At 76.7% G+C, this 56,720-nt stretch carries 55 protein-coding genes and 1 tRNA gene (1 of these 56 only partly in view); 29 read left to right on the top strand and 27 right to left on the bottom strand.

The genetic code is table 11. From position 1 onward, the window contains the following. From WDZ17_RS07000 to WDZ17_RS07045, 10 genes are all read right to left on the bottom strand, one after another. A partial coding sequence (locus WDZ17_RS07000) for a lysophospholipid acyltransferase family protein (protein ID WP_339574426.1) occupies positions 1-358 on the bottom strand: 358 nt, incomplete at its 3' end. Beyond that, positions 355-1,110: a (d)CMP kinase gene (cmk, locus tag WDZ17_RS07005; RefSeq protein ID WP_339574427.1), complete on the bottom strand. Its 756-nt coding sequence runs from the start codon at positions 1,108-1,110 to the stop codon at positions 355-357. The genes WDZ17_RS07000 and cmk, both read right to left, overlap by 4 nt. Before the next feature lie 202 nt (positions 1,111-1,312). After that, on the bottom strand, positions 1,313-2,488 hold the full coding sequence (locus WDZ17_RS07010; RefSeq protein ID WP_339574428.1) for a prephenate dehydrogenase: 1,176 nt from the start codon (positions 2,486-2,488) through the stop codon (positions 1,313-1,315). Next, complete coding sequence (aroH, locus tag WDZ17_RS07015; protein ID WP_339574429.1) at positions 2,485-2,847, bottom strand: chorismate mutase; 363 nt, start codon at positions 2,845-2,847, stop codon at positions 2,485-2,487. The genes WDZ17_RS07010 and aroH overlap by 4 nt, the downstream gene beginning before the upstream one ends. A gap of 149 nt (positions 2,848-2,996) precedes the next feature. After that, on the bottom strand, positions 2,997-3,713 hold the full coding sequence (locus WDZ17_RS07020; protein ID WP_339574430.1) for a pseudouridine synthase: 717 nt from the start codon (positions 3,711-3,713) through the stop codon (positions 2,997-2,999). A 653-nt stretch (positions 3,714-4,366) separates the two neighbouring features. Further along, the gene (gene scpB, locus WDZ17_RS07025) at positions 4,367-5,026 is read right to left on the bottom strand and encodes an SMC-Scp complex subunit ScpB (protein ID WP_339574431.1); all 660 of its coding nucleotides are present in this window, start codon (positions 5,024-5,026) and stop codon (positions 4,367-4,369) included. Beyond that, positions 5,023-5,988 (bottom strand): segregation and condensation protein A, encoded by a 966-nt coding sequence (locus tag WDZ17_RS07030; RefSeq protein ID WP_339574432.1) that lies wholly within the window; start codon positions 5,986-5,988, stop codon positions 5,023-5,025. Before WDZ17_RS07030 ends, scpB begins: the two co-directional genes overlap by 4 nt. Further along, a complete protein-coding gene (locus tag WDZ17_RS07035) occupies positions 5,972-6,865 on the bottom strand; it encodes a ParA family protein (RefSeq protein ID WP_339574433.1) in 894 nt (297 codons plus the stop codon). Before WDZ17_RS07035 ends, WDZ17_RS07030 begins: the two co-directional genes overlap by 17 nt. A 10-nt stretch (positions 6,866-6,875) precedes the next feature. Continuing rightward, positions 6,876-7,772 carry an ATP-grasp fold amidoligase family protein gene (locus WDZ17_RS07040; protein WP_339574434.1) on the bottom strand — a complete coding sequence of 299 codons (897 nt, stop codon included), beginning with the start codon at positions 7,770-7,772 and terminating at the stop codon, positions 6,876-6,878. Between the two features lie 140 nt (positions 7,773-7,912). Further along, entirely contained in the window at positions 7,913-8,956 is a 1,044-nt protein-coding gene (locus tag WDZ17_RS07045) for a site-specific tyrosine recombinase XerD (protein ID WP_339574435.1), read from the bottom strand. Between the two features lie 49 nt (positions 8,957-9,005). Between WDZ17_RS07045 and arfB the strand changes: the two genes are divergently transcribed. Then, positions 9,006-9,479 carry an alternative ribosome rescue aminoacyl-tRNA hydrolase ArfB gene (gene arfB / locus WDZ17_RS07050; RefSeq protein WP_339574436.1) on the top strand — a complete coding sequence of 158 codons (474 nt, stop codon included), beginning with the start codon at positions 9,006-9,008 and terminating at the stop codon, positions 9,477-9,479. Between the two features lie 151 nt (positions 9,480-9,630). Continuing rightward, the gene (locus WDZ17_RS07055; protein WP_339574437.1) at positions 9,631-10,497 is read left to right on the top strand and encodes a spermidine synthase; all 867 of its coding nucleotides are present in this window, start codon (positions 9,631-9,633) and stop codon (positions 10,495-10,497) included. A 60-nt stretch (positions 10,498-10,557) separates the two neighbouring features. Here WDZ17_RS07055 and WDZ17_RS07060 read toward each other — a convergent pair whose 3' ends face one another. After that, on the bottom strand, positions 10,558-11,649 hold the full coding sequence (locus WDZ17_RS07060) for a zinc-binding dehydrogenase (RefSeq protein WP_339574438.1): 1,092 nt from the start codon (positions 11,647-11,649) through the stop codon (positions 10,558-10,560). A gap of 77 nt (positions 11,650-11,726) precedes the next feature. Here WDZ17_RS07060 and WDZ17_RS07065 point away from each other — a divergent pair, with 77 nt between their 5' ends. Continuing rightward, positions 11,727-13,928, top strand: coding sequence for a RecQ family ATP-dependent DNA helicase (locus WDZ17_RS07065; RefSeq protein ID WP_339574439.1), 2,202 nt, complete (start codon positions 11,727-11,729; stop codon positions 13,926-13,928). A gap of 11 nt (positions 13,929-13,939) precedes the next feature. Here WDZ17_RS07065 and WDZ17_RS07070 read toward each other — a convergent pair whose 3' ends face one another. Beyond that, complete coding sequence (locus WDZ17_RS07070) at positions 13,940-15,046, bottom strand: NAD-dependent epimerase/dehydratase family protein (RefSeq protein WP_339574440.1); 1,107 nt, start codon at positions 15,044-15,046, stop codon at positions 13,940-13,942. A gap of 134 nt (positions 15,047-15,180) precedes the next feature. Here WDZ17_RS07070 and fabG point away from each other — a divergent pair, with 134 nt between their 5' ends. From fabG to WDZ17_RS07085, 3 genes are read left to right on the top strand one after another with little or no spacing between them, the layout of a single operon-like run. Continuing rightward, positions 15,181-15,966 carry a 3-oxoacyl-ACP reductase FabG gene (gene fabG, locus WDZ17_RS07075; protein ID WP_339574441.1) on the top strand — a complete coding sequence of 262 codons (786 nt, stop codon included), beginning with the start codon at positions 15,181-15,183 and terminating at the stop codon, positions 15,964-15,966. Continuing rightward, positions 15,963-16,673 (top strand): maleylpyruvate isomerase N-terminal domain-containing protein, encoded by a 711-nt coding sequence (locus WDZ17_RS07080; protein ID WP_339574442.1) that lies wholly within the window; start codon positions 15,963-15,965, stop codon positions 16,671-16,673. Before fabG ends, WDZ17_RS07080 begins: the two co-directional genes overlap by 4 nt. Before the next feature lie 41 nt (positions 16,674-16,714). Beyond that, positions 16,715-17,233: a GNAT family N-acetyltransferase gene (locus WDZ17_RS07085; protein ID WP_339574443.1), complete on the top strand. Its 519-nt coding sequence runs from the start codon at positions 16,715-16,717 to the stop codon at positions 17,231-17,233. 33 nt (positions 17,234-17,266) lie between these two features. Here WDZ17_RS07085 and WDZ17_RS07090 read toward each other — a convergent pair whose 3' ends face one another. Continuing rightward, the gene (locus WDZ17_RS07090; RefSeq protein ID WP_339574444.1) at positions 17,267-17,959 is read right to left on the bottom strand and encodes an aspartate/glutamate racemase family protein; all 693 of its coding nucleotides are present in this window, start codon (positions 17,957-17,959) and stop codon (positions 17,267-17,269) included. 192 nt (positions 17,960-18,151) lie between these two features. Beyond that, a complete protein-coding gene (locus WDZ17_RS07095; RefSeq protein ID WP_339574445.1) occupies positions 18,152-18,823 on the bottom strand; it encodes an NAD(P)H-binding protein in 672 nt (223 codons plus the stop codon). 337 nt (positions 18,824-19,160) lie between these two features. Between WDZ17_RS07095 and fdh the strand changes: the two genes are divergently transcribed. The 3 genes from fdh (at position 19,161) to nrfD (ending at position 24,888) form a co-directional block, all read left to right on the top strand. Beyond that, the gene (fdh, locus tag WDZ17_RS07100) at positions 19,161-22,550 is read left to right on the top strand and encodes a formate dehydrogenase (protein WP_339574446.1); all 3,390 of its coding nucleotides are present in this window, start codon (positions 19,161-19,163) and stop codon (positions 22,548-22,550) included. A gap of 143 nt (positions 22,551-22,693) precedes the next feature. Next, positions 22,694-23,713, top strand: a complete 1,020-nt coding sequence (locus WDZ17_RS07105) for a 4Fe-4S dicluster domain-containing protein (RefSeq protein ID WP_422631874.1) — start codon at positions 22,694-22,696, stop codon at positions 23,711-23,713. Further along, positions 23,710-24,888 carry an NrfD/PsrC family molybdoenzyme membrane anchor subunit gene (nrfD, locus tag WDZ17_RS07110; protein WP_339574448.1) on the top strand — a complete coding sequence of 393 codons (1,179 nt, stop codon included), beginning with the start codon at positions 23,710-23,712 and terminating at the stop codon, positions 24,886-24,888. Before WDZ17_RS07105 ends, nrfD begins: the two co-directional genes overlap by 4 nt. Positions 24,889-25,120: 232 nt before the next feature. Here the strand turns inward: nrfD and selD are convergent, their stop codons facing one another. Next, complete coding sequence (gene selD, locus WDZ17_RS07115; protein ID WP_339574449.1) at positions 25,121-26,185, bottom strand: selenide, water dikinase SelD; 1,065 nt, start codon at positions 26,183-26,185, stop codon at positions 25,121-25,123. 100 nt (positions 26,186-26,285) lie between these two features. Here selD and WDZ17_RS07120 point away from each other — a divergent pair. The 4 genes from WDZ17_RS07120 to WDZ17_RS07135 all read left to right on the top strand — a co-directional run bounded on the left by WDZ17_RS07120 (position 26,286) and on the right by WDZ17_RS07135 (position 30,351). After that, positions 26,286-26,378: transfer RNA gene (locus WDZ17_RS07120), tRNA-Sec, on the top strand. A 98-nt stretch (positions 26,379-26,476) separates the two neighbouring features. Further along, on the top strand, positions 26,477-27,829 hold the full coding sequence (gene selA, locus WDZ17_RS07125; RefSeq protein WP_339574450.1) for an L-seryl-tRNA(Sec) selenium transferase: 1,353 nt from the start codon (positions 26,477-26,479) through the stop codon (positions 27,827-27,829). 5 nt (positions 27,830-27,834) lie between these two features. Further along, positions 27,835-29,823, top strand: a complete 1,989-nt coding sequence (locus WDZ17_RS07130; protein ID WP_339574451.1) for a SelB domain-containing protein — start codon at positions 27,835-27,837, stop codon at positions 29,821-29,823. A gap of 144 nt (positions 29,824-29,967) precedes the next feature. Continuing rightward, entirely contained in the window at positions 29,968-30,351 is a 384-nt protein-coding gene (locus WDZ17_RS07135; RefSeq protein WP_339574452.1) for a DNA glycosylase AlkZ-like family protein, read from the top strand. 16 nt (positions 30,352-30,367) lie between these two features. On the opposite strand, the gene WDZ17_RS07140 is transcribed toward WDZ17_RS07135, so the two are convergent. Then, complete coding sequence (locus WDZ17_RS07140; protein ID WP_339574453.1) at positions 30,368-30,715, bottom strand: carboxymuconolactone decarboxylase family protein; 348 nt, start codon at positions 30,713-30,715, stop codon at positions 30,368-30,370. A 231-nt stretch (positions 30,716-30,946) separates the two neighbouring features. Here WDZ17_RS07140 and WDZ17_RS07145 point away from each other — a divergent pair, with 231 nt between their 5' ends. The 6 genes from WDZ17_RS07145 to WDZ17_RS07170 all read left to right on the top strand — a co-directional run bounded on the left by WDZ17_RS07145 (position 30,947) and on the right by WDZ17_RS07170 (position 37,751). Then, complete coding sequence (locus WDZ17_RS07145) at positions 30,947-31,912, top strand: helix-turn-helix transcriptional regulator (protein ID WP_339574454.1); 966 nt, start codon at positions 30,947-30,949, stop codon at positions 31,910-31,912. Between the two features lie 35 nt (positions 31,913-31,947). Further along, positions 31,948-32,949, top strand: coding sequence for an aldo/keto reductase (locus WDZ17_RS07150; RefSeq protein ID WP_339574455.1), 1,002 nt, complete (start codon positions 31,948-31,950; stop codon positions 32,947-32,949). A gap of 226 nt (positions 32,950-33,175) precedes the next feature. Next, positions 33,176-34,372: a phosphoglycerate dehydrogenase gene (serA, locus tag WDZ17_RS07155; protein ID WP_339574456.1), complete on the top strand. Its 1,197-nt coding sequence runs from the start codon at positions 33,176-33,178 to the stop codon at positions 34,370-34,372. Positions 34,373-34,469: 97 nt separating this feature from the next. After that, positions 34,470-35,702 carry a sigma-54-dependent transcriptional regulator family protein gene (locus WDZ17_RS07160; protein WP_339574457.1) on the top strand — a complete coding sequence of 411 codons (1,233 nt, stop codon included), beginning with the start codon at positions 34,470-34,472 and terminating at the stop codon, positions 35,700-35,702. 58 nt (positions 35,703-35,760) lie between these two features. Further along, positions 35,761-37,278: an acetaldehyde dehydrogenase ExaC gene (exaC, locus tag WDZ17_RS07165; protein WP_339574458.1), complete on the top strand. Its 1,518-nt coding sequence runs from the start codon at positions 35,761-35,763 to the stop codon at positions 37,276-37,278. Then, positions 37,278-37,751, top strand: coding sequence for a DUF779 domain-containing protein (locus WDZ17_RS07170; protein ID WP_339574459.1), 474 nt, complete (start codon positions 37,278-37,280; stop codon positions 37,749-37,751). Before exaC ends, WDZ17_RS07170 begins: the two co-directional genes overlap by 1 nt. A gap of 27 nt (positions 37,752-37,778) precedes the next feature. Here WDZ17_RS07170 and WDZ17_RS07175 read toward each other — a convergent pair whose 3' ends face one another. Further along, on the bottom strand, positions 37,779-38,294 hold the full coding sequence (locus WDZ17_RS07175) for a metallophosphoesterase family protein (protein WP_422631875.1): 516 nt from the start codon (positions 38,292-38,294) through the stop codon (positions 37,779-37,781). 341 nt (positions 38,295-38,635) lie between these two features. Next, the gene (locus WDZ17_RS07180) at positions 38,636-39,268 is read right to left on the bottom strand and encodes a superoxide dismutase (RefSeq protein WP_339574461.1); all 633 of its coding nucleotides are present in this window, start codon (positions 39,266-39,268) and stop codon (positions 38,636-38,638) included. A gap of 215 nt (positions 39,269-39,483) precedes the next feature. Here WDZ17_RS07180 and WDZ17_RS07185 point away from each other — a divergent pair, with 215 nt between their 5' ends. The 6 genes from WDZ17_RS07185 (at position 39,484) to WDZ17_RS07210 (ending at position 43,026) form a co-directional block, all read left to right on the top strand. Beyond that, complete coding sequence (locus WDZ17_RS07185; RefSeq protein ID WP_339574462.1) at positions 39,484-39,900, top strand: ChaB family protein; 417 nt, start codon at positions 39,484-39,486, stop codon at positions 39,898-39,900. Between the two features lie 84 nt (positions 39,901-39,984). Next, positions 39,985-40,296, top strand: coding sequence for a DUF3072 domain-containing protein (locus WDZ17_RS07190; protein WP_339574463.1), 312 nt, complete (start codon positions 39,985-39,987; stop codon positions 40,294-40,296). Between the two features lie 69 nt (positions 40,297-40,365). After that, positions 40,366-40,875 carry a pyridoxamine 5'-phosphate oxidase family protein gene (locus tag WDZ17_RS07195; protein WP_339574464.1) on the top strand — a complete coding sequence of 170 codons (510 nt, stop codon included), beginning with the start codon at positions 40,366-40,368 and terminating at the stop codon, positions 40,873-40,875. 62 nt (positions 40,876-40,937) lie between these two features. After that, positions 40,938-42,011: an NAD(P)-binding protein gene (locus WDZ17_RS07200; RefSeq protein ID WP_339574465.1), complete on the top strand. Its 1,074-nt coding sequence runs from the start codon at positions 40,938-40,940 to the stop codon at positions 42,009-42,011. Positions 42,012-42,116: 105 nt separating this feature from the next. Beyond that, a complete protein-coding gene (locus WDZ17_RS07205) occupies positions 42,117-42,326 on the top strand; it encodes a hypervirulence associated TUDOR domain-containing protein (RefSeq protein WP_339574466.1) in 210 nt (69 codons plus the stop codon). Positions 42,327-42,489: 163 nt separating this feature from the next. Then, complete coding sequence (locus tag WDZ17_RS07210) at positions 42,490-43,026, top strand: 2'-5' RNA ligase family protein (protein WP_339574467.1); 537 nt, start codon at positions 42,490-42,492, stop codon at positions 43,024-43,026. Between the two features lie 6 nt (positions 43,027-43,032). Here WDZ17_RS07210 and WDZ17_RS07215 read toward each other — a convergent pair whose 3' ends face one another. Beyond that, positions 43,033-43,944, bottom strand: a complete 912-nt coding sequence (locus WDZ17_RS07215; RefSeq protein WP_422631876.1) for an NAD-dependent protein deacetylase — start codon at positions 43,942-43,944, stop codon at positions 43,033-43,035. A 188-nt stretch (positions 43,945-44,132) separates the two neighbouring features. Between WDZ17_RS07215 and WDZ17_RS07220 the strand changes: the two genes are divergently transcribed. Further along, positions 44,133-44,549, top strand: coding sequence for an ATP-binding protein (locus WDZ17_RS07220; RefSeq protein ID WP_339574469.1), 417 nt, complete (start codon positions 44,133-44,135; stop codon positions 44,547-44,549). A 64-nt stretch (positions 44,550-44,613) separates the two neighbouring features. Here the strand turns inward: WDZ17_RS07220 and WDZ17_RS07225 are convergent, their stop codons facing one another. After that, positions 44,614-44,910 (bottom strand): DUF1540 domain-containing protein, encoded by a 297-nt coding sequence (locus tag WDZ17_RS07225; RefSeq protein ID WP_339574470.1) that lies wholly within the window; start codon positions 44,908-44,910, stop codon positions 44,614-44,616. 337 nt (positions 44,911-45,247) lie between these two features. On the opposite strand from WDZ17_RS07225, the gene WDZ17_RS07230 reads away from it, so the two are divergent. Both WDZ17_RS07230 and WDZ17_RS07235 read left to right on the top strand, forming a co-directional pair. Further along, positions 45,248-46,267, top strand: coding sequence for a chymotrypsin family serine protease (locus WDZ17_RS07230; RefSeq protein WP_339574471.1), 1,020 nt, complete (start codon positions 45,248-45,250; stop codon positions 46,265-46,267). An 81-nt stretch (positions 46,268-46,348) separates the two neighbouring features. Then, positions 46,349-46,612, top strand: a complete 264-nt coding sequence (locus WDZ17_RS07235) for a hypothetical protein (protein WP_339574472.1) — start codon at positions 46,349-46,351, stop codon at positions 46,610-46,612. 163 nt (positions 46,613-46,775) lie between these two features. On the opposite strand, the gene WDZ17_RS07240 is transcribed toward WDZ17_RS07235, so the two are convergent. The 5 genes from WDZ17_RS07240 to WDZ17_RS07260 all read right to left on the bottom strand — a co-directional run bounded on the left by WDZ17_RS07240 (position 46,776) and on the right by WDZ17_RS07260 (position 54,270). Further along, positions 46,776-48,020: an MFS transporter gene (locus WDZ17_RS07240; RefSeq protein ID WP_339574473.1), complete on the bottom strand. Its 1,245-nt coding sequence runs from the start codon at positions 48,018-48,020 to the stop codon at positions 46,776-46,778. Between the two features lie 201 nt (positions 48,021-48,221). Next, complete coding sequence (locus WDZ17_RS07245) at positions 48,222-51,092, bottom strand: vitamin B12-dependent ribonucleotide reductase (RefSeq protein ID WP_339574474.1); 2,871 nt, start codon at positions 51,090-51,092, stop codon at positions 48,222-48,224. A gap of 100 nt (positions 51,093-51,192) precedes the next feature. Beyond that, complete coding sequence (gene nrdR / locus WDZ17_RS17455; protein ID WP_422631877.1) at positions 51,193-51,684, bottom strand: transcriptional regulator NrdR; 492 nt, start codon at positions 51,682-51,684, stop codon at positions 51,193-51,195. Positions 51,685-52,009: 325 nt separating this feature from the next. Next, positions 52,010-53,506, bottom strand: coding sequence for an NCS2 family permease (locus tag WDZ17_RS07255; protein WP_339574476.1), 1,497 nt, complete (start codon positions 53,504-53,506; stop codon positions 52,010-52,012). A gap of 200 nt (positions 53,507-53,706) precedes the next feature. Beyond that, positions 53,707-54,270 carry a LysM peptidoglycan-binding domain-containing protein gene (locus WDZ17_RS07260; RefSeq protein WP_339574477.1) on the bottom strand — a complete coding sequence of 188 codons (564 nt, stop codon included), beginning with the start codon at positions 54,268-54,270 and terminating at the stop codon, positions 53,707-53,709. Positions 54,271-54,884: 614 nt separating this feature from the next. On the opposite strand from WDZ17_RS07260, the gene lexA reads away from it, so the two are divergent. Further along, positions 54,885-55,586, top strand: coding sequence for a transcriptional repressor LexA (gene lexA / locus WDZ17_RS07265; protein ID WP_339574478.1), 702 nt, complete (start codon positions 54,885-54,887; stop codon positions 55,584-55,586). A gap of 89 nt (positions 55,587-55,675) precedes the next feature. Here lexA and WDZ17_RS07270 read toward each other — a convergent pair whose 3' ends face one another. Together WDZ17_RS07270 and WDZ17_RS07275 are read right to left on the bottom strand one after the other, a co-directional pair. Further along, positions 55,676-56,344 carry a UdgX family uracil-DNA binding protein gene (locus WDZ17_RS07270; RefSeq protein WP_339574479.1) on the bottom strand — a complete coding sequence of 223 codons (669 nt, stop codon included), beginning with the start codon at positions 56,342-56,344 and terminating at the stop codon, positions 55,676-55,678. A gap of 90 nt (positions 56,345-56,434) precedes the next feature. Further along, positions 56,435-56,720, bottom strand: the 3' end of a protein-coding gene (locus WDZ17_RS07275) for an ATP-dependent DNA helicase (RefSeq protein ID WP_339574480.1). It continues 1,814 nt past the right edge of the window; 286 of the gene's 2,100 nt are visible here — the last part of the coding sequence; its start codon lies beyond the right edge, outside the window; its stop codon occupies positions 56,435-56,437.

The following is a 56,720-nucleotide window of genomic DNA, read 5'->3' on the forward strand; positions in this document are numbered from 1 at the left end:
AGACCCCGACGGACCCGCCGCGGCGCAGGACGCCGACGGCCGTCACGAGGGCGCCGCGGTCACCGGTGCGGTCCACCGGGATCTGCCCGCAGCCGCGCAGGACGACGCCGAGCGGGCCCGTGAACATCTCCTTCTTCACGAGGAAGTGCGTCCCGCGCGGCGCCATGCCCATGAGCAGCGGCCCGTCGAGGAAGCCCAGGTGGTTGCTCGCGAGGAGCACCGGGCCCTCGTCCGGCACGTTGTCCGCCCCGGAGCGCGTCACGCTCCACAGCGTCCGGGCGAGCACCCACCCGACGGGCTTGCCCCAGCGGGGCCCGAAGGTGCCCGGCAGCTCGCGGGCGGCGGCGGGCCGGCTCACCGGGCGCCCGCCCGCTCCGCGCCGCGGGCGACGTCGGCGGGGAGCGCCCCGACCGGGACGGAGCCGGGGACGGCGCCCTCGACCACGGCGAGGACGGCGAGCACCGTCTCCTCCAGCGTCATCGCCGAGGAGTCGACCGTGACGACGCCGTCGGCGGCCACGGAGAACTCCGAGACCGTCGCGTCGTCGCGGTCGCGGCGCACGACCTCGTCCCGCGTGAGCTCGCGGGACGCCGCGTCGTCGCGGCCGTGGACGTCGCGGGAGCGCCGCGCCAGCCGGGCCTCCTCGTCGGCGACGAGCAGCACGCGCACGTCGGCGTCCGGGACGACGACCGTGGTGGTGTCACGCCCCTCCGCGACGACCCCGCGCCCGCGCCGCGCCAGCTCGACGACGGCGCGCTGGCGCCGCCGCAGCTCGGCGCGCACGTCGAGGTTGGTGGCGACGGCGCTGACGGCGGCCGACACGCGGCTCTCCCGCAGGTGCTCGGTGACCGTGCGGCCCTCGACGCGCACCCACGGCGCCGAGGGGTCGGTGCCCAGCTCGAGGTCCATCTGGCGCGCCGCCTCGGCGACGGCGCCGCGGTCCTGGAGGTCGACGTCGTGCTCCAGGCACCACCAGCACACCGCGCGGTAGGTCGCACCGGTGTCGAGGTAGTCCGTGCCGAGCCGCTGCGCCAGCGCCCGGCTCACGCTCGACTTGCCGGACCCCGAGGGACCGTCCACGGCGACGACGAGCGGGCGAGGAGCGGGCATGCGGGTCCCTCCGGGTGGCGGGTGCGGGTCGGGACCGGCGCCCCCTCGCCGCCCCGGACGGCCGCTGGGGGGCACCCGGGGCCGGGGGCGTGCGCCGGGTCGGGCGACCAGGTCGCGCCCAGGGTAGTCGCCGCGGCGGGGCGGACCGTCCCTCGTGCGACGGCACGTCCCGGCGCGCCCCCGCACGCCCCCCCGCGCGCCGTCAGCCGGCGACGCGCCACCCGCGGCGGGGCAGCTCGGCCTCCAGGCGCGGCCGTCCCGCCGGCAGGACGGAGATCTCCGCGAGGCCGACGGGGCGCCCCTGGGCGTGCTCGAGCACGAGGTCCTCGAGGTTCACCCCGATCTCGCCGACGTCGGCGAGCAGGCGCGCCAGGCGTCCCGGCTCGTCCGGCACGAGGACCGTCACGACCTCGTACGGGACGGGGACGGACCCGTGCTTGCCGGGTACGCGGGCCACGCCCGCCCCCCCGGTGTCGACGGCGCGAGCCACGCGCGCGCGGGCGCCCACGGCCCCGGCGTCCGCCGCGAGGGCGTCGAGGGCGCCGAGGACCTCGTCGAGGTCCGCCCGCAGCGCGTGCAGCGCGCGGGCGACCGGGGCGGCGTTGGCCCCGAGGATCTGGACCCACAGCCCGGGGTCGCTCGCGGCGATGCGGGTCACGTCGCGCAGTCCCTGGCCGGACAGCGCCACGGCCTCGTCGCCGGCGTCGAGCAGGCGGGCGGCCACGAGGCTCGCCGCGACCTGCGGCAGGTGGGACACGAGCGCCACGGCCTCGTCGTGCGCCGCCGCGTCCATGACGACGGGTGTGCCGCGGCAGTCGGCGACGAGCGCGCGGACGCGGGCCAGCGCCGCGTCCCCCTGGGCCCCCGTCCCGGGCGGCGGCACGAGCACCCACGGGCGGCCCGTGAAGAGGTCCGCGCGGGCGCTCGTGGCCCCGGAGCGCTCCCGCCCGGCCATCGGGTGGCCCCCGACGTACCGGGCGAGCGCCTGCGGCGCGCCCGCCGCCGCGAGCCGGTCGGTGACGCCCCGCAGGACGGCCCCCTTGACGCTCGCGACGTCGGTGACGACGGCCCCGGGGTGGGCCAGCAGCCGGTCGGCGACGACGTCGGCGGTGACGTCGGGCGGGGCGGCGACGAGGACGAGCGCCGGCTCCTCCCCCGTCCCGGCCGGGCGGCCGGCGCCGACGTCGCGGGCGAGCGCGGCCGCGGTGGGCGAGGGGTCCGCGAGCGCCACGTCGACGCCGCGCGCCCGCAGGGCGAGCCCGGCGCTCGCGCCGAGGAGCCCGGTCCCGACGACGAGCACCGTCCCGCCGACGTGGACCGTCCCGGCGACGAGGTCGGTGCCGTCGGTCCCGGACGGGCCCCCCGAGGGCGCCGTCACTGGGCGATGTCCCGCCGCAGCGCGACCGCCCCGCGCAGGTAGACGTGGCGCACCTGCGCGCGGGGGACGTCCATCTCGGCGTGGGCCATGAGCCGGACGACGCGGGGCATGGCGCCGGGCACGTCGATCTCCGTGCAGCACAGGAGCGGCACGTCGCCGAGGCCGAGCTCGCGCGCCGCGACGGCGGGGAACTCCGAGCGCAGGTCGGGGGTCACGGTGAAGACGACGGAGATGAGGTCCTCGGGGCCCAGGGGGTTGGCCTGCAGGACCGCCGTCACGAGCTCCCGCGTCGAGGCGAGCAGGTGCTCGCGCTCGTCGACGTCCAGCTGCGTCGCCCCCCGGACCGCCCGCACCGCCATCGCGCACCCCTCGCCGCCACCCGCCGCACCGGCGCCGCGGACGCCGCGCCGGGCGCGAGGCTAACCAGGGTGCGCGCCCGCCGGTCCCCGGTGACCGGGGACCGGACCCCGGGCGCGGACCCCGGCCGCAGGGCGCGTCCGCGCCGCGGTCAGAGCCCGACGTCGGCCATCAGCCGACCGAGCTCGGGGCGGGCCAGGGCCCGCGAGCGGCCGGGGAGCATGTCCCCCAGCAGGACCGGGCCGATGCGCGTGCGGACGAGCTGCTCGACGGGGTGGCCGACCTCCGCGAGCAGGCGCCGGACGATGTGGTTGCGCCCCTCGTGCAGCACCACCTCGACGAGCGCGCGCCCCGGCTGGGAGTCGACGAGGCGGAAGGAGTCGACCGTGACCGGGCCGTCCTCGAGCTCGACGCCCTCGCGCAGCCGTCGGCCGAGGTCGCGCGGGATGGGCCCGAGCACCTGGGCGAGGTAGGTCTTGGGCACCTCCCAGGAGGGGTGCTGCAGACGGTTGGCGAGCTCCCCGTCGTTGGTCACGAGGATGAGGCCCTCGGTGTCCACGTCGAGCCGGCCGACGTGGAAGAGGCGCTGCGCGCGCTGCTCGAGCAGGTCCCCGATGCAGGGGCGCCCGTCCGGGTCCGACATCGTCGAGACGACGCCGAGCGGCTTGTTGAGCGCGAGGTAGACCTTGGTGTCGTCGAGGACGACGCGCAGCCCGTCGACGTGCACGGCCTGGGCCGCCGGGTCGACGCGGACGCCGAGCTCGGTGACGACGACGTCGTCGACGCTGACGCGGCCGGCCGCGATGAGGTCCTCGCACGTGCGCCGCGAGCCGACCCCGGCCTGCGCCAGCACCTTCTGCAGGCGCACGCCGCCCTCGACGTGGACGTCGCGGACCGCGGCGTGGTCCGCTCCCCGGCGCGGGGGCGGCGCCCCGGGCCCGGCGGCGGCGCCCCGCGCGGTCCCCGCCGGCCGCCGCGAGCCGCCGCGAGCGGACTGCCCGCGGCCGCTCGTGCCCTGCGGGCCACGGCCGACGCCGGGACCGCGGTGGTTGCGACGGCGCTCCTCGGCGATCTCCTCGGGGGTCCGGCGCCGGTCCCCCGGGCGGCCGGCGTCCGTGCGCCGCGCGTCCGCGGCACCGCCGCGCCGGTCGTCCGACCGGGAGCCGGGACGGGCGTCGGCGCCGCCGCGCTGCGGCCGGGAGCCGGGCCTCGGGTCGGGCCGGGAGTCGGGCCGGGAATCGGGCCGGGGGTCGGGCCGGGAGTCGGGCCGGGCACCGCGGCGCCCGCCCGGTGCGCCCGCCCGGTCCGGCCGTGGCCCAGAGGCGGAGGGACGTCCGGCACCGGGACGTCCGGCACCGGGCCTGCCGCCGCCGGGCGCCGCACGACCGGAGCCGCCTCCCGTCGACCCGGGCCTGCCGCCGCCGGACGACGGGCGTCCGCCGCCCGCTCCCCGGGCGCCTCCGGGGCGGCCTCCTGAGCGACCTCTCGGGCCCCCCGTTCCGCGCCCGCGTCCGTCGTCGCTCACAGCTGTCCTTCCGTCATCAGGTCGTCGAGGTCCGCGCCCTCGGGCAGGAACGGGGCCAGGGGCGGCAGCTCGTCGAGGCTGGCCAGCCCCATCCGCTCGAGGAAGGAGGGCGTCGTCCCGTAGAGCATGGCACCCGACGCGGGGTGCCGACCCACCTCGACGACGAGCCCCCGCGCGAGCAGCGTGCGGACGACGCCGTCGACGTCGACCCCGCGCACCGCGGCGACGCGCGCCCGGCTGACGGGCTGGCGGTAGGCGATGATCGCCAGCGTCTCCAGCGCGGCCTGCGACAGGCGCGCGGTCTGGCCGTCGCGGACGAAGCGGCCGACGAGGCCGGCGAGGTCGGCGCGGCTGTAGACCCGCCAGCCCGCGCCGGCGCGGCGCAGCTCGAAGCCCCGCTCGTCCGCCGCGTACTCGCGCCCCAGCGCCTCGAGGACGTTCTGCACGTGCTCGAGCGGGGCCTGCACCGCCGCGGCGAGCGCCTCCGCGGCGACCGGCTCGTCGACCACCATGAGCACGGCCTCGACCGCCGCCCGCAGCCCGCCCGGCAGCTCGTCGACCCGCAACTCGTCGACCCCCCGCTCCTCGGACGGCGGCCCGACCGCGTCGGTGGTCCGCTCGTCGCTGCTGCCCTCGTCGCTGCCGGCCCTGCTCACGGGGCGCCATCCTCGCCCGGCGCGGGCGCCGGCGCGGGCCCGCCGTCGTCCTCGGGCTCCCCGACCCCGGCGAGCACGTCCTCGAGCTCGTCGTCGGCCGCGCCTGCTGCGGCGGGCGGCCTGGTCCACCGGACCGTCAGCTCGCCGAGCGCGTCGGCCTGGTCGAGGGCGACGGAGCCGTCGCGGAAGAGCTCGAGCAGGGCGAGGAAGCGGGCGACGACGACGAGCAGCGACCCCGCGTCCGCGGACAGGTCGCGGAACGTCGCGGTCCCCGCCCGGGAGAGGTGGCGGACGACGACGCGCGCCTCGTCGCGGACGCTGACCGCCGGGGCGTGCAGGTGGTCGAGCCCCACGCCGGGTGGCGCCGGCCGCGGGAGGGACGCGCGGGCGGCGAGCGCGGCGAGCTGCTCGGGCGTCGTGCGCCACACGAGCTCGGGCAGCAGCCGGGCGAGCCAGGGCTCGAGCCCCGCCGAGCGCGGCGTGCGCGCGGCGGAGCGCTCGAGCCGCTCGGCGAGGACACCGGAGACGTCCTTGTAGGCCCGGTACTGCAGGAGCCGGGCGAAGAGGAGGTCCCGCGCCTCCAGGAGCGCCAGGTCCTCCTCCGCGTCGACCTGGGTGCCGGGCAGCAGCCGGGCGGCCTTGAGCTCGAGCAGCGTGGCCGCGACGACGAGGAACTCGCTCGCCTGGCCGAGGTCCCACTCGTCCCCGCCGTCGCCGTCCGTCCCGCCGAGGCCTCCCGCGCCGCGCAGGTGCGCGACGAACTCGTCGGTGACCGCCGCGAGCGAGACCTCGGTCACGTCGAGGCGGTGCTTGGTGATGAGCTGCAGGAGCAGGTCGAACGGCCCGGTGAAGACGTCCAGGTGCACCTCGAAGGGCGCCGCCCGGCCGCCGGGCCGCCGGCGCACGGCCGGGGCGTCGCCCGGCGGCACGTCGGGTGCGGCCGCCTCAGGCGGCGTCGCCACGGGCGACGAGCTCGCGGGCCAGCTGCCGGTAGGAGGCCGCGGCCGGGTGGTTCGTGGCGTAGGTGGTGATCGGCTCGGCCGCCACGCTGGCGTCGGGGAACTTCACCGTCCGTCCCACGACGGTGTGGAAGACCTGGTCGCCGAAGGCCTCGACGACCCGCGCCACGACCTCGCGGCTGTGCAGCGTCCGCGAGTCGTACATCGTCGCGAGGATGCCGTCGACCTGCAGGCGCGGGTTCAGCCGGTCCTGGACCTTGTCGATCGTCTCGACGAGCAGCGCGACCCCGCGCAGGGCGAAGTACTCGCACTCCAGCGGGATGACGACGCCGTGCGCGGCGGTCAGCGCGTTGACGGTGAGCAGGCCCAGCGAGGGCTGGCAGTCGACGAGCACGACGTCGTAGTCGTCGAGCACGGGCCGCAGCGCCCGCGCGAGGAGGTTCTCCCGGGCGACCTCGGCGACGAGCTGGACCTCGGCGGCCGACAGGTCGATGTTGGCGGGCACGACGTCCATGCCCTCGACCCGCGTCGGCACGATCGCGTCCCGGGTGCGGGCAGAGCGGTCCACGAGCAGCGTGTAGACGGTCGTCTCGCGGTCGTGCGCCGAGACGCCGACGCCGGCGCTCAGCGCCCCCTGCGGGTCGAAGTCGACGAGGAGCACGCGGCGGCCGAGCTCGGCGAGCGCGGCACCGAGGTTGATGGTGGTCGTCGTCTTGCCGACGCCGCCCTTCTGGTTGCACATCGCGATGACGCGGGCCGGCCCGTGCGAGGCCAGGGGCGGCGGCACGGGGAACTCGGGGACCGGCCGGCCGGTGGGTCCGAGGCCGGTGCTGGGCACGTCGAGCGCCGTCTGGCCGGGCGCACTCGTGTCGCTGCTCACCGGCGCGACCCTAGCCGCGTCGCCGGAGGCGGGTCGAGACGGCGACCTCGGGCGGCAGGACCCACCGCTGCCCGAGCTCGTGGTCCAGCCACGGGTCGTCGGGGAAGTCCGTCAGCCCGCTGCCGGGGTAGACCGTCAGCTCGCCGAAGCGGACGCCCTCGGCCGGGGCGTAGAGGTCCACGCGGACGTAGTCCCAGCCGCGCCCGAGGCGGGCCGCCGCGTCGAGCACCGCGGCGAGGTGGCGGGGCGGCGGGACGAGGTCGGCCGTGCGGGCGGCACGGATGCCCACCTCGGTCGGCGACCAGTCGGGCCGGTAGTAGCGCACGCGGTGGTCCCCGAACCGGCCGTGGTGGACCTGGACGAGCGCGGGCTCGCCGTCGAAGACGTGCACCTTCCAGTCGACGAGGTCCTCGCCCGGGACACCCAGACGTTCCTCGGCCAGGAGCAGGCGCCGGGCCCCGGAGTAGGCCCACTCCCCCATCCGCAGCTCGTCGGTGCTCGGGTCGAGCCAGCCGCGGGCGACGTCCGCCAGCCGCGCCACGTCCGGGCGGCCCGTGCCGAGGTGCACGAGCCCGCCGCCGCGGTGGTTGGGCTTGAGGACCCATCGCTCGCCGAGGTCCCGCCCGGCGAGATCCCGCACGTCCGTGCCGACCCAGAGGGTGCGCGCCGGGAGGACCCCGGCCGCGGCGGCGACCTCCTTGGCCGCGAGCTTGTCGCAGGCCGTGACCAGCCGGGGTCGACGGTCGTGCAGCATCCGCCGGTCCAGCTTCTCGTTGAAGGTCCGGGGCCGCCGACGGTCGGGGAAGGCGCCGTAGACCCGGCGGTGGACCAGGGACCGGCGCGTGGCGACGGGCAGGGCCCGCCACGCCTGGCGTGCGACGGCGGTCAGGGGAGGCGGGACGTGCACAGGGTCTCCGGTCGTCGTGCGTCGTGCCCCCCGGCGCACCCCGACGGGCGCCCGGCGGAGTGAACCACCTCCGCCCCGCGGCCCGCGCGCCGTCCCTCGTCGGCCCCGGAGGCGGCCTGGACGACCGGGGGCCATCGCGCTCAGCGCGCGCGGGGGTGCGCCGCGGCGAAGACCTCGCGCAGCGCGTCCGCCGTGACCAGCGTGTACGCCTGCGTCGTCGTCACGGAGGCGTGGCCCAGCAGCTCCTGGACGACGCGCACGTCGGCGCCCCCCTCGAGCAGGTGCGTGGCGAAGGAGTGCCGCAGCGTGTGCGGGGACACGCTGCCCGCCAGCTGCGCCCGCTCCCCTGCGGCGTGCAGCACCGCCCACGCGCTCTGGCGGGACATCCGCGCCCCCCGCCCGCCGAGGAAGAGCGCCGGCCCGCCGCGCCCGCCCGCGGCGAGGGCCGGTCGCCCGCGGACGAGGTAGGCCTCCAGCGCCGTCCGCGCGTAGCGACCCAGCGGCACGACGCGTTCCTTGTCCCCCTTGCCGCGCAGGCGCAGCAGGCCCTCCGGGGGGACCCCGTCCCCCGGGGCCCTCGCGACCTCGGGGTCGAGCACGTCACCGACGTCGTCGACGTCGAGCCCCACCACCTCGGAGATGCGCGCGCCGGAGCCGTAGAGCAGCTCCAGCAGGGCGCGGTCGCGCAGCGCGGCCGGGCCGTCGCCGACCGCCGCGGCGTCCAGCAGGCGGCCGACCTCGGCGACGCCGATGGCCTTGGGCAGGCGCCGGGGCTCGGCGGGCGGGCGCACCTCGCGCGACGGGTCGGCGTCCGCGAGACCCTCCTCGGCGAGGAAGCGGTGCAGACCGCGCACGGCGACGACCGCACGCTTGCGCGAGCTCGCCGTGAGGACGGCGCGGCCGTCGGCCCCCGTGCCGAGGGCGGTCGCGTAGGCGCTCACGTCCGGCGGCCGGACGTCCCCCGGTCGCGTGCGGGACGCGCCCGCGAGGAAGTCGGCGTAGCGGGCCAGGTCACGGCGGTAGGCGGCAAGGGTGTTCTCGGACAGGCCCCGCTCCACGCGCAGGTGCTGCAGGTAGACCTCCACCGCGTCGTCGACGGCGGTCCGCGCGCGTGGCGCCTCGGCGGCAGGGCCGGTCGACGGCGGGGGCGTCCCGGCACGCGCGCTGCCCCGGGCCGTCTCCACGGCCGTCACGGTACGGGCGCACCCGCGCCGCGGGCGGCATGCTGGGGACGTGCCCCGGACCCCGGCCGCCGACGCCGGTGGCCCCCGCCCCGACGCCGCGGGCGACCTGCGGGTGACCCGAGGGGTGTCGCTGCCCGCGGCCGAGCTGTCGTGGCGCTTCAGCCGCGCGGGCGGCCCGGGCGGGCAGGGCGTCAACACCACCGACTCCCGGGTCGAGCTGCGCTGGGCGCCCTCGACCTCCCGGGCCCTGACCGCCCCGCAGCGCGAGCGGCTCCTCGAGCGCCTGGGAGGCCGCCTCGTCGACGGGGAGCTCGTCGTGCGCGCGGCCGAGCACCGCGAGCAGCGTCGCAACCGCACGAGCGCCCGCGAGCGCCTCGCCGCCCTCGTCCGCGAGGGCCTGGCCCCTCCGCCGCGCGCCCGCCGGCCGAGCGCGCCCTCGCGCCGCGCGCGGGCCCGGCGGGTCGACGCGAAGACCTCCCGCGGGCGGACGAAGGCCCTGCGGCGGCGGCCGCAGGGCGACTGACGGCGACCGTCCGGCCGTCGCCGAGGCGCCGTCCTCGCGTCCTGCCCCTCGACGGGCAGCGGCTCGCCCGGAGGGTCGCGAGCACGGGACCCGCCGGGTCCCTCCTCGGTCGGACGTGCGACGCGGCTCCCGCGGCGACGATGCTGTCGGCGTGCCCCGCCGCCCCGTCCCCCGCCCCGAGCCCGGCACGTGGTCGACCGCCTCCGGCGTCGTCGAGCTCGCGCGCGACGGCAGCGACGAGCACGCGTGGACGGTCTTCGTCAACGGCGTCGCCAGCTCCTCGGTGCACACCGGCGACCCCACGGTGCTCGAGTTCGAGTACCTGCGGTGGATGGCGGACGTCCTCGACGAGCGTGACCCCGCCGGCGCGCCGCTGGACGTCGTGCACCTCGGCGCCGCCGGGTGCGCTCTCGCCCGGTACGTCGACGCGACGCGCCCCGGGTCGCGGCAGGTCGCCGTCGAGGTGGACGAGGACCTCGCCCGGCTCGTGCGCGAGTGGTTCGACCTCCCCCGCGCCCCCGCCCTGCGGCTGCAGGTCGGCGACGCGCGCGAGCGGCTCGCGACCCGCCGGGAGGGCAGCGCCGACGCCGTCGTGCGCGACGTCTTCGCGAAGGACGTCACGCCTCGGCACGTGCGCACCGCCGAGTTCGTCGCCGACGTCGCGCGGGTGCTCCGCCCGGACGGCACCTACCTCGCCAACGTCGCCGACCGCCCGCCGCTGACCCGGCTGCGCCGCGAGGTCGCCACCACGGCGACGGTCTTCGAGCACGTCGGCGTCCTCGCCGAGACCGGGCTGCTGCGGGGTCGCCGCTACGCCAACGCCGTCGTCGTGGCCTCGCCCGCCCCGCTGGCCGCGGACCGGCTCGTCCGGCGCGCCGCGCGGGCCCCGGTGCCGACGCGCTGGGTGGACGGCGACGACCTCGTCGCGCTGGTCGCGGGGGCGGCGCCCGAGCACGACGCCGTGGCGGACGCGGAGGGCCCCGGCCCGCAGCCGCGCAGCAGTGGTCGGCATCCGTGACCGTGCACGGTCACGGGTGCCGACCACTGTCGTCGTCGGGCGGCTGCGCGAGCGGCCGGGTCAGCGCCAGGGCTCGACGACGACGACGCCCGCGCCCGTCCGGGCGGGCAGGTCGACGAGCGCCCGTCCGGCCTCGGCGAGCGGCAGCACGTCGCCGACGAGGTCGCCCGGGCGCAGGGCGCCGGCGGTCACGAGGTCGAGCAGCCCGGGGTAGTCCGACGCCGCCATGCCGTGGCTGCCGAGGACGTCGAGCTCGTGGCCGATGACGCGCTCCATCGGCACCCGCGGCCGTCCCCGCCCGTCGGGGCCGGGCGGCAGCAGCCCCACCTGGACGAGGCGGCCACGGCGCCGCAGCGACCAGACCCCCTGCGCGAGCGTCCGTGCCGACCCCAGGGCCTCGACGGCGACGGCAGCGCCGCCGCCGGTCGCGGCGAGGACCTCGACCACGACGTCGTCGTCCTCACCCGTACTCGGACCCGTTGCGGCAGAGGCGCTCACCGTGACGTCGGCGCCGAGCGAGCGCGCCCGCGCCAGAGCGGCCGGGGAGACGTCGACGGCCACGACGACCCCGGCGCCCAGCGCCCTCGCGAGCACGACCGCCGACAGGCCCACGCCCCCGCAGCCGAGGACGACGACCGGCTCCCCGGCGCGGAGCCGGGCCCGCAGGGCCAGTGCGCGGTAGGCCGTGGCCGTGCGGCAGCCGAGCGCCGCCGCGGCGACGTCGCCCGGGCCGCCGTCCGTCTCGGGCGGGAGCGCCACGAGGTTCGCGTCGGCGTGGTGCAGCGCGACGAGCTCGGCGAGGGAGCCGTCGTCGGTGAAGCCGGGCTGCCGCTGGTGCGGGCACACCTGCGGGTCGCCGCCCCGGCACGTGGGGCAGCGGCCGCAGCCGCAGACGAAGGGCGTCGTCACCCGGTCCCCCGGGTGCCACCGCGTCACGTCCTCGCCGATGCGCTCGACGACCCCGACGAGCTCGTGCCCCAGCACCTGCGGGACGACGACGTCGGGGTCGTGGCCGGCGAAGGCGTGCCAGTCGCTGCGGCACAGCCCGCTCGCACCGACCCGGAGCACGACGCCGTCCACGGGCGGACGGGGGTCGGGCACCTCCTCGACCTCCGGCTCGACCCCGAACTCCCGCAGCACGAGCGCTCTCACGGCGGACGACGCTACGGCGCCCGGCGCTGTGGACGGACGCCGAGGGCTGTCGGCGGCCACCCGTAGCGTCCACACCCGTGGACACCGCGCTGGACCAGAGCCCTCCTGCCGGCACCGGCGGCACCGCCGGCCCCGGCAGCACCGCCGCCGAGGCGGCCGCGGTCCTGCGCCGGCTCGTCGGCCGGGACGACGCCGCGCTGCGGGACGGGCAGGGCGAGGCGGTCGAGGCGCTGGTCGACCGCCGGGCGCGGGCGCTCGTCGTCCAGCGCACCGGGTGGGGCAAGTCGGCCGTCTACTTCGTCGCCACCTCGTTGCTGCGGGCTCGGGGGGCCGGTCCCACGCTGCTCGTCTCGCCGCTGCTCGCGCTGATGCGCGACCAGGTGGCCGCGGCCGCGCGCGCCGGGGTCCGGGCCGTGGAGATCTCCTCGGCCACGGCGCACGAGACCCAGGACGCGCTGACGGCGCTGGCCGCCGACGAGGTGGACGTCCTGCTCATCTCCCCCGAGCGGCTCGTCAACCCGCAGTTCGCCGCCGAGGTGCTGCCCGACCTGCTGGCCCGCACGGGTCTGCTCGTCGTCGACGAGGCCCACTGCATCTCCGACTGGGGCCACGACTTCCGGCCCGACTACCGCCGCATCAAGGACCTGCTCGGCCGCCTGCCCGCCGCGACGCCGGTGCTGGCGACCACGGCGACCGCCAACGCCCGCGTCGTCGCCGACGTGGCCGAGCAGCTGTCGGCCCCGGCGCCGGGCTCGCAGCGCCCCGTCGAGGTGCTCACCGTCCGCGGGCCCCTGGCCCGCGACTCGTTGCGCCTGGGCGTCCTGGACCTCCCCGACGACGCCGCCCGCCTCGCGTGGCTCTCGGCGCACCTGCCCGACCTGCCGGGCTCGGGCATCGTCTACACGCTGACGGTCGCCGCCGCGGAGGACACCGCGGCGGCGCTGCGGGCCGCGGGGCACGAGGTGCAGGCCTACACCGGGCGGACCGACGACGCCGACCGCCGCGAGGCCGAGGCGGCGCTGCGGGAGAACCGGGTCAAGGCCCTCGTCGCCACCTCCGCGCTCGGCATGGGCTTCGACAAGCCCGACCTCGGCTTCGTCGTGCACCTCGGGGCGCCGTCCTCCCCCGTCAGCTACTACCAGCAGGTCGGCCGGGCCGGGCGCGCCGTCGACCGCGCCGACGTGCTGCTGCTGCCCGGGCGCGAGGACCGCGCCGTGTGGGCCTACTTCGCGACGGCGAGCATGCCGCGCCAGGAGGACGCCACCGCGGTCCTCGACGCGCTCGCCACCGCGTCCCGGCCGGTGAGCGCCGCGGCCCTGGAGGCCGTCGCCGACGTCCGCCGCACGCGCCTGGAGCTGCTGCTCAAGGTCCTCGCCGTCGACGGCGCGGTCGAGCGCGTGCGCGGCGGGTGGACGGCGACGGGACGCCCGTGGGACTACGACGCCGAGCGGTACGAGCAGGTCGCCGCCACCCGGACCGCCGAGCAGCAGGCGATGGTGGCCTACGAGCGCACGCAGGGCTGCCGGATGGCCTTCCTCCAGGAGGCGCTCGACGACGCCACGGCGGCGCCGTGCGGGCGCTGCGACCGCTGCGCCGGGCCCTGGTACCCGACCGACCTGCCCGACGACGCCCGGGAGGCGGCGTCGGCGGCGCTGCGGCGAGCGGGCACGACGGTCGAGCCGCGGGCGCAGTGGCCCACCGGCGCCGACCGCCTGGGCGTGCCGGTGAAGGGGCGGATCAGCGCGGACGAGCAGCTCGGGACGGGGCGCGCCCTGGCCCGGACGAGCGACCTGGGCATGGGCCCCCGGCTGCGGGAGCTGCTCGGCGACGTCTCCGGCGACCGGTCGGGAGTGCGCGACGTGCCCGTGCCCCCCGACGTGCTGCGCGCCGTCGTCCCCGTTCTCGCGGCCTGGGACTGGGAGCGGCGACCGGTGGCCGTGGCGTCCGTCCCCTCCCGCGGGCGTCCCACCCTCGTGGAGAGCCTCGCCACCGGGATCGCCCAAGTGGGCCGGCTGCCCTACCTCGGGGCACTGCCGCTCGCGCCCGACCACCCGCCGGCCCGCGCGGGCTCGGGCAACAGCGCCTTCCGCCTCGCGGGCGTGTGGGGCGCCTTCGGCGACGCCGAGGCGCTCGTCGCCCGGCTGCCGCCCGGCTCCGACGGCCCGGTGCTGCTCGTCGACGACGTCGTCGACACGCGCTGGACCATGGTCGTGGCCGGCCGGCAGCTGCGGCGGGCCGGCGTCCAGGTCCTGCCCTTCGCGCTGGCCGTCGCCGGGTGAGCCGGGCTCGCTCAGACCCCGCCGCTGCCCGTGCGGGCCGTGCCGTCCGGCGAGCGCCGGTGCGCGAGGCCGCGGCGCGGCACGAGCGGCGGGGTCGGCGCGCCGCGGCCGGCGGACAGGCCCTCGACCAGCTCGACGAGCGCGTGGTCGGCGCGGACGCCCGGCTCCCAGCCCAGCTCGGCGCGGGCCAGCGCCGACGACAGCAGCGGCACCTGCGTCAGCAGGTCCACCCAGCCGGCCTCCGTCGGCTGCAGGCGGGCGCGCCAGGTGACGGCGGCCAGCCCCCGGAGCACGGCCACCGGCAGACGGGGCACCCGCTGCACCTGCAGCGCCTGCGCCACGTCCATCGGTCCGAGCACCGGCCCGGCGACGAGGTTGAAGGGACCGGTCGCCCGCGCGCGCAGCATGCGGAGCACCGCCTCGGCGACGTCGTCGGCGTGGACGACCTGGAAGACGGCCTCCTCCGGCAGGGGGAGCACCGGCAGCAGGACGCGCCGCACGAGGGACGCAGGGACCAGCCCGCCGAGGAAGTACCGGCCGATCTCCGCACCCGCGTCGCCCTGCAGCACGAGGCCCGGGCGCATCCGCGCGACGCGGGCCTGCGGCCAGGACCGCTGCACCTCGTCGAGGACGCGCTCGGCCGCGACCTTGTGCCGGCTGTACGTGGACGAGGCGATGCCGGTGGTCGGCCAGTCCTCCCCGACGGCGTCCCGGGGGTCCGGACCGCCCTCGTCGGCCGGGGTCCCGTCGGGCACGGGCACCGCGCGCGGTGCGTAGGCCCCCACCGAGGACGCGTGCACGAGGTGGACGCCCGCCGCGGCGGCGGCCGTCGCGACCCGCCGGGTCCCGTCGACGTTGACCGCGTGCATGGCGGCCACGTCGTGGCTCGGCTGCAGCCGCCACGCCAGGTGGACGACGGCGTCGGCGTCCTCCAGCTCCCGCTCGAGCACCGGCACCGAGGACGGGGACGCCAGGTCGGCGGAGACCCAGCGCACCCCGGCGTCCTCCCGCGGCGGCCGGCGCACGAGCCCGACCACCTCGACGTCGTCCTCGCGCGCGAGCCGGCGCCGCAGCGCCGTCCCGACGTTGCCGCTGGCTCCCGTGACGAGGACCTTCATGGCCCCACTGTCGCGGAGGCGTCCCCGCCCCGGTACGCCGACACGCGCACCGGCGCCGTCCTCGCCTCGCGGCTAGCGTGCCGGAGGCACGGGCCCGTGACGACGCGGGCCGACGACGAGCAGCAGGAGGACCCATGGCAGGCGTCGAGGGCAGGGTGGCGCTCGTCACCGGCGGCGGACGGGGCATCGGCGCGGCGATCGGCCGGCGCCTCGCCGCGGGCGGGGCCGCCGTGGCGGTCCTCGACCTCGACGGGGAGCGGGCCGAGGCCAGCGCGGCGGAGATCGCCTCGAGCGTGCCCGCGGGCGCAGGGGGAGGCACCCCCCGCACGCTGGGCCTCGCCGTCGACGTCACCGACGCGGACGCGGTGGCGGCCGGGGTGCGCCGCGTGGTCGAGGAGCTGGGGAGCCTCGACGTCGCCGTCAACAACGCCGGCGTGACGCGCGACAACCTGCTCTTCCGGATGAGCGAGGAGGACTGGGACACGGTGATGGCCGTGCACCTGCGGGGTGCCTTCCTCGTCTCCCGGGCGGTGCAGGCCCCGATGGTCGAGCAGAGGAGGGGGCGGATCATCAGCCTCTCGTCCGTGAGCGCCCTCGGCAGCCGCGGCCAGGCCAACTACTCCACGGCGAAGATGGGCCTGCAGGGCTTCACCCGCACCCTCGCCGTCGAGCTCGGCCGCTTCGGCGTCACGGCCAACGCCGTGGCTCCCGGTTTCGTGCAGAGCGACATGACCGACGCCACGGCCGAGCGGCTGGGGATGACGCCGGAGGACTACCGCGCCGCCGTCGCCGAGCGCACGCCCGTCGGCCGCATCGGGCAGCCGGCCGACATCGCCGAGGCCGTCGCCTTCCTCGCCTCCGACGAGGCCTCCTACGTCACCGGCCAGACGCTGTACGTCGACGGCGGCCAGACCCTGTGACCTGGCCCGCAGGGTTCGAGGGGGCGGCCCCCGGGGGCGACCCGGCCGCGGCGCCGCTGCTCGCCACGGCCAGGTCCGGCGGCGTCGACCCGGCGGCCGCCCCGCTGCTCGCGACGTCCACGGCGGACGTGGACGACGGCACGGCGAGGGACCTGCTGCCGGACGCCGTCCGCGTCTTCACGGCCGGCGTCGACGCCGCCGCCGCCTGCGGGGCGTGGGCGGCCCCGACGCCGTCGAGCGGGTGGGACGTGCGGGCGGTCGCCGCCCACGTCGCCGCCCAGCACCGTCGCGTGCCGCACGTCCTGCGCGGCGACGAGCCGCCCGCTCGGGAGGGCGGGGACGACGGCCTCGGCCAGGACCCGCGTGCGGCCTGGCGCGCCGTCGCAGCCGCCGCGACCATCGCCTGGGCCGGTGCCCCCGAGGACGCGACCGTGCTGCTGCGCGGGGAGCGCGCGCCGGCGTCCGAGCTCGCCGAGCGGCTCCTGCTCGACCTCGTCGTGCACGCCTGGGACGTGCGCCGGGCCCTCGCGGCCGCCGGCCACCCGGTCGAGCCCCCGGCCGACCGCGGCTGCGCCGACCACAGCCTGGCCTGGGCTCGGGCGCACGCCGAGCAGCTCGCCGGCTCGGGCCACTTCGGCACCGCACGGCCGACGGACTCGCCCGAGCCGCTGGACCAGCTCGTGGCGCTGGCCGGTCGCCGCCCCTGAGCCCGTGACGGCCGGGGGCGGACGTCCCTACGCTCGCGCCCGTGCGCGTCGACGTCCGTCTCGTCCGTCTTGACGACGTCCCCGTGCTGGCCCGGCTGGCCGTCTCCGAGCGGGACGTCCTCGCGCCCTACGAGCCCCGCAGGGACGAGGCCTTCGCCACCGAGGAGGGGCAGCGGGCCGACGTCGAGGCCGCGCTCGCGGGGCACGCGGCCGGGACGCGCTGGTCGGGCGTCGTCCTCCTCGACGGCGAGGTCGTGGGCCGGACCACGGTCTCCGACGTCGTGCGCGGCGCCTTCCAGAGCGGGCACGTGGGCTACTGGGTGTCGCAGCAGGCGGGCGGGCGCGGTGTCGCGGGCGCCGCCGTCGCGCAGGTCCTCGGCCGGGCCTTCGGCGACATGGAGCTCCACCGGCTCCGGGCCGCCACCCTGCCGAACAACGTCCGGTCGCAGAAGGTGCTGCGCCGCAACGGCTTCGATGAGATCGGGTACGCGCCGCGGTACCTGCGCATCGCCGGCCGCTGGCAGGACCACGTGCTCTTCCAGCGGCTGGCCGACGGCTGACAGAGCGGGCCGCCGCGTCGGCGGCCGCGGCGGTCACCCCCTCCCGACCGCGCCCAGCGCCGCCTCGACGTGCAGGCGGGCCGAGGGCAGCAGCGGGACGTCGGCGTCCTCGGGCCCGAGCAGCAGCTCGAGCTCGGTGCACGCGAGGGCCACCGCCCGCGCCCCCCGGGCGACGAGCCCCGCGACGACGGACCGCAGGTCCGCGCGCGTCGTCCGGGACAGCACGCCGCGGCACAGCTCGTCGAAGACGGCCCGGTCCACCCGCTCGACCTGCGGTGCGTCCGGCACGAGCACCCGCAGGTCCGAGCGGGCGAGGCGGTCGGCGTAGAAGTCCTCGCGCATCGTCCCCCCGGCACCGAGCAGGCCCACCACGCCGGCTCCCACCCCGTGGGCGGCGGCGGCGACGACGTCGGCGAGGTGGAGGAAGGGCACGTCGAGGGCCTCCTCGAGGGGAACCGCCGCCTTGTGCATGTAGTTGGTGGCCAGCAGGACCACCCCGGCGCCGGCACCCTGCAGGGCGAGACCCTCGCGACGCAGCAGGGCCGCTGCGTCGTCCCACCGGTCCTCGAGCTGCAGGGTGCGGACGGTCTCGAAGTCGAGGCTGCGCACGAGCAGGTCGGCGCTCGCCAGGCCCCCGCGACGCTCGCGCACCAGCTCGTTCGCGAGCCGGTAGTACAGGGCCGTCGACTCCCAGCTCATGCCGCCGAGGATCCCGATGGTCGTCATGGCGGTCAGGGTGCCGGGTCCCGGGCGCCGGCACCAGGAGGGCTCCGGCGGACGGGGCGGAGGTGCTGCTCGGGGCAGCGGCGCCGGACGGTGGCCGGCCGGCCGGACGTGACCGGGAGCAGCACGGCCCGGTCCCCGCGGGGACCGGGCCGTGCTCGGGTCGGGCGCTCGGCGAACCGTCCGGCCGGACGTTCAGGCGAGCGCCGCGACGGCCTCCTCCACGGGGACGTCCCCGGAGACGAGCTCGAGGGTCTCCCCCGCCGTCCCCGGCGCCTGGAGCAGCGCGGCGAGCACCGCGGCGACGTCGGCGCGCGGGACGGAGGCGCGCTCGACGGTGCTGCGGGTCAGGGTCACCCGCCCGGTGCCCTCGTCGTCGGTGAGCATCCCGGGGCGCACGACCGTGAGGTCGAGCTCGGGGCGGGAGCGCAGCGCGTCCTCGGCGGCGAGCTTGGCCCGCAGGTAGTCCACGAAGCCCGGGTCGACGTCGTCCGGCGTCGCGCCGTCGACGACGGCCTCCAGGCCGGTCGACGACACGAGCAGGTAGCGGCGGACGCCGGCCACGGAGGCGGCGTCGGCGAGCTTGAGCGCGCCGTCGCGGTCCACCTGGGTCTTGCGCTCCGGGCCGCCCTTGCCACCGGCGCCGGCGGCGAAGACGACGGCGTCGGCGCCGCGCACGTGCGGCTCCAGCTCCGTCGACGACGCCGTCTCGATGTCGAGGACGACCGCGGACGCGCCGTCGGCCTCGAGGTCGGCGACCTGGTCCTGCGACCGGATGACACCGGTCACCTCGTGGCCGCCGGCGACGAGGCGGGTGGTGAGACGGCGCGCGATCTTGCCGTGAGCTCCGACGGTGACGACCTTCACGGGGATACCTCCTGGGTGCTGGTGGCCGCGACGTCGCGCGGCGGGGACGCTGCGCCGGGCCCGGGGACCGCGGCGTTCTCCCGGACCAGCACGGACGGGCGGCGGCCTGTTCCTGGTCGCCGCCCCCGGACGCCCTCCCTGCCGTGCTCGCCCTCCCCGCCGCGCCTGCCGTCCTGCCGCGCCCACCGCCGGAGCACCGCCGGGACACCGGACCGCGTGTCCCCCTTGCCGCCCGGCCGGTCGTGAGGTGCACTGCTCCCGCACGCCCGGGCGGCCACGCCCGGGCACGGACGCCCGACCCGCGCCGACGCGGGACGGGCACCACGCGAGGAGCACGATGGCGATCACCGACAGGCTTCCCTGGCCCGTCCTGCGGCAGGCCGTCGCCGCACGACGTGGCACCGGCGACGCGCTGGGCCGCGGGACGGCGGCCCGCTCGCGCGCGACGGAGACGACGGTCGCCCGCACGGCGACGGCCGACCGCGTGGTCGACTCCGTCTGCCCCTTCTGCGCCGTCGGCTGCGGCCAGAAGGTCTTCGTCAAGGACGAGAAGGTGGTCCAGGTCGAGGGCGACCCGGCCTCGCCCATCAGCCGCGGCCGGCTGTGCCCCAAGGGCAGCGCCAGCACCCAGCTCGTGACGTCCCCGAGCCGGGTCACGAAGGTCCGCTACCGCCGTCCGGGCGGGCGTGACTGGGAGGACCTCGAGCTCGACGTCGCGATGGACATGATCGCCGACCGCGTCCTCGACGCCCGGCGCAGGGGCTGGCAGGACAGCGACGACCAGGGTCGTCAGCTCCGCCGGACCCTCGGCTTCGCGAGCCTCGGCGGCGCGACGCTGGACAACGAGGAGAACTACCTCATGAAGAAGGTCTACTCGGCCCTGGGGGCCGTGCAGATCGAGAACCAGGCGCGCATATGACACTCCTCCACGGTCCCCGGTCTGGGGACCTCGTTCGGGCGCGGCGGCGCGACCACGCACCAGCAGGACCTGTCCAACGCTGACTGCATCCTCATCGAGGGCAGCAACATGGCGGAGGCCCACCCCGTGGGCTTCCAGTGGGTGATGGAGGCCAAGGCCAAGGGCGCGACGATCATCCACGTCGACCCGCGCTTCACCCGGACCTCCGCCGTGGCGGACCTGCACGTGCCGATCCGGGCGGGCAGCGACATCGCGTTCCTCGGCGGTCTCGTGAACCACGTGCTGTCCGGCGGGCACGAGTTCCGCGAGTACGTCGTCGCCTACACCAACGCGGCCACGCTCGTCTCGGAGGACTTCCGCGACACCGAGGACCTGGCGGGGCTGTTCTCCGGCTACGACGAGCAGTCGCGCACGTACGACCCCGCGTCGTGGCAGTACAGCGGCGGCCCCGTCCCGGCCGCCTCGGGCCAGCGCGACCCGCAGCAGGCGGCCGGCGAGCCCCAGGGCGGGTCGTCCGACTCGGCCGACGAGGGCTCCGCCGGCCCCGGCGGCGCGGACGCGCTCAGCACGGGCGACGTGCCCGAGGGGCAGGAGCGCGACGAGACGCTGCAGCACCCGCGGAGCGTCTTCCAGCTGCTCAAGCGGCACTTCTCGCGCTACACGCCCGAGATGGTCCAGGAGACCTGCGGCATCAGCCCCGAGCAGCTGGCGGCGGTGGCCGACGCCCTCGTCCGCAACAGCGGCCGGGAGCGCACCAGCTCCATCGCCTACGCCGTGGGCTGGACGCACCACACGGTGGGCGCCCAGATCATCCGGACGGCCGCCATCCTGCAGACGCTGCTCGGCAACGTGGGCCGTCCGGGCGGCGGGATCCTGGCGCTGCGCGGGCACGCGAGCATCCAGGGCTCCACGGACATCCCGACGCTGTTCAACAACCTGCCGGGCTACCTACCCATGCCGTTCGCCCGCGACGGCCTGGACCTGGACTCCTACGTCGAGCAGGACACCGCGCGCACCGGGTTCTGGGGGAACAGCCGCGCCTACCTCGTCAGCATGCTCAAGAGCTGGTGGGGGGACGCGGCGACGGCGGAGAACGACTTCTGCTTCGACCACCTCCCCCGCTTGACCGGTGACCACGGCACCTACCAGACGGTGCTCGACCAGGTGGCGGGCAAGGTCCCCGGCTACTTCGTCGTCGGGGAGAACCCCGCCGTCGGCTCGGCCAACGCCCGGCTCCAGCGGCTGGGCCTGGCCAACAGCGAGTGGGTCGTGGTCCGCGACCTGCAGATGATCGAGACGGCGACGTTCTGGAAGGACGGCCCGGAGATCGAGACGGGCGAGCTGCGCACGGAGGACGTCGGCACCGAGGTCTTCTTCCTGCCCGCGGCGAACCACGTGGAGAAGGACGGCACCTTCACCAACACCCAGCGGCTGCTGCAGTGGCACCACAAGGCGGTCGAGCCACCCGGCGACGCCCGCAGCGAGCTGTGGTTCTACTTCCACCTCGGGCGCATCCTGCGCGAGAAGCTCGCCGGGTCCACCGACCCGCGGGACCGCCCGCTGCTCGACCTCACGTGGGACTACTCGACCGAGGGTCCGCAGGCCGAGCCGTCGGCCGAGGAGGTCCTCCGGGAGATCAGCGGCACCGGGCCCGACGACGCGGCGCTGCCCGGCTACACGGCGCTCAAGGACGACGGGTCCACCCGCTGCGGGTGCTGGATCTACTCCGGCGCCTACGCCGACGAGGTCAACCAGACGGCGCGCCGCCGTCCGGGCTGGGAGCAGGACCTCACGGCGGCCGAGTGGGGCTGGGCCTGGCCCGCCAACCGGCGCGTGCTGTACAACCGCGCCTCCGCCGACCCGCAGGGCCGGCCGTGGAGCGAGCGCAAGAAGCTCGTGTGGTGGGACGAGGACGCCGGCCGCTGGACCGGGGACGACGTCCCGGACTTCGAGGCCACCAAGCGCCCGGACTACGTGCCCGCCGAGGGGGCCACGGGCCCGGACGCGATCGCGGGCACCGACCCGTTCATCATGCAGACGGACGGGAAGGCCTGGCTGTTCGCGCCCTCCGGGGTCGCCGACGGGCCGATGCCCTCGCACTACGAGCCGACCGAGTCGCCCATCGGCAACCCGGTCTACCCCGAGGTCACCTACAGCCCGACGCGGCAGGACTTCGACCTGCCCGGCAACCGGCGCAACCCGGCCCGCACCGCCGTGTACCCGTTCGTGTTCACCACCTACCGGCTGACCGAGCACCACACGGCCGGCGGGATGAGCCGGACGCTGCCGTACCTCTCGGAGCTGCAGCCGGAGATGTTCTGCGAGGTCTCGCCCGAGCTCGCACGGCTGCGGGGGCTCGAGCACATGGGGTGGGCGACCATCACCTCCGGCCGCAGCGCCATCGAGGCGCGGGTCATGGTGACCGAGCGCCTGCGGCCGCTGCGGGTGGGCGGGCAGGTCGTCCACCAGGTCGGCCTCCCCTGGCACTGGGGCTCGAACGGGCTGACGACGGGGGACGCCGCCAACGAGCTCGTCGAGATCGCGCTCGACTCGAACACCCACATCCAGGACAAGGTGGGCACGTGCGACATCGAGCCGGGGCGCCGTCCCCGCGGTGCCGCGCTCGTCGAGCACGTGGCGGCCACGCGGCGGCGGGCGGGCCTGCCCGACGACCGCGACGTCCCGGCCGCGCAGGGCGGAGCGCAGCTCGCCGGGGCCGGCGGCGCCTCCGGCCCGCGCAGCGCAGCACCGGCGGAGCCGGTGCACCTCCTCACCTCCAGCGACGACGACCAGGGAGCGCCCGCGTGAGCGCCAGCACGGACAGCACCACCGGCCGGCGTCCCACCGGTCTGCCGTCGGCCTCCGACGAGCAGCTGCGCGCCCACCGGGCGGGCTTCTTCGACACGCCCTCGCCGGCCGCCGGCACCGGGTACCAGGACCCGCAGCCGCGGATGGGCTTCTTCACCGACACGAGCGTCTGCATCGGGTGCAAGGCGTGCGAGGTCGCGTGCAAGGAGTGGAACATGGTCCCCGCCACCGGCGAGATGGACCTCACGGGGACCTCCTACGACAACAGCTCGATGCTCGGCGGGTCGACGTGGCGGCACGTCGCCTTCGTCGAGCAGCCCGTCCCGCAACGGGCGCCCGTGGGCCTGGGCATGCCGGGCGTGGGCGCCTCGTCGGCGCCGACCTCCCGCTCGTCCTCCGGCGGCGGGTGCGGCTCGGGCGGCGGGGGCTGCGGCTCCGGCGGGGGCTCGCCGTCCGGGGCCGGCTCGCTGCCGTCGGCGGCCGACCTGGGCGACCTCGACGTCCTGTCCTCCCTGGAGCAGACGGCCACCGACGAGGGCGGGCTGCCCGCCGCGTCGGCCGGTGCCGGCGAGCAGGGCCCGTCGGGCTCCCCCGAGGGCGTCCGCTGGCTCATGTCCTCCGACGTCTGCAAGCACTGCACGAACGCCGCGTGCCTCGACGTCTGCCCGACGGGGTCGCTGTTCCGGACCGAGTTCGGGACCGTCGTCGTCCAGGACGACATCTGCAACGGCTGCGGCTACTGCATCCCCGCGTGCCCGTACGGCGTCATCGGCAAGCGGGAGTCCACGGGGCGGGCGCACAAGTGCACGCTCTGCTACGACCGTCTCGGCGAGGGCATGACGCCCGCGTGCGCCCAGGCCTGCCCGACGGAGTCCATCCAGTTCGGCCCGGTCGACGAGCTCCGCGAGCGGGCCGCGGATCGGCTGGCCGCCCTGCAGGCGAAGGGCGAGCCGAAGGCCCAGCTGTACGGCCACGACCCGGACGACGGGGTGGGCGGTGACGGCGCCATGTTCCTGCTGCTCGACGACCCAGAGGTCTACGGCCTGCCGCCGGACCCGGTCGTGACGACGCGGGACCTGCCGGACATGTGGAAGAAGGCGGCGCTCGCGGCGGGCACGATGTTCGGCGTCCTCGTCCTGTCCTTCGCGGGAGGCCGTCGGTGAGCCCGCAGGAGCCGTCGACCACCGCGACGCAGCGGGCCGGGGAGCCGACGGGGACGGCGGAGGCCGTCGCCCGCAGCGGGGTCCCGACCTCGGGGACGCCGTCGGAGCAGGGCACGCTCGCGGGCGGCCCCGCCGACCGGGGACGCCCGGGCGCGTCGCAGCGCCGTCGGCGCGGCCCCGAGGAGCTGATGGTCCCCGAGGCCGACTTCCGCTCCTACTACGGGCGCCAGGTCATCCACGAGCCGACGTGGAAGGTCCCGGACGTCCCCGGGTACCTCTACCTCGGCGGGCTGGCGGGGGCGAGCTCCGTGCTCGCCGCGATGGCCGACGCGACGGACCGGCCCGCGCTGCGGCGCACGGCGCGCCTGGCCGCGTCGGCCGGGTCGATCGGCTCGGTGGTCGCGCTCATCCACGACCTCGGGATGCCCTCGCGCTTCCTCAACATGCTGCGGGTCTTCAAGGTGACCTCGCCGCTGTCCGTCGGCAGCTGGATCCTCTCGCCCTTCAGCACGGCGGCCGGGGTCGCCGCGGCGGCCGAGATCGGCGGCCCGCTGCTGGCGGCGGGGCACCTCAAGCCTCTCGCGCCGCTGCTCCCGCTCGTCGGGCCGGTCGCCCGCGTCGCCGGCGTCGCCTCCGCCGCCCTCGGCCCGCCCCTCGCCACGTACACGGCCGTCCTCATCGCGGACACCGCCGTCCCGACGTGGCACGAGTCCTACCCCGAGCTGCCCTTCGTCTTCGCCGGCAGCGGGATGGCCGCCGCCGGTGGGCTCGGCATGATCGCCGTGCCCACCGACCAGGCGGGCCCGGCCCGCCGCGCCGCGCTGGTCGGTGCGGCGGTCGAGCTGGGGGTCTCCCACCGGATGGAGCACCGCACCGGCCTGGTCGGCGAGCCGTACCGGACCGGCCGGCAGGGGCGGTGGCTCCGGGCGGCGAAGGTCCTCACCGTGGTCGGGGCCGCCGGCTCGCTCCTCGCCGGTCGATCCCGCGCCGTGGGCGTCGTGGCCGGCGTCGCGCTCAACGTCGGGTCGGCGCTCACCCGCTTCGGCATCTTCGAGGCGGGCATGGTCTCGGCCCGGGACCCCAAGTACACGGTGGTCCCGCAGCGCGAGCGGCTGGACGCCCGCCGGCGCGCCGCCGAGGCGGCCGCGGCCCGCGCGGACGCGCCGGCCGCCTGACCTCGGCCGGCTCCCCCCTGCGTCGGCACCGCGACGACGTCCCGCCCGACGTCGGGCCCCACCCACGCACGTCGACGACGTCCCGTCCGACGTCCGGGTCCCCGCACTTCGACGACTTCTCGCCCTGGAAGGGCCCTCTACCCCGCACTTCGACGACTTCTCGCTCGAGAGCGGGCCTTCACTCCGCACGTCGACGACTTCTCTCGCCCAGGGTCCGGTGGCCGAGGAGGACCTACCGGACGGTGACGCGCGCCCCGGCCCCGCGGCGGGGGACGAGCTCGCCCACCACCGGCGCACCCGGGACCTCCCCGGCGACGAGGAGGCCGCCGGAGGTCTGCGCGTCCGCGAGCAGGAGCAGCTCGTCCTCGGCACCGTCGCCGAGGTCGCAAATCAGGTGGGGCCGGACCCAGTCGAGGTTGCGCCGCGTGCCGCCGGAGACGAAGCCGTCCCGCAGCGCCTCGCGGGCGCCGTCGAGGTAGGGCACGGCGGCGGCGTCGACGACGGCGTCCACGCCGCTGGCCCGCGCCATCTTGTACAGGTGGCCCAGCAGGCCGAAGCCCGTGACGTCGGTGGCGGCGCGGGCGCCGGCGGCGACGGCGGCCCGGGAGGCGTCCGCGTTGAGCGTCGTCATCGCCTCGACCGCCTGGTCGAAGACCTCCCCCGTCTGCTTGTGCCGGCTGTTGAGCACGCCGACGCCGAGCGGCTTGGTCAGCGACAGCGGGACACCCGCGACGCCGGAGTCGTTGCGCAGCAGCCGGTCCACGTCGACGAGACCCGTCACGGCCATGCCGTACTTGGGCTCCGGGTCGTCGACGCTGTGCCCGCCCGCGACGTGGCAGCCGGCGAGGCGGCCGACGTCCGCCCCACCGCGCAGGACCTCGGCGGCGACCTCCATGGGCAGCAGGTCACGCGGCCAGCACAGGAGGTTGACGGCCACGAGCGGCGTCCCGCCCATGGCGTAGACGTCGGACAGGGCGTTCGTCGCGGCGATGCGCCCCCAGTCGTAGGGGTCGTCGACGACGGGCGTGAAGAAGTCGGCCGTGACGACGACACCGGTGCCCGGGGTGGCCGCCGAGGTGACGACCGCGGCGTCGTCGCCGTCGTCGAGACCCACGACCAGCGTGCCCGGCCCCTCGACGGCGGCGCCACGGCCGGGCAGGCCGGCGAGCACCGCCTCGAGCTCACCCGGCGGGATCTTGCAGGCGCACCCGCCGCCGTGGGCGTACGAGGTGAGCCGGCCGACCTGCTGCCGCCCGGGCCGGTCGTCGGTGGTGGTCCCCTGGGTGGTCGTGGTCACGGCAGGAGTCTGCGGCGTGGCCCGCCCTCCCGCGACGGCGCCTCGCCGGGGCCCGCCCGCGGCGCGACCGACGGGCGTCGGGCATGCTGGCCCGGCGCGTGGAGGCGTCTGGGTTCCTGGTGGGCCCCGCGGTCTTCAACACCGACGAGACCGAGCACCTCGGTCTGGCGGGTTCGATTCCCGTCCGCCTCCGCCGCGCGCCCCTCGCCCTCTCCCCCGAGGCCTCCCGCGGCGCGGCGACGGGCCGCGGCCGCCCGCCGGTGCCCGCCGGCCCCGACCTACGCTGCCCCGGTGGCGACCCCGGGCAGCACCGCGCAGCGGCCCCCGCGCACCGACGCCGTCCTCGCGGCTCCCGAGCTCGCGGAGCCGCAGCGGCGGCTCGGGCGTGCCCTCGTCAAGGAGACCGTGGGGCGCGTGCAGCAGCGGGTGCGCAGCGGCGAGGTGGCTCCCGACGACGTCGTCCGCGAGGTCGTCGCGACGCTGCCCGCCTCGGCGGCGAGCCTGCGCCCGGTGCTCAACGCGACCGGCGTGCTGCTGCACACGAACCTGGGCCGCGCGCCCCTGTCCGCCGCGGCCGTCGAGGCGCTGTCCGCCGCCGCGGGGACGACGGACGTCGAGCTGGACCTGGCCACCGGTGCCCGCGGACGGCGCGGGCGCGACGCCCTGGCGGCCCTGGCCGCGGCGGTGCCCGACGCCGGCGGCGTCCTCGCCGTCAACAACGGGGCCGCGGCGCTGCTGCTGGCCGCCACCGCGCTCGCCGCCGGGCGCGAGGTCGTCGTCAGCCGCGGCGAGATGGTGGAGATCGGCGACGGCTTCCGGCTCCCGGACCTCGTCGCGTCGACCGGCGCCCGGCTGCGCGAGGTCGGCACGACGAACCGGACCGCCCCGCGCGACTACGCGGACGCCCTGGGGCCGGAGACCGGCATGGTGCTCAAGGTCCACCCGTCGAACTTCGTCGTCACCGGGTTCACGGCGGGGGTCGAGGTCGCCGGGCTCTCCCGCGTGGTCGACGAGGCGGCCGGCCGGCTCGGCCGGCGGGTCCCGGTCGTCGTCGACACCGGGTCGGGGCTGCTGGCCCCGCACCCCCTGCTCCCGGACGAGCCCGACGCGGCGTCCGCGCTGCGGTCGGGGGCCGACCTCGTCACCTCCAGCGGCGACAAGCTCCTCGGTGGTCCGCAGGCCGGGCTGCTGCTCGGACGCGCGGACCTCGTCGAGCAGCTGCGCCGGCACCCGATGGCCCGGGCGCTGCGGGTCGACAAGCTCACGCTCGCCGCGCTCGAGGCGACGCTGCGCGGTCCGGCGCCCCCGGTGCGCGCGGCCCTCGAGGCGCGGGTCGAGGACCTGCGCGCCCGCGCGCAGGCGATGGCGAGCGCCCTGGCGGCAGCGGGCGTCGACGCCGCCGCCGTCCCCAGCGGTGCCGCCGTCGGCGGGGGCGGCGCCCCGGGCCTGCTGCTGCCGAGCGCCGCCGTGAGCCTGCCCGCGGCCGCCGCCGCGGCCCTTCGCGCCGGGTCGCCGGCCGTGGTCGCCCGGGTGGAGGCGGGGCGGTGCCTGCTGGACCTGCGCTCGCTCGCCCCGGAGGACGACGAGGCGCTGCGGCGCGCCGTGCTCGGCGCCCTGGCGGCCGGTGCCGACGGGCGGGCCTGAGCGCGGTGCACGTCCTCGCCACCGCCGGGCACGTCGACCACGGCAAGTCCGCGCTCGTCCGCGCCCTCACCGGCCGTGAGCCGGACCGCTGGGCGGAGGAGCAGCGCCGGGGGCTGACGCTCGACCTCGGTTTCGCGTGGACCGACGTCGCCGACGGCGCGGGCGGCTCGGAGCGGGTCGCGCTCGTCGACGTCCCGGGCCACGAGCGCTTCGTCCCCACGATGCTCGCCGGCGTCGGGTCGGTGCCCGCCGTCCTGCTCGTCGTGGCCGCGGACGGCGGCTGGATGCCGCAGTCCGCCGAGCACCTCGACGCCCTCGACGCGCTCGGCGTGCGGTCCGGGCTCGTCGTCGTCACGCGCGCCGACCTCGTCGACGACGCCGCGGCGCGGGCCACGGCCGACGACGTGGCCGAGCACCTGGCGGGGACCACGCTCGCCGGGTCGCCGTCGGTCGTGGTGAGCGCCCGGACGGGGGCCGGGATGGACCGGCTGCGCGCCGGTGTCGTCCGGCTGGTCCGGTCGCTGCCACCCACCGATGCGGCTGCGCCGGTGCGCGTCTGGCTCGACCGCTCGTTCACGGTCCGGGGCGCGGGGACCGTCGTCACCGGCACCCTGCCGGCGGGGACGCTGCGCACCGGCGACGAGCTGGAGGCCGTGCCCCCCGACGGCGCGGGGCGGCGCACGCGCGTGCGCGGCCTGCAGTCGCTCGAGGAGCCGCAGCCCTCCGTCGTGGGTGCGGCGCGCGTGGCGCTCAACCTGCGGGGCCTGGCCGCCGACGACGTGCCGCGCGGCAGCGCCCTCCTCGCCCCCGGGACGGCGCGGACGGCTGTCGAGGTGGACGTGGTGCTCACCGGCGCCGTCCGGCGGCGCGCGCTGGAGGCCGGCGGCACGGCACCGGCCGGCGCCGAGCGCGACGCCCTCTCGGGCGAGGCGCTGCTGCACGTCGGCGCCGCCCAGGTCACCGTCCGGCCGCGGCACCTCGGCCGGACGGACGAGGACGGCCCCGAGGTGGTACGGCTCCGACTGCGGACCCCGCTCCCCCTGCGCGTCGGCGACGTCGCCCTGCTCCGCGACCCCGGCCGGCGTGCCGTCGTCGCGGGGGTACGCGTGCTCGACGTCGACCCGCCCGCCCTGCGCCGCCGCGGGGCGGCGCGGGCACGGGCTGCCGACCTGACGCGGGCGGCGATGCTCCTGACTGACGGGATCGTCTCCCCCGCACCTGTTCCCGCCGCCGCGCCCATCCCCGGCCGGGCCGAGGCGCTGGTCCGGGACGAGGTGCGTCGACGCGGCGTCGTCGCGGCCGCGGCACTCGTCGGGGCGGGCCACCCGGCGCAGGTCGTCCAGGACCTCCTGCGGCGCAGCGGAGCTCACGGGTGGCTCGTCGACGCCGACCACGCCGCCGACCTGCGGAGCCGGCTCGACGACCTGGTCGTCGAGCAGGCGCGGCTGGACCCTCTCTCGGAGGGCGTGCCCGTGGAGGCGGCCCGCCGGCGGCTCGGCGTGCCCGCCGTCGAGGTCGTGCGCGCCGTCGTCGGCGAGGCGGTCGAGGAGCGGGACGGGCGCTTCGTCCCCGTCGCGACGCGACCGGGACCGGCTGCGCCGCAGCGGTCCTCTCCGCAGCAGCGCCCGGCGAGCCCGACGGACCAGCTCCCCGCACCCGTGGCGGCCGCCGTGCGAGAGGTGCTGGCCGACCTGCGGCAGCAGCCCTTCCGCGCCCCCGAGGCGCACCGGCTGCGCGACCTCGGCCTCGGCCCGAGAGAGCTCGGTGCCGCCGTCCGTGCCGGGGCGCTGCTCCGCGTCGGCGACGTCGTCCTGGCCCCCGGCGCCCTCGACGACGCCGCCGCCGCGCTCCTCGACCTGCCGTCCCCCTTCACCACCAGCGAGGCGCGCCGGGCCTGGGGGACGACCCGGCGGGTGGCGCTCCCGCTGCTCGAGGCGCTGGACGCGTCGGGACGGACGGTCCGGCAGCCGGACGACCGACGCCGGCTGCGGTGAGCGGCGACCGACACGAGGGGCCGACCGCGCCGGTCACCCGCACCCCCGGCGCCGTGCCCGACCGGGCCCGGCGTCGTCCTGCCCGACCGCTGCGGGGTCGTCCGGTCGGGTCCCTGCCCCACCCGGGCGGCAGGATCAGCGGCCGTGACGACACCGGTGCGCACCGTGCCCGACGGCGAGCGCCGAGCACACCTCGGTGCCCGGCACGCCCTGGCCGAGGGCGTGAACGACGTCGAGGCGGCCGCGCGGGCGGTGGTGTGCCTGCACGCCGCCGAGCCCAGCAGCGTGCACCTGTCGGCCTGGGCCCGCGCCGGCGCCGGCCGCGGCGACGTCGACCGCTCCCTCTACGACCGGCGGAGCCTGGTCGAGCAGCGCGCGATGCGACGCACCGTCTTCGCCGTCCCGGTCGACCTGCTGCCCGCCGTCCGCACCAGCGCCGCCGCCCGGGTCGCCGCCCAGCAGGCCGGCCTGCTGGCCCGCGGCGTCGTCGCGGGCGGTCTGGCCGAGCACCCGCAGGACGAGCCCTGACGCAGCAGGCGGAGCGTCAGCCCCGCCGGACCTCGCGGTCCACGGCCACCGCGGCCATCGCCCGGGGCCACCCGGCGTAGAAGGCCAGGTGGGTGAGCACCTCGCCGATCTCCTCGTCGGTGACCCCGTTGGTGCGGGCGATGCCCAGGTGGGCGCGCAGCTGGTCGGTGGCGCCCGTCGTCACCAGCGCGGCGACGGTGACCAGGCTGCGGTCCCGCGGCGAGAGCGCCTCGCGCGTCCACACGTCCCCGAACAGGACGTCGTCGGTCAGGCGCGCCAGCGTCGGGGAGATGTCGCCGACCAGCTCCTGCGCCGCGCTCTGCTCCTGGTCGTCGCCCCGGTCGCTGCTGCTGCTGTCGGCCATGTCGGTCCTCCTGCTGTCGTCGTCCTGCCGGTGGCGGCCGCCGACTGCCTCGGCCGGTCGACCGTCGGGCACCGGGCCGGTGGTCCTGCCACCGGGTGCTCGGCCCCGCAGGCTCAGCACACGCCCCTGCCGGGCCGAGGGGAAGCCGGGGACGGGGCCCTGCGCTGGGGGGTACCGGCAGGGGCCCTCTCGCCCGTGGCTGCCGGCGCCGCGGGCGCCTAGCGTCGCGGTGTGGCCGACAACAGCGCCGAGGTGCGGCAGTTCCTCACGACCCGCCGGGCCCGTGTGAGCCCGGAGCAGGTGGGGCTGCCGCAGGTCGGCCACCGCCGGGTTCCCGGGCTGCGCCGCGGTGAGGTGGCGACCCTCGCCGGGGTCAGCATCGAGTACTACACGCGCCTGGAGCGCGGGAACCTCAAGAGCGCCTCCGACGAGGTCCTCGAGGCCCTGGCCGGGGCGCTGCAGCTCGACGAGGCCGAGCGCAGCCACCTCGCCGACCTGGCCCGGGCCGCCCGCACCCGCCCCTCCGTCCGCCGCACGCCGTCGGCGGGGGACGGCGAGGCGCTGCGCCCGGGCGTGCACCGGCTGCTGGAGGCGATGACGGGCTCACCGGCCTTCGTGCGCAACGGGCGCCTGGACGTGCTGGCGATGAACCGGCTCGGCAGGGCGCTGTACGCGCCGATGCTCCTCGACCCTCCCGGCCCGTCGAACATGGCCCGGTTCAACTTCCTCGACCCCCGCTCCCGCGACCTCTACCCCGACTGGGACGTCGCCGCCGACACCGCCGTGGCGCTGCTGCGCACCGAGGCCGGCCGGGCACCGTTCGACCGCGGGCTCGCCGACCTCGTCGGGGAGCTGTCCGTGCGCAGCGAGGCGTTCCGCACCCGCTGGTCGGCCCACGACGTCCGGCTGCACCGCACCGGTACCAAGTCCTTCCAGCACCCCCAGGTCGGACGCCTCGAGCTGGACTTCGAGGCGATGGAGCTCGCCTCGCCGTCCCGCCTGGTGCTGACCGCCTACACCGCCGCCGCGGGCACACCCTCCGGTGACGCCCTCGAGCTGCTCGCCGTCCTGGCCGCCACCACCGACGCCACCACCCCCGCCGCCGACCCTGCCGGGGCCCGCACCACGCGGGGCACCGCGGCCGACGCCACGCACCGGGCGTCGCACCCGGCCGACGAGCACCGCCCGCACCGCTGACCACCCACCAGACCCACCGACGACCGGAGACCACCATGGACACGCGCACCCTCGGCACGCCCGCCCGGGGCACCGGCCTGGAGGTCTCGGCGCTCGGCCTGGGCTGCATGGGCTTCAGCCAGAGCTACGGACCGGGCCCCGGCCACGACGAGGCCGTCACCTTCCTGCGCGCTGCCGTCGACCGCGGCGTGACGTTCTTCGACACCGCCGAGGTCTACGGCCCCTTCGTCAACGAGGAGCTCGTCGGCGAGGCGCTCGAGCCCCACCGCGACGACGTGGTCATCGCCACCAAGTTCGGGTTCTCCTTCGACGCCGACGGGAACCAGACCGGCCTGTCCAGCCGACCCGAGGACGTCCGCCGCGCCCTCGAGGGCTCTCTGCGCCGGCTGCGCACCGACCACGTGGACCTGCTCTACCAGCACCGGGTCGACCCCGACGTGCCGATCGAGGACGTCGCCGGGGTCGTCGGGGAGCTCGTCGCCGAGGGCAAGGTCGGCCACCTCGGGATGTCCGAGGCCGCCGCCGGCACGATCCGCCGGGCCCACGCCGTCCACCCCGTCACCGCCCTGCAGAGCGAGTACTCGCTGTGGACCCGCACCCTGGAGGACGAGGTCCTGCCCACCCTCGCCGAGCTCGGGATCGGCCTGGTCCCCTTCAGCCCGCTCGGCAAGGGCTTCCTCACCGGCACCGTCGACGCCACCACGACCTTCGCCGCCGACGACGTCCGCACGAGCATCCCCCGCTTCACCGAGGAGAACCGCCAGGCCAACCAGCAGCTCGTCGACCTCCTCGGCCGCCTCGCCGCCGACCGCGGCGCCACCCCCGCCCAGCTCGCCCTGGCCTGGCTCCTCGCACGCGAGCCGTGGGTCGTGCCCATCCCGGGCACCCGCCGCCTGGCCCGGCTGGAGGAGAACCTCGGCGCCGCCGACGTCCACCTCACCGCGGACGACCTGACCGAGATCACCGACGCCGCCGACCAGGTCCAGGTCGCCGGCGCCCGCTACAGCGAGGCCCAGGAACGGCTCACCGGCCGGTGAGCCGCCGCAGGCACCCGCAGCACCCGTCGGCCCCGTCCCTCGTGCGCCTCCACGCGGTCCCGCGTCCTCGACGTGCGCCGTCCGGGCGGACGACCGGGTCCGCTCGACCACGGTGACGACCGCGACGTGACGACCGGCGCACGACGACCGCGACGCGGGCGCCCCCCCCTGTCCACCGACCGGACCCGTGCTCCGAGCACCGGAGCGCCTCGGCGATGATCCGCGCATGGCCCGCGCGCTCCTGCTGGAGAACCTGCACCCCCAGGCCTCGACGATCCTGGCCGGCTCCGGCGTCACCCCGGTGGAGCACGGCGGCGCCATGGACGAGGAGGAGCTCGTCGCGGCCCTCGAGGGCGTGACGGTCCTCGGCATCCGGTCCAAGACGCAGGTCACCGAGCGGGTCCTCGACGGCGCCCCGGGGCTGCAGGCCGTCGGTGCCTTCTGCATCGGGACCAACCAGATCGACCTCGACGCGGCGGCCGCGCGCGGCGTCGCCGTCTTCAACGCCCCCTTCTCGAACACCCGCAGCGTCGTCGAGCTGGCGATCGCGGAGATCATCGCCCTCACCCGCCGGCTCACCGTGAAGGACGGGACGCTGCACGCCGGGGTGTGGGACAAGTCGGCCGAGGGCAGCCACGAGGTCCGCGGGCGCACGCTCGGGATCGTCGGCTACGGCAACATCGGCAGCCAGCTGTCCGTCGTCGCCGAGGCGCTCGGCATGTCGGTCCTCTACTACGACACGGCCGAGAAGCTGGCGCTCGGCAACGCCCGGCGCGCGCCCGACCTCGAGAGCCTCCTGCGCCACAGCGACGTCGTGACACTGCACGTCGACGGTCGCTCGGGCAACGCCGGCTTCTTCGGGCCCGAGCAGCTCGCGCAGATGCGCGAGGGAGCCGTCTTCCTCAACCTCTCCCGCGGCTTCGTGCTCGACCACGACGCCCTCGCCGCGTCGATCACGAGCGGTCACCTCTCGGGCGCGGCCGTGGACGTCTTCCCCGAGGAGCCCAAGAAGCGCGGCGACGCGTTCACGTCCCCGCTGCGGGGCCTGCCCAACGTGATCCTCACCCCGCACATCGGCGGGTCGACGGAGGAGGCGCAGGAGGACATCGGTCGCTTCGTCGCCACCAAGCTGCGCGACTACCTGCGCACGGGCAGCACGAGCCTGTCGGTCAACCTGCCCGCCGTGGCCCTCGACCGCGTCCCCGGGACGGCGCGCCTGGCCCACCTGCACCGCAACGTGCCCGGCGTCCTCGCGACCGTCAACCGGGTGCTCGCCGAGCACGGCGTCAACGTCGACGGCCAGCTGCTCACCACCCGGGGCGCCTTCGGGTACGCCGTCACCGACGTCGCCGACGGGGCGACGCAGGAGGTCGTCGACGCCCTGCGCGCGATGCCGGAGACGGTTCGTCTGCTCGTCGTGTGACGAGCGGCGCACCGGTCCTCCCGCAGGGCCCCCCGCGTACCGGGCCGCCGCAGTACCGTGGCCGGACCGCGACGGGGCGGGGGCCGGGAGGTGCCGGGTGAGCACGGCGCAGGACGCGCGCGAGCGGCGCGAGGAGCTGGTGCGGGCGCGCGGTCGGCTGGTGCACGAGCCCCCCGGGACGGGTCGCGGGGCCGTCCCCGTGCGCGACGTGATCCGGGCGAGCTGGACCCGCAGCCTGCGCTCGGTCGACGACGACCTCGCCGCGGCGCCCCTCGCCGACGAGTCCGCCACGGCGGCGACGTGGGACGCCTCGCCCCTGCGGCGGGCCGTCGACGTCCTCGGGGACGAGCTGCGCCGCGTCGCCGACGACGGGGACCTCGTCGTCGCCGTCACCGATCCCGCCGCCCGGATCCTGTGGACCTGCGGCGGACGGGTGATGCGCGACCGCGCCGCCCGGGTCAACTTCGTCGCCGGCGGCCGGTGGGACGAGTCCAGCGTGGGCACCAACGCCCTCGACCTGGCCCTGCGCGTCCGCGCCCCGGCGACCGTGTGGGCCGCGGAGCACTACGCGCCCGCCGTCCAGGGATGGGTGTGCTGGGCCGCTCCCGTCCTCGACCCGACCGGCCTGCCCCTCGGCGTGCTCGACCTCTCGACGACGTGGGAGCGCTCGCACCCGCTGGGGATGACGACGGCGCGGGCGCTGGCCGCCCTCCTCACGCGCGAGGTGGCCGCGAGCGCGGCCGCGCGCCCCGTCGCCTCGGGCCCACGTGCCCTCCACCTGGACCTGCTCGGCACCTGCCGGTGCGTCCTCGACGGCGAGCACCTGCGCCTGACGCGGCGGCAGCTCGAGGTCCTCGCGCTGCTGGCGCTCTCCCCCGGCGGTCTGTCCGCCGACGCGCTCCACGACGCGCTCTACGGCGACGCCCCCGTCAGCCGCTCGACGCTCAAGGCCGAGGTGAGCCACCTGCGCACGCTCCTGCGCGGCGGGGTCGGCTCGCGCCCCTACCGGCTCCTGCTCCCCGTGAGCACGGACGTCGAGCTCGTCCGGCGGCGCCTCGCGGCCCACGACGCGGCCGGTGCGGTGGAGGCCTGGGGAGGCGCCGTCCTCGGCGGCGTGGGGGGCACCGACTCCCCGACCCTGCGACGGCTGGAGGCCGAGCTCGCCGCGGGGGTGCGCGCGGCCGTCCTCTCGGCGGGTGAGCGCACCACCGCCCTGCGCTACGGGCAGCTGCGCGACGCCGACCCCCTCGTCGTCGGCGACCTGCTCGGCCGACGCGACGGGTCCGACCACGGCGCGCCGACCAACCTCCGGCCAACCCCGCGTCCCTAGCGTCCGGTCCGGCCGCCCGGCACCGACGCCGGGCGCGCACGACGCTGGAGGGAACGCCATGGCCTACACCCGTCCGGGAGCCGAGGGCTCGATCGTCTCCGTGCCCGAGGTCTACGAGAACTTCATCGGCGGCAAGTGGACGCCGCCCGTGCACGGGGAGTACTTCGACGACATCTCCCCGGTCGACGGGAAGCCGTTCGTGCAGGTGGCCCGCGGCACGTCCGCCGACGTCGACCTGGCCGTCTCGGCGGCGCACGGCGCGGCCCAGGTGTGGGGCCGTACCTCGGTCACGGAGCGCTCGAACCTCCTGCTCCGCATCGCCGACCGCCTCGAGCAGCACCTCGAGGAGCTCGCCGTGCTGGAGACGTGGGAGAACGGGAAGCCCGTGCGGGAGACCCTGGCCGCCGACCTGCCGCTGGCCGTCGACCACTTCCGCTACTTCGCCGGGGCGATCCGCGCCCAGGAGGGCTCGATCGGCGAGATCGACGCGGACACCGTCGCCTACCACTTCCACGAGCCGCTGGGTGTCGTCGGGCAGATCATCCCGTGGAACTTCCCGATCCTCATGGCCGCGTGGAAGCTGGCGCCGGCGCTGGCCGCCGGCAACTGCGTCGTCCTCAAGCCGGCCGAGCAGACGCCCGCGTCCATCCTCAAGGTCGTCGAGCTGGTCGCGGACCTGCTGCCCGACGGCGTGCTCAACGTCGTCAACGGGTTCGGCGTCGAGGCCGGCAAGCCGCTCGCGTCGCACTCCGGCATCGCGAAGATCGCCTTCACGGGCGAGACGACGACGGGCCGGCTGATCATGCAGTACGCCAGCCAGAACATCATCCCCGTGACGCTCGAGCTCGGCGGGAAGAGCCCGAACGTCTTCCGCGCGGACGTCATGGCGGCCGACGACGCCTTCCTCGACAAGGCGCTCGAGGGGTTCGCCATGTTCGCCCTCAACCAGGGCGAGGTCTGCACCTGCCCCTCGCGGGCGCTCGTCCACGAGTCGATCTACGACGAGTTCATGGAGCGCGCGACCGCCCGGGTCGAGGCGATCACGGTCGGGGACCCGTTGGACCCCTCGACGGCGCTCGGCGCCCAGGCCAGCAACGACCAGCTGGAGAAGATCCTCAGCTACCTCCAGATCGGCCGGGAGGAGGGCGCCACGGTGCGCACCGGCGGATCGCGCCGCACCGTCGAGGGCTACGAGGACGGCTACTACGTCGAGCCGACGATCTTCGAGGGCAGCAACTCGATGCGGGTCTTCCAGGAGGAGATCTTCGGACCCGTGCTCTCGGTGACCCGGTTCTCCGACGACGCCGACGCCCTGCGCCTGGCCAACGACACCCTCTACGGGCTGGGGGCCGGGGTGTGGAGCCGGGACACCACCGCCGCCTACCGGTTGGGCCGCGGCATCGAGGCCGGTCGGGTGTGGGTGAACAACTACCACGCGTACCCGGCCGGGGCCGCCTTCGGCGGCTACAAGGCCTCGGGCATCGGCCGGGAGAACCACAAGATGATGCTCGACCACTACCAGCAGACGAAGAACCTGCTCGTCTCCTACTCCCCCGACGCGCTGGGCTTCTTCTGATGCCCGACGCCCCGGCGGACGGCGCCCCCGCGGGCGCGCCCCCGGCGGCCGACCCGGCCGCCGGGGGGGCGCAGGTGGTGGACGTGCAGCAGCTGGCCGGCGCCCCGGCGGCCCGGGTCGGCATCACCGAGGCCGCGGCGGCGCTCCTGGAGCGCCTGCGCGACCGGCACGGCCCGCTGATGTTCCACCAGTCCGGCGGCTGCTGCGACGGCTCCTCGCCGATGTGCTACCCGATGGGGGACTTCCTCACCGGCAGCGGCGACGTCCTGCTGGGCGAGGTCGACGGCGCCCCGTTCTGGATGTCGGCGTCGCAGTACGCCTACTGGCGGCACACCCACCTCACGGTCGACGTGGTGCCGGGCCGCGGGTCCGGCTTCAGCGTCGAGGCCCCGGAAGGGGTGCGCTTCCTCGTCCGGTCGCGGCTGCTGACCGACGAGGAGGAGTCGCTCCCGGAGGTGGTCGCCGGCGGCTGAGGCGCTGGGCCCGGCGGCCGGGTCGGGTCAGGGGCGTCGCAGCGGCAGCGCGTGGAGCTCGACGTCGTCCAGCCGGCCGTCGGCGGCGGTCACGGTGAGGTAGGTGCACCGCGGCTGCCGCCGGCGGTCGGTCGGCGAGCCGGGGTTCAGCAGCCGCAGCCCCCGGGGTGTCGTCGTGTCCCAGGGGATGTGGCTGTGCCCGAACACCAGCACGTCCGCGGCCGGGTGGGCCGCCTCGCACCGGCGCTCGCGGCCCGACCTGCCACCGGTCTCGTGGACGACCTCGACGCGCAGCCCGGCGAGCCGGGCGCGCCCGACCTCGGGCAGGCGGGCACGCAGGGCGTCGCCGTCGTTGTTGCCCCAGCAGGCGAGCAGCGGGACGTCGTCGCCCGTGGCCCCGAGCAGGTCGTCGAGCGCCCGCTCCTCGACCCAGTCCCCCGCGTGCACGACGAGGTCGGCGGCGGCGAGCGCCTCGAGCACCGCGCCCGGCAGTGCGCGTGCCCGCCGCGGCACGTGCGTGTCCGCCAGGAGAACGAGCCGCAGGGGACCGTCGACGACCTCGTCCTGCTCGGCGAGCCGGCCCACCGCTCAGGCCCCCCGGAGGCGATGGGCCCGGTCGACCTGGCGTCGGCGCCCGCACGTCGTCGACGTGACTCGCGACCCGGGTGACCCGGGCGACGGGGGTGACCCTGGCTCCGGGCCTCGCCCGCCTCGCGTCCCCTCGATCACCCCGACGACGCTACGCCGCGCCCCCGGCCGGCACACCCTCACGTCAGGTCAGGAGGAGGTACCCGGACAGCGGCGACCGGTGGCACCGCGAGGTGCCACCGGTCGCGGCGGCCGTCAGGACCGACCGTGCGGTCGCCCGCGACGGCCGGACCTCCTCAGAGCGCCGTCGGGACGATCAGGCCCGAGGTCTGGGTGCGGGCGCGGGAGAAGCGCTCGGTCACGTCCGCCCAGTTGGCGACGTCCCACCACGCCTTCACGTAGTCCGCCTTGACGTTGCGGTACTGCAGGTAGAAGGCGTGCTCCCACATGTCGAGCATGAGCAGCGGGACGAGGCCGACGGGGAGGTTGCCCTGGTGGTCGTACAGCTGGACGTTGAGGAGCTTCTGCCCGACGGAGTCCCAGGCCAGGATCGACCAGCCGGAGCCCTGGATGCCCAGCGCGTTGGCGGTGAAGTGGGCGCGGAAGGCGTCGAAGGACCCGAAGTGCTCGTCGACGGCGCTGCCGAGCTCGCCGTCCGGCTTGTCGCCGCCGTCCGGGCTCATGTTCGGCCAGAACACGGAGTGGTTGACGTGGCCGGCCAGGTTGAACGCCAGGTTCTTCTCGTAGAGGTTCACCGGCCCGAGGGAGTCGGTGGAGCGCGCCTCCGACAGCTGCTCCAGCGCGGTGTTCGCGCCGGTGACGTACGTCTGGTGGTGCTTGGAGTGGTGCAGCTCCATGATCTCGCCGCTGATCGCGGGCTCGAGCGCGGAGTAGTCGTACGGAAGATCGGGGAGCGAGTAGTCGGCCATGGGTCCTCCTCGTGGGGCGGGTGCGCCTGCTGCCGCCCGCGGTCCCGGCGACGTCCCGTCCGGGGCCGCCCGGCCGACCCCGCGGGCTCGGTCGACGCCGGCGTGCGCCGACGCCCGCCACCCTGCTGCCTCGCCCCGGCCGCTGCAAGATGGCGGTGACCTCCCCGGGCCCGCGGCGACGCGGGCGGGGGCACCCGAGCAGAGCGGAGCCGAGCATGGCGGAGAAGGACCACGGCGACGTCCCCGACGTCGACCTGCCGAGCACGCTGGAGCGCTCGGACGAGAAGGCGCAGCGCACCTACGCGAAGGCGAAGGGGTCCGCCGAGGACTCCTACGGCGACGGCGAGCGTGCCAACCGCGTCGCCTGGTCGGCGCTCAAGCACACGCACGAGAAGGTCGGCGACCACTGGGAGCCGAAGGACGAGAAGGGCCCGTCGGACCCGCAGGCCGAGGGCGGGCTGGCGACCGACCGCGACACGGCAGGCGGGGTCGACGCGAACGCGAGCAAGGAGCACCTGCTGGACCTGGCACGCCGTCTCGACGTCCACGGGCGCTCGTCCATGAGCAAGGACGAGCTGGTCGAGGCGCTGCAGAAGGCCAACGACGCCAGCACGCGGCGCAGCCGGGGCTGAGCGGGGTGCCGACGCGACGCCGGCCGGAGGATGCCGCGCGCCCTCGCCGTGCCGCGGTCGCACCCTCGCCCTAGGGTCGAACACATGAGCGAAGACACCAGCGAGCACCCCCCCGCCCAGGACCCGGAGACCGGCGAGGCCGCGACCGACGACCGCGGGGCGCACGGCGACGGCCGCCCCGCGGACCAGGAGCCCGGCACGGCGACGAGCGACGCCGAGAAGGACCCGGAGTCCTGGGTCACCGGCGGCGAGCCGGCGACCGGCCCGCAGCGCAGCTACCTGTCCACCCTGGCGCAGGAGGCCGGTGAGCAGCTGCCCGACGACCTCTCGAAGGCGAAGGCGTCCGAGGAGATCGACCGCCTGCAGGGGAAGACGGGTCGCGGTCAGGGCAGCTGAACCCTCCCGCACCGACCGGCAGCACCCCACCGACGACCACCGTCCCGAGGGACGGCCCCAGGAGGACCCATGGCCCCCGGACCCACCACCCCCGACGAGCCCCGCGACGAGGGCGTGGCCAAGGTCGCCGCGCTCGTCAAGGACGCGAAGACCTGCATGCTCACGACCTCCGGCGAGGACGGTCGCCTCGTCAGCCGTCCCATGGCCGTGCAGGAGGTCGAGTTCGACGGCGACCTGTGGTTCGCCGCCGACGGCGACAGCTCCAAGGTGACCCAGGTCCGTCACGGCGCCCACGTGAACGTGGCCTTCGCCGACGGGGACGCGTGGTTGTCGATCGCCGGCGACGCCGAGGTCGTCAAGGACGACGCCAAGGCCGAGGAGCTGTGGAACCCCGGCCTCGGGGCGTGGTTCCCCGACGGCCCCCGCACCCCCGGGCTCGTCCTGCTCAAGGTGCACGCGGACTCCGCGGAGTACTGGGACACCCCGGGCAGCAAGGTCACCACCGCCCTGTCGTTCGTGAAGGCGAAGGCGACCGGGCAGCGGTTCAGCGGCGGCGAGAACGAGACCGTCCGGCTGTGACGGGCGCCGCCGGGGGCGCGCCCGCCGGGCGGCCCTCGGCGGCCCCGCCTAGCGTCGGGCAGATGAGCACGACCAGCGCACCGGAAGTCGTCCAGCCGTCCTCGGACGGGTCGCCCTCCTGGGACGAGGGCACCGTCGTGGTCGTGGGCGGCGGGATCTCCGGTCTCGCGAGCGCCGCTGCCCTGCGGGCGTCCGGGGCCGAGGTCGTCGTCGTCGACCGCGGACGCCGACCCGGTGGCCGGCTGGGCCTCCGGCGCCTCGAAGCCGGTGGTGGGGACGAGCGCGTCGTCGACGTCGGGGCGTCCTACTTCGTCCCCCGGGCGACCTCCTTCGCCGCCGTGGCGGAGTCCTGGCGGGAGCACGGGCTGGCCGGTCCCTGGACCGACACCTTCCTCGCGCTCTCCCGCGACGAGCAGGGCCGGACCACCTCGACGCCCAAGCCCGGGCCCACGCGGTGGTCCGCACCCGCGGGCCTGCGGTCGCTCGCCGAGGACATGGCCGCACGGCTCGCCGACGAGGGCGTCGCCGTGCGGCGCCGCGACGTCCGCCAGGTCGACCGCGGCGACGACGGGAGGTTGACCGTCGACGGGACGCCGTGCCGGGGCGTGGTGCTCGCCCTCCCCGAGCCCCAGGCGGTGCGGCTCCTCGGGCGCGGGCTGGGTCGTGAGACCGGGCAGCTGCGCGGGCGGGCGTGGACCCCGGTCATCACCGTGTGGGCGCGCTGGACGCAGCGGTGGTGGCCCGAGATGGACGGCGCCTTCGTCGCGGGATCCCCGGCCGTCGAGTTCGTCGCCGACGACGGACGGCGACGGGGGGACGGCGCGGCCGTCCTCGTCGCGCACTCCACGCCCGGCCTCGCCCGCGACCACCTCGGCGACCCGCCCGCGACCGTGGCGCCGGTGCTCTCCGAGCTGGGGGACCTCCTCGGCGGCGGACGCTCCCCCGCACCCGTCGAGTCCGGCGCCCACCGCTGGACCTTCGCCCGGCCCGACGGCGGACGACCCGAGACGTCCTGGACGTCTGGCGGGCTCGGGGTGTGCGGGGACGGCTGGGGCCCCAGGCCCGGCCTCGAGCAGGCGTGGCTGTCGGGGACGGAGCTCGGGACCCGCCTGGCCGGCGAGCTGGCCGCCGCCTGAGCACGCGCCCCAGACCTCCGGCACGTCGCCGGACCCGAGCCCTGACCCTGCTCACCCGCCTGCGGCAGCCCCGCAGGAGCACCCACCACCGTCAGGAGCAGACCCATGGCCGACGACCTCAAGAAGGGTGACGACGTCACCTGGTCCTCGCACGGCAACGCCGTGCACGGGACCGTCGAGAAGAAGATCACGGACGACACGGAGGAGGCGGGCCGCACGGTCCGCGCCAGCAAGGACGACCCCCAGTACCTCGTCGAGAGCGACAAGACCGGCAAGGAGGCCGTCCACAAGGGCGAGTCGCTCGACGAGGACTGAGCCCGGCCGACGTCCGTCCCCCGGACGGCAGCGGGAGGCGCCACGCACGGCCCTGCCCTGCCGTCCGGCGGCCCGGGCACCACGGCGCCCGGCGGGCGACCTGCCCTCGGCGTGCCGCGGGGGCCGTGACGGCCCGGACGGGCACGTCGGGCACGATCAGCCCGTGGTGCAGACGGCGGAGCTCCTCCTCGACGCCGCGACCGAGGGGGCCGTGGTCGCGCAGTGGCATCGGCTCGTCGACGCGGACCTCCCCAGCCAGGCGCGGCACGCGGGCGCCACCAACCGGCCGCACGTGACCCTCGCCGTCGCCGACGCGATGCCGGGAGGGCTGGACGTCCCGCTCGCCGCGGCGGCATCGGACCTCCCGCTGCCCGTCCTGGTGGGACCGCTGGTCGTCCTCGGCGGACGGCGCCACGTCCTCGCGCGGCTGCTCGTGGCGACACCGGCGCTGCTGGCGCTGCACACGGCGGTCGCGGAGGTCACGTCCCGCTGCCCCGGTCCCGGGGAGCTCCTCGCGCCGGGCGCCTGGACACCGCACGTCACGCTCGCGCGAGGGCTCACCGGGCCGCAGGTGGCCGACGCCCTGGCGACGCTCGGTGCCCCCGTCCCCCTCGAGGCGCAGGTCACCGGCGTCCGGCGCTTCGACGGTGACACGCGGACGACGCGCCTCGTCGCGGGCGTCGACGAGCGCGTCGGCTGAGCGGCCTCAGCCGACGAGGTCGACCACCCGCGAGAGCACGGGTGTCAGCGGCGCGTCGAGGCGGAGGGTGGCGGTCGCGTCGGCACGCGTCTCCCCCGCCGTGAGCACGGCGACCGGGATGCCGTTGCGGCGGGCGCGCAGCACGAAGCGGTAGCCGGACATCACGGTCAGGGACGACCCGAGGACCACCAGGCTGCGGGCGGCGTCCACGCGCGCGAAGCTCTCGTCGACGCGCGGGCGCGGCACCGTCTCGCCGAAGAAGACGACGTCGGGCTTGAGCGGGCCGGAGCCGCACCGCTCGCAGACCACGACCACGAAGCGCCCGACGGCCGCCTCCGGCAGGTCCACGTCCCCGTCGGGGTTGACCTCGCCCGCCGGCGGCTCCGCCGCGAACCCAGGGTTGGCCGCTCGGAGGCGGGCGTCGAGGCGCTCGCGGGGCGAGACGTCGCGGCACGAGAGGCACACGACGCGGTCCAGGCTGCCGTGCAGCTCGACGACGTCGCGGGCCCCGCCCGCCTGGTGCAGCCCGTCGACGTTCTGCGTGATCGTGCCCCGCACCAGCCCCGCCGCCTCCAGGGCCGCGACGGCGCGGTGGCCGGCGTTCGGCCGCGACCGGGCGATGACCCGCCAGCCGACGTGGCTGCGCGCCCAGTACCGGCGGCGGGCCGACGGCCCGTCCTCGCCCTGGCCGGTGAACGCCTGGTAGGTCATCGGCGTGTGCCGGCGCAGCGACCCCTGCGGACCGCGGTAGTCCGGGATGCCGGAGTCGGTGGACAGGCCCGCCCCGGACAGGACGACCGCTCCCCCACCGCCCACCAGGTCGGCGAGCCGGGCGGCGGCCTCCTCCACGTCGGTGACCGCCGGAACCCGTGGCCGCCGCGGGTCCGTCGTGCGCCCCAGGGACGGACGGGACAGCAGCCGTCCGGGCGTCATCGGCGTCGGCACGCGCAGACGGTACGCCGCGGGGGACGTGCGCCCGCGGGCGCGGGTCGGCCACCGACCCTCCGTCGTCCTCCTGGAGCACGGGACGACCGGGGGCGACGGGACCGTCCTCCACGTCCGCTCCGGGTCCCCGCCCACGGCGAGGAGACGCCTAGGCTGCGCGCGTGAGCGAGGCGAAGAGCGTGCCGACGGACCCCGGCGCCGGCCCGGGCTCGACGGAGCTCCGCCTCGAGCCGCACCCGCGCGGGGCGTCCGCGGCACGGGCGCTGGTCGCCCGGCTGCTCACGCCGGTGGCACCCGGACCGGTCGTCGAGACGGCGGTCCTGCTGACCAGCGAGCTCACGACGAACGCCGTCCTGCACGCCCGTGGCGACGTCGTCGTCCGGGTGACCGTGGAACGCTCCCTCGTGGTCGTCGAGGTCACCGACCACTCGAGCGCCGCCCCCGCCGTGCGCGTGCCCCGGCTGGACGCCGCCGGCGGTCGCGGGCTCGTGCTGGTCGAGGCGCTCAGCAGCCGCTGGGGGACGCGGACCGTCCGCGGCGGCAAGGCCGTGTGGTTCGAGCTGCCGCTGCCGCACTGACCGTCGCCGGCACGACGAGGACCCCCGCGCCGTGGCGCGGGGGTCCTCGTCGTGCCGACCCGTCTCAGGTCGTCGAGTACGTGAGGCAGTTCGCCTGGACGTCGTGCCCCGGACCCACCCGCACGGAGCCGGCCGTGCAGGTGAGGTCCTTGTTGGAGGTGCAGTCGGTGCGCTCGCACGCCCCGACCTGACCCACGACCCGGTCGAGACCGCCCTTCGTGCTGATGTCGAAGAAGGTGCCGCAGCCGGCGGTCCCGTGCTCGCTGCGCACCGTGATGGCGGGGGCGTGGCACCCGTCGTGGTTGAAGGCGCAGCCGTCGACGGCGCACTCGCTGACCTGGGGCATCTCGAGCAGGGACATGGCGTCTCCTCCGGTGGGGCGGCCGCCCGTCGCGGCCCTCGGCGTGCGGCGACAGTAGACCGGGACCACACGGCGCGCACCGAAGGGAAGCCTTTCCAAGAATGCCGCGCGCTGCACCGAGGAAAGGCCATCCTCACCTTTCTCCCGGGCCGGAGGAATGGTTCACCGCTCGCGCGCGCGTGCCGCCGGCGCCCGCTCGGCGCCGCCGCGCGGTGGTCCGACCGGCAGCGCCACCGACGGCCCCGGCTGTCGGTGCCGGGGCCCACACTGCCTCTCGGACGACCGTCGTCGCGGCCGCCGCCGGGGCGGCGCGGGTCGGACGCGCAGGGGAGGGCCCGTGGACATCCAGGCGGCACGTGAGGTCAAGCGGGAGCTGGTGCGGACGGCCGGCACGCAGGCGACGGAGGCGCTCGAGGCGCCGTCCGGCGCCCTCGTCGTCGGCGTCCGCGTCTACGGCGGCGGCCGGTTCGGCCTCGCCGTGCGCCACGACGGCACCGCCGGGGCCGCGGTGGGCGCGCGGGCGGTCGAGCTCGCCGGCGAGGACGCCGACGTGGTCGACATCGGGGTGGTGCGGGCGCTCGTCGGCGAGGGACCCACCGCGCCGCGGCTCGTCGGCGGTGCCGAGCGGGTGATCCCCCTGCGGCCGGCACCGCAGGCCGACGGTCGATGGGCGGCCGAGACGCTCCGGCGCCGCGAGCGCCCGCTGCGCCCCGGCCTGTCGATCGCCCAGGAGGCGGTGACGGCCGGCACGCTCGGCGCCTTCGTCCGACGTGAGGGGGACCCCCGCACGTACGTGCTGTCCGACAACCACGTCCTCGCCGACTCCGACCGCGCGGCCATCGGCTCGGGGGTCCTGCAGCCCGGGCCGGCCGACGGCGGGACGGCGCAGGACGCCGTCGGCCGGCTCACCGCGGCGGCGCCGCTGCAGGTCGCGACGCCGAACGCCGTGGACGCCGCGGTCGCCGTCCTCGCGGACGACGTCGAGGTCGACGCCACCTACCCGGTCGGGGCGATCACGGCGACGGCGCTCGCCGACGACCAGCTGGTCGTGGAGAAGGTCGGGCGGACGACGGGGCTCACCCGCGGCGTCGTCACCGCCGTGGAGCTCGACGGCGTCGCCGTCGGCTACCCCGCCGGCGTCCTCACGTTCGACGACCAGGTCGAGGTGTCGGGTACCGACGGCGCCTTCAGCGCCGGCGGCGACAGCGGGTCCCTCGTGTACGACCCGGCCACCGGCGCAGCGGTGGGCCTGCTCTTCGCGGGCTCCGAGCGCGGAGGACCGGAGGGCAGCGGCCTCACCTTCTGCAACCCCGTCGACGCCGTGCTCTCGGCGCTCGGCGTGCGGCTGCTGACCTGAACGGCGCGGCGCGGCGGCACGGGCCGGCCCACCGTCGTCGTCCGCGCTGAGGGCCAGGCCCCGGCGGAGCACACTTCCGTCATGACGGCAGCACCGGAGGACGCGGGCCGGGCGTCCCGCGAGGCCGCCTCGGCGGCGAAGTCCCGGCTGGCCGGGGTGCTCGCCGGCGACGGCCGGGTCAACGGCGTCGGCGTCGTGCGCTGGCGCAGCGCGTACGCGGTGCGCGTGAGCGTCGTCACCGAGGAAGACCGTCCCGACCTGCCCGCGGAGGTCGACGGCGTCCCCGTCCGGGTGGAGGCCGTGGGCGAGATCACGGCGGGACCGGTCCGGGACGGGCCGTCGTGACCGCCACCGGCTCGGGCGCAGGGGGCGTCCTCGCCGACGAGGAGGGCGCGGACGGTCGAGCCGGTCTCCCGCGCGGTCGGCGGGCCGCGGCACCCGCGCCTCCCGAGCGACGCCGGACCGCTGGTCCGCCGCGCCGGCCTCGACCGGCGTCCTGGCGGTGGGCTCAGTCGTCGACGGGCCGACGCAGGAGCACCACGAGCGCCACGGCGGCCAGCACGCCGACGCCGACCCCGAGGACCTCCGCCGCCCCGGGGAGCCCGGTCGCCAGCGACAGCCCCCCGACGGCGACGACGGGCAGCGAGATGGCGACGTACAGGACGACGAAGAGCGTCGAGACGACCTCCCCCGTCCGGCCCTGCGGGCTGCCGGCGCGGACCGAGGCCACGCCCGCCCGGAACGCCGTGCCGTGGCCTGCCCCCAGCACCGCGGCGGCGACGACGAAGACCGTGAGCGTGCGGGTGAGCAGGCCGAGGACCAGCAGCGCCGCCCCGAGGACGAGGACCGCGCACCCTGCCGGGAGGGCGCGCCGGGTGGACGCGCCCGACGTGAGGACCTGCGCGACGACCGAGGCGAGGAAGGGCACGCCGACGACGGCGCTCGCCGCCACGACGTCCGCCACCCCGAGGGCCTCGCGCAGCAGACCCGGCGCCACCGCGGTGAAGAGCCCGAACACGGCGAAGCCTGCGAACCCGGCGACGGCGGCGGGGACGAAGCTGCGCCGGACCTCCGGCGGCACCGTCGGCCGCAGGAGGTGCGGTCGCCACGCGGCGAGCGGTGCGCGGCCCGGCGGGCCGTCCCCCGCCGCCTCGCGGCGCCGGGAGCCGGACGTCTCGGGCTGCCACCAGGTCAGCAGCGCGGCGGGCACGAGCAGCAGCAGGTGGACGAGGTAGGGCGCCCGCAGCGGTGCGGACCAGGCCTGGGCCACGGCGGCGGAGACCACCGGGCCGAGCCCCAGGCCGAGCACGTTGACGGACGTGGCCGTCGCCGTGGCGCCGCGCGACCACGTCGCCGGGGCGACCTCGACGACCGCGGCCGTCGCCGCCCCGGTGAAGATCCCGGCGGACAGCCCGGAGAGCACGCGTCCCAGCACGAGGAGGGTCAGCCCGTCCGCGAGCAGGAAGCAGCCCGCGCTCGCCGCGGCGGCGAGCAGGCCCAGCCCCAGCACCGGGCGCCGACCGACGCGGTCGGACAGCTCGCCGAGGACGACGAGGGCCACCAGCACGCCGACCGCGTACGTCGCGAAGAGCGAGGTCTGCACGAGAGGCCCGAAGCCGAGACGCTCGGCGTACCGCTGGTAGAGCGGGGTGGGCAGCGTCGCGCCGGCCATCACGAGCGCGAAGACCAGGGCCGCGCCGACGAAGCGGGCGCCGGCGACCGCTCGCGCCGGACGACCCACCGTGGTCCCCACCTCTCCCGGCCTCCTCCTCGTCGCCCCGCTCACGTCCGACCACGGCAGGGAGCGCGGGGGCTGATCCCCCGGGGCAGCCGTGGAGCCGGCGGGCCCGGGGCCGCAGGGCGTCCCCCACGACGTCCTGGACGTGTCTCGCCTCCGACGCACCGCACCCCAGCCCCTCCGTGGAGGAGCCGGGGGCTGCGGTGACGGGACGGCTCAGCTGCAGCCGGAGGTGCTGCCGCAGCCCTCGCAGACGTAGCAGCTCCCCGCGGGGCGCATCTTGGTGCCGCAGGTGAAGCACATCGGCGCGTCCGTCGCGGTGCCGAGGGACTCCATGAGCTCGCTCGAGGAGTGCACCTCGACCGGTGCCTTCCGCGCCGTGGCCGCACCGGCGCCGGAGTCGGCCACCTCGTGCGGCAGCCGGGACGCAGGAGCGGCGTCCGCGACCTTGGTGTCCACCGAGTGCGAGACGGCGTCGAAGTCGTCCTGGTCGTCGGTGGGCGCGTAGGAGCCGGTGTCGAGCTGACGGGCGCGCTCCTCGGCCGTGTGGATGCCGAGGGCGGAGCGCGTCTCGAAGGGCAGGTGGTCCAGGGCGAGGCGCCGGAACATGTAGTCCATGACCGACTGGCTCATCCGCACGTCCGGGTCGTCCGTCAGGCCCGCCGGCTCGAAGCGCATGTTGGTGAACTTCTCGACGTAGGTCTCCAGCGGGACGCCGTACTGCAGCGCCACCGAGATGGCGATGGAGAAGGCGTCCATGACGCCCGCCAGCGTCGACCCCTGCTTGCCCAGCTTGAGGAACACCTCGCCGAGGCCGGCGTCGGGGTAGGAGCCCGCCGTCAGGTACCCCTCGGCCCCGCCCACGGAGAAGGACGTCGTGATGGACGGGCGCGACTTCGGCAGACGGCGGCGGGTCGGCCGGTACTCCACGACCGGCGCCGCAGGCTCCGCCTGCGTGCTCTTGGCCGCCTTACCGTCGCCGAGCGGCTGGCCGACCTTGCAGTTGTCGCGGTACAGCGCGACGGCCTTCAGCCCCAGCTTCCAGGACTGGAAGTAGGCGTCCTGGACCTCCTCGACCGTCGCCGTCTCGGGCAGGTTCACGGTCTTCGAGATCGCGCCGGACAGGAACGGCTGGCACGCGGCCATCATCCGGATGTGCCCCATGGGACGGATGGCCCGCTCCCCGATGGCGCAGTCGAAGACCTCGTAGTGCTCCGGCCGGAGCCCCGGGGCGTCGACGACGCTGCCGTGCTGGGCGATGTGCTCGACGATCGCCTCGACCGTCTCCTCGGCGTAGCCGAAGGCCCGCAGCGCCCGCGGGATGGTCTGGTTGACGATCTGCATCGACCCGCCGCCGACCAGCTTCTTGAACTTCACGAGCGAGAAGTCCGGCTCGATCCCCGTGGTGTCGCAGTCCATCATGAAGCCGATGGTCCCGGTGGGCGCCAGGACGCTCGCCTGGCTGTTGCGCCAGCCGTTCCGGGCGCCGATGTCGTTGCCCTCCGCCCAGGTGCGCGTGGCGAGGCGGTGCACGTCGGCGTCGGTGCCGTGCAGCGTGCGGATCTCGTCGTTCGCCGCGGCGTGCTTGCGCATGATCCGCGCGTGCCCCTCGGCGTTGCGGGCGTAGCCGTCGTAGGGGCCGACCACGCCGGCGAGCTCGGCGGAGCGCTTGTAGGCGGCCCCCGTCATGAGCGAGGTGATCGACGCCGCGAGGGCGCGCCCGCCGTCGGAGTCGTAGGCCAGCCCGGAGGCCATGAGCAGCGCCCCGAGGTTGGCGTACCCGATGCCGAGCTGGCGGTAGGCGCGCGTCGTCTCCCCGATGGCCTGCGTCGGGAAGTCCGCGAAGCAGATCGAGATGTCCATCGCCGTGATGACGAGCTCGACCGACCGGGCGAACCGCTCGGCGTCGAAGGAGCCGTCCTCGCGCAGGAACGTCAGCAGGTTGAGGCTCGCCAGGTTGCAGCTCGAGTTGTCGAGGTGCATGTACTCCGAGCACGGGTTCGAGGCGTTGATGCGCCCCGACTCCGGCGACGTGTGCCAGTCGTTGATCGTGTCGTCGTACTGCAGGCCCGGGTCGGCGCACTCCCACGCAGCCGTGGCGATGGAGGACCAGAGCTCGCGGGCGTCCACCTCCTCGACCACCTCGCCGGTCGTCCGGGCACGCAGGCCGAAGGAGGTGCCGTCCTCCACCGCCCGCATGAACTCGTCGCTGACCCGCACCGAGTTGTTGGCGTTCTGGTACTGGACGGAGGTGATGTCCTCGCCACCCAGGTCCATGTCGAAACCGGCGTCCCGCAGCGCGCGGATCTTGTCCTCCTCGCGCGCCTTCGTCTGCACGAACTCCGCGATGTCGGGGTGGTCGACGTCCAGGACGACCATCTTCGCCGCGCGCCGGGTGGCCCCGCCGGACTTGATGGTCCCGGCCGAGGCGTCCGCGCCGCGCATGAAGGAGACGGGTCCGGACGCCGTCCCGCCGGAGCCGCGCAGGAGCTCCTTCGAGGAACGGATCCGCGAGAGGTTGAGACCCGCGCCGGAGCCGCCCTTGAAGATCATCCCCTCCTCGCGGTACCAGTTGAGGATCGAGTCCATCGAGTCGTCGACGGACAGGATGAAGCAGGCCGAGACCTGCTGCGGGCTCGAGGTACCCACGTTGAACCACACGGGGCTGTTGAACGAGAAGACCTGGTGCAGCAGCATCCACGTGAGCTCGTGCTCGAAGACCTCGGCGTCCGCCTCGCTCGCGAAGTAGCCGTGGTCGCGGCCCGCACGCCCGTAGGTGAGCACGACGCGGTCGACGAGCTGCCGCAGCGACGTCTCACGGGTGTCGCTGCCCAGGGCGCCGCGGAAGTACTTCGTCGTGACGATCGTGGAGGCGTTGGCGCTCCAGGAGGCCGGGTACTCGACGCCCCGCTGCTCGAAGATCGTCGCGCCGGTGCGCCAGTTCGTCTGGACGACGTCGCGGCGCTCCCACTCCACCTCGTCGTAGGGGTGCGTGCCGGCGGTCGTGAAGAGCCGCTCGACCTTCAGGCCCTTGCTCTTGCCCTGTCCCTTGCCCGCGGAGCGGGGGCGCGGCGTCGTCTCGGTCATGGGTGCCTCTTCCACTGGTGGTTCTCATGTCGGGCGGTCGTGCCGGGTCGGTCGGGTGCCACGAGCCGCCGCGCGGCACGGGCGGCGCACGGCGGGTGGGTCAGGGGTGCAGCAGCGGCGCGTCGGCCCCCGGGGACGCAGCGGTCTCGCGCTCGGCCCGCAGGAGGGTGATCGCCGTCTCGAAGTCGTCCAGGGAGTCGAAGGCCTGGTAGACGGACGCGAAACGCAGGTACGCCACCTCGTCGAGCTCCCGCAGCGGTGCGAGGACGGCGACGCCGACCTCGTGGGCCTCGACCTCCGCCGTCCCCGACGTGCGGACCGTCTCCTCGACCTGCTGCGCGAGCAGCGCGAGGCGGTCCTCCGTCACCGGCCGCCCCTGGCACGCCTTGCGCACGCCCGTGAGGACCTTCTCCCGGCTGAACGGCTCGGTCGTGCCGGAGCGCTTGACCACCGTGAGGCTCGCGGCCTCCATGGTCGTGAACCGGCGCCCGCAGCTCGGGCACTGGCGCCTGCGGCGGATGGCGGTGCCGTCGTCGGTCGCGCGCGAGTCGACGACGCGGGAGTCGGGATGACGGCAGAACGGGCAGTGCACGGGCTCTCCCCTCGCGGGCGGCACGACGACAGGGCACCCACCGGCTGCGGGCGCCTCGGCGGCCGCTCCACAGGGTGTGGATCGTTCGACCTGGGCATCCACAACCTGTGGACGAACCACAGCCGTGCAACTACCAGATGTTGGGGTGAACGGTAGGCCGCACGTCGGTCTTCCGCAAGGACCCGGCGGGTCCCCGGACGTGGTGACGCCCCGTCCGCCCCGGGCTGCGCCGGCGTTCGTGAGGACCACGCCGCCCAGGGTGGGGCCGACCACCGACAACGGCCGGCGGCCTCCGCCGAGGCTCCCGTGGGACGGCGTGCGCGGGTCAGCGGGTGAGGAGGTCCTGCACGGGACCGATCGTGAAGTACAGGACGAACGTCGCCGCGACGACCCACAGCAGGGGGTGGACGGTCCTGGCGCGACCGCCGACGACGGCCAGGAGGACGTAGGTGATGAAGCCGGCCCCGATGCCGACGGTGATCGAGTAGCTGAACGGCATGAGGACGACGGTGAGGAAGGCCGGCAGGGCGATGCCCAGGTCGTCCCAGCGGATCTTCGTGATCTGGCTCATCATCAGGAAGCCGACGACCACGAGTGCCGGGCTCGCGGCCTCGTAGGGCACGAGCGCCACCAGCGGGGCGGCGAAGACCGCGACGAGGAACCCCAGCCCCGTGACCACGCTCGCGAGCCCGGTGCGCGCACCGTCCCCCACGCCCGCCGCGGACTCGACGAAGCTCGTGGCGCTGGAGGCGCTGGCCGCCCCGCCGGCCACCGTGGCGAGCGAGTCGACGAGCAGGATGCGCTGGCTGCCGAGCGGGTTGCCCTCCTCGTCGAGCAGGCCCCCCTCCGCACCGACCGCGACCATCGTCCCCATCGTGTCGAAGAAGTCGGCGACGACGAGCGTGAAGACGACCAGCGCGGCGGTGACGACGCCGAGGGCCGCCACGCCGCCGACCAGGCTGAAGGCCCCGAGCAGGGACAGGTCCGGCCAGGACAGCCAGTCCGCGGGCACCGAGGGCACCGACAGGCTGAAGCCGGTGGGGTTCGGCGTGTCCCCCCCGACCTGCGGCCCGATGTCGAAGGCGGCCTGCAGGGCCAGGGCGAGCGCGGTCGCGACGACGACGCCGATGAGCAGCGCCCCCCGCACGCGGCGCGCCACGAGGACCACCGTGAGCAGCAGCCCCACGACGAAGACGACGGTCGGCCAGCCGCGCAGGGACCCTCCGACGCCGAGCTCGAGGGGCGTCCCACCGCCCTCCGGCGGCCGGACGAAGCCGGCGTTCACGAGGCCGACGAGCGTGAGGAAGAGACCGATCCCCACGCTGATCGCGGTCTTCAGCTGACCCGGCACGGCCCGGAGGACCGCTCGGCGGAACCCCGTCAGGACGAGCACCAGGATCACCAGGCCCTCGACGACGACGAGCCCCATGGCCGCCGGCCACGTCATCCCCGGCAGGCTCGCCACCCCGTAGGCGACGAAGGCGTTGAGCCCCAGCCCCGCCGCGAGGCCGATCGGGAAGCGCCCCAGCAGACCCATGAGCACGGTCATGACCGCGGCGACCAGGGCCGTGACCGCGGCGACCGCCGGCAGGTCGGGGGCGTCGCCACCGCCCAGGTAGGTGCCCGTCGAGTCCGGGACCGTGCCGATGATCAGCGGGTTGAGGACGACGATGTACGCCATCGCCACGAAGGTCACGAGGCCCCCGCGCACCTCGCGACCGACCGTCGAGCCCCGCGCCGTGACACCGAAGTAGCGGTCGAGCCGCCCGGTCGTCGGCTGCTCGCCGGCCGTGGCGGCCGTCTCGGGTCCGGTCCTGCTCATGCGGTCCTCCACGGGGAGGCCGCGGGGCGCGACCGGGACCGCGCCCCACGGCGGTGCTGGCGCTGGGCGTCGGCACTCTGGCAGAGGAGCCCCCGCCCCGGGGCCCGGCCCCACGAGCCGGGCACCACCGGGCGGGGACCGCCGACCGCAGCCCTGCCGCCCCGGGGCGGGGAGCCGCGACCCGGGTCGCCGCCCTGCCCTCAGGAGGGCACGAGCAGCCGGTCCCCCACCGCCACGTCCGCCGACGTGAGGCCGTTGAGCTCCTCGATCTCCAGGACGACGTCGCGCACGTCCTCCCCGGGGGCCGCCACCTCGTCGGCGAGGGACCAGAGCGTGTCCCCGGGCAGCACGACGACCTCGGCCGTCGTCGCCACGACGCCGGGGTCCGGCACGGACGCGCGCGCCGCCGCCGCCGGCGACGGGACCGAGGCGGCGCCGACGGCCAGGAGGAGGACGCCTCCCGCGAGCAGGAGCGTGCTCACCGTCAGGGCGAGGCGACCCCGCCGCGTGACGTGCAGCCGCCCGCCCTCGCCGCCGGGGGCGTGCGCGGCGGCGGCGTCCTCCGCCGCCGGGAAGGGGACCGCGCGCACGCGGCGCGGCACCCCGTCCCCGACGAGCGCGAGGGGCGCCACCGCCGGTCCGCACTCCCCGTGCGGGGACGGTCCGGGACGCGACCGGCGGCCGGCCCCACCGGCGGGCACGAGCGCGAGGTGGCGGCGACGGGCCCCGCCCGCGAACGACGGCTGCAGGACGAGGACGCTCATGAGGACCTCCGGGTCGGTGGCCGCGGCCCGTGTCGAGCAGGGTCCGGGGCGGCGGCGTGCGGGTCGAGGGGCGGTGCGCCCGTCCGCGGCTGCGGCTCGAACGCGCTTTCGATCGAACGTCTGTGCGATGTCTACCAGCGTCGGCGCGACCCGTCCAGGGCCGCACCCTCCGCGACGGGCACGACTCCAGCACCGACCACCGACAACGCCCCCGCGGCGCCGGTCGGGGGCGGGGCCGGTCGGGGGCGTCGGTCGGGGGCGTCGGTCGGGGGCGCCGGTCGGGGGGCGCCGGTCGGGTGTGCGCGCAAGGAGCGCCGCCCGTCCCGGCACGACACGTCCGCGACACGCTCGAACAGGTGTTTGATCACGACCCCCGGCGTCCCTACGGTGGAGCGGCACGGCGGGCGCAGGAGGGCGCGGGTCGGGCACCGAGCTCAGGAGGCGACGTGGCGCGGCGCACGGACGAGGACCGGACAGGCACGTCGGAGGCAGGTACGTCGGGGACAGGCACGTCGGAGGCAGGTACGTCGGGGGCGGGCACGTCGGCGACGGGGGACGGCCCGGGCCGGCGGCAGGCCGAGGGGGGCGTCGCCGAGGGGGGCAGCGTGGTCGAGATGCCGGACGCCCCCGCGGCGCGCGACGGGCTCACCACCCGCCAGCGCAAGGTGCTGGAGTGCATCGGCGACGCCGTGAGCCGGCGTGGGTACCCGCCGAGCATGCGCGAGATCGGCGAGGCCGTCGGCCTGACGAGCCCCTCGAGCGTCTCGCACCAGCTGGCGGCCCTGCAGCGCAAGGGCTACCTGCGCCGGGACCCGCGGCGACCCCGGGCGATCGAGGTCGTGCAGCCCGGCGCGCTCCCGGCGGAGGCCGGCGGCGACGGTCCGGCCCCGGTCCTGCGCGCCGTGGACGTCGACGAGACGGGCTCGGGCGACGAGCGCCCGGCGGCCACCTACGTCCCCGTGGTCGGCCGGATCGCGGCCGGCGGCCCCATCCTCGCGGAGCAGGCGGTCGAGGACGTCTTCCCGCTCCCCCGCCAGCTCGTCGGGGACGGACAGCTCTTCCTGCTGCGGGTCGCCGGCGACTCGATGGTCGACGCCGCCATCTGCGACGGCGACTGGGTCGTCGTCCGTCAGCAGCCGGTCGCGGAGAACGGCGAGGTCGTGGCCGCCATGATCGACGGCGAGGCCACCGTCAAGGTCTTCCAGCGCCGCGACGGCCACGTGCGCCTGCTCCCGCGCAACGAGGCGTACGCCCCGATCCCGGGCGACGAGGCGACCGTGCTGGGCCGCGTGGTCGCCGTCCTGCGCAGCGTCTGACGTCGCGCCCCCCGACCGGCGCCCCCGTCCGGCGCCCCCGGCCGGCGCCCCCGTCGGGCGCCGGCCGGGCCCGTCGCCGGGCCCTGGGGTCAGGCGCCGCCCAGCGCCGCCACGGCGACGCGCAGGTCCGCGACGAGCCCGTCGCGGGCCTGCGCCCGCTGGTCGTCCGGCGTCCTCAGCACCGCGGACGGGTGGATGGTCGCGACGAAACGCTTCGGGCCCCGGGAGGTCTCGCGCTCCAGCACGACGCCGCGCTCCTTCGTGACGCGGAACGAGGGCCCCAGCAGGGCGCGCCCCGCCGTGGCCCCGAGCACGACGACGACCTCGGGGTCCACGGCCGCCAGCTCGGCGGTGAGCCAGGGAAGGCAGGCCGTGACGTGGCCGGCGTCCGGCGTCGCGTGGATCCGACGCTTCCCCGGCGCGCTCTGCGTGAAGCGGAAGTGCTTGACGGCGTTGGTGACGTAGACGTCCTCCCGGGCGAGGCCGGCCTCGGCGACGGCCTCCTGGAGCAGCCGCCCCGCCGGCCCGACGAAGGGGACGCCCCGCCGGTCCTCGGAGTCCCCCGGCTGCTCGCCGACGAGGGCCACGCGCCCGGAGGCCGCGCCGGCGGAGAACACGACCTGCGTCGCCGGCTCCCACAGCTCGCAGCCGCGGCAGGCGCGCGCCGCCTCGCGCAGGTGCTCGACGTCGCGCCGCGCCGGGTCGTCGGGGACCCACCCGGCGGCACCGGGGCGGTCGGGACGGGAGGGGGCGGCCATGCGGGCACGGTAGGTCGGCCGCCGCGTCGTCGCCCGTCGCCGGACCCCTCACCCGTCGGCGACGCCGGCGTCGCACCGCGGCGCGGTGCGTCAGGCGGAGGCGGCCTCTGCCTCCCGCGCCGCGGCGTCGAGCCGTCGCAGCGCCCCGAGGACGACGTCGCGGTCGGAGGTCGCCCACAGGGGCGGCAGGCTCGCCCGCAGGAACCCGCCGTACCGCGCGGTCGCCAGCCGGGGGTCCAGCACCGCGACGACGCCGCGGTCGGCGCTCGAGCGGACGAGGCGGCCCGCCCCCTGCGCCAGGCGCAGCGCGGCGTGCTGCGCCGAGACGGCGAGGAACCCGTTGCCGCCGGCGCGCGCGACGGCCTCGGCCCGCGCC

The organism is Pseudokineococcus basanitobsidens, from assembly GCF_037482545.1.
Classification (GTDB): Bacteria; Actinomycetota; Actinomycetes; order Actinomycetales; family Quadrisphaeraceae; genus Pseudokineococcus; species Pseudokineococcus basanitobsidens.

Coding starts and splice junctions, on each gene's coding strand:
- aroH (WP_339574429.1), bottom strand. CDS start 2,847: ATGGCGGTGCGGGCGGTCCGGGGGGCGACGCAGCTGGACGTCGACGAG.
- WDZ17_RS07195 (WP_339574464.1), top strand. CDS start 40,366: ATGGCCCCCGGACCCACCACCCCCGACGAGCCCCGCGACGAGGGCGTG.
- WDZ17_RS07170 (WP_339574459.1), top strand. CDS start 37,278: ATGCCCGACGCCCCGGCGGACGGCGCCCCCGCGGGCGCGCCCCCGGCG.
- WDZ17_RS07105 (WP_422631874.1), top strand. CDS start 22,694: ATGGGCTTCTTCACCGACACGAGCGTCTGCATCGGGTGCAAGGCGTGC.
- WDZ17_RS07225 (WP_339574470.1), bottom strand. CDS start 44,910: ATGTCCCTGCTCGAGATGCCCCAGGTCAGCGAGTGCGCCGTCGACGGC.
- WDZ17_RS07140 (WP_339574453.1), bottom strand. CDS start 30,715: ATGGCCGACAGCAGCAGCAGCGACCGGGGCGACGACCAGGAGCAGAGC.
- WDZ17_RS07260 (WP_339574477.1), bottom strand. CDS start 54,270: ATGAGCGTCCTCGTCCTGCAGCCGTCGTTCGCGGGCGGGGCCCGTCGC.
- WDZ17_RS07150 (WP_339574455.1), top strand. CDS start 31,948: ATGGACACGCGCACCCTCGGCACGCCCGCCCGGGGCACCGGCCTGGAG.
- exaC (WP_339574458.1), top strand. CDS start 35,761: ATGGCCTACACCCGTCCGGGAGCCGAGGGCTCGATCGTCTCCGTGCCC.
- fabG (WP_339574441.1), top strand. CDS start 15,181: ATGGCAGGCGTCGAGGGCAGGGTGGCGCTCGTCACCGGCGGCGGACGG.
- WDZ17_RS07070 (WP_339574440.1), bottom strand. CDS start 15,046: ATGAAGGTCCTCGTCACGGGAGCCAGCGGCAACGTCGGGACGGCGCTG.
- serA (WP_339574456.1), top strand. CDS start 33,176: ATGGCCCGCGCGCTCCTGCTGGAGAACCTGCACCCCCAGGCCTCGACG.
- WDZ17_RS07185 (WP_339574462.1), top strand. CDS start 39,484: ATGGCGGAGAAGGACCACGGCGACGTCCCCGACGTCGACCTGCCGAGC.
- WDZ17_RS07180 (WP_339574461.1), bottom strand. CDS start 39,268: ATGGCCGACTACTCGCTCCCCGATCTTCCGTACGACTACTCCGCGCTC.
- WDZ17_RS07255 (WP_339574476.1), bottom strand. CDS start 53,506: ATGAGCAGGACCGGACCCGAGACGGCCGCCACGGCCGGCGAGCAGCCG.
- WDZ17_RS07190 (WP_339574463.1), top strand. CDS start 39,985: ATGAGCGAAGACACCAGCGAGCACCCCCCCGCCCAGGACCCGGAGACC.
- cmk (WP_339574427.1), bottom strand. CDS start 1,110: ATGCCCGCTCCTCGCCCGCTCGTCGTCGCCGTGGACGGTCCCTCGGGG.
- WDZ17_RS07205 (WP_339574466.1), top strand. CDS start 42,117: ATGGCCGACGACCTCAAGAAGGGTGACGACGTCACCTGGTCCTCGCAC.
- lexA (WP_339574478.1), top strand. CDS start 54,885: ATGCCGGACGCCCCCGCGGCGCGCGACGGGCTCACCACCCGCCAGCGC.
- WDZ17_RS07235 (WP_339574472.1), top strand. CDS start 46,349: ATGACGGCAGCACCGGAGGACGCGGGCCGGGCGTCCCGCGAGGCCGCC.
- WDZ17_RS07200 (WP_339574465.1), top strand. CDS start 40,938: ATGAGCACGACCAGCGCACCGGAAGTCGTCCAGCCGTCCTCGGACGGG.
- WDZ17_RS07270 (WP_339574479.1), bottom strand. CDS start 56,344: ATGGCCGCCCCCTCCCGTCCCGACCGCCCCGGTGCCGCCGGGTGGGTC.
- WDZ17_RS07245 (WP_339574474.1), bottom strand. CDS start 51,092: ATGACCGAGACGACGCCGCGCCCCCGCTCCGCGGGCAAGGGACAGGGC.
- WDZ17_RS07090 (WP_339574444.1), bottom strand. CDS start 17,959: ATGACGACCATCGGGATCCTCGGCGGCATGAGCTGGGAGTCGACGGCC.